The organism is Paenibacillus sp. FSL H7-0326 (assembly GCF_001955535.1).
Taxonomy (GTDB): domain Bacteria; phylum Bacillota; class Bacilli; order Paenibacillales; family Paenibacillaceae; genus Paenibacillus; species Paenibacillus shunpengii.
The window spans coordinates 2189586-2245609 of sequence record NZ_MPVN01000001.1; the positions used below are offsets into that span (position 1 = coordinate 2189586).

The window sequence follows — 56024 nt, forward strand, 5'->3', positions numbered from 1 at the left end:
ATGACGCACCCGGTCCAGCCAGGTAACCTCTGCCGCTTCAACCCCTGCTGGAACACCCAGACCCACCGGAAAGACAGGAATCCATACCGTAAACAGAATGAGCAGCAGCAGACCCGCCCAGAACGTCGGTGTGGATGACAGGCCATAGCAGTACCACTTGATGATGCGGTCAATCCAGGTTCCCTGCTTCATCGCTGCCAGTACTCCGGCGGCAAACCCGATCAATCCCGACAGCACCCAGGCTGCAAGCATAAGCACGAGAGAGCTCTTGAATCGATCTGCAATGACATCCAATACAGGTTCGCGGTGAATCATTGAAGTCCCGAAGTCGCCTTGTACCAGCGCATTGCCCCATGCTAGAAACCGCTCTACAGGCGGATCATTCAGCCCCCAGTATTCGGATATCGCTGCACGCTGCTCTGGGCTTACACGGAGCATATCTGCTCCGATATAAGCCTGCGTCGGATCAATCGGTGTATTGCTGATTAATATGAAGGTAATGACGCTTACGGCAGCAAGCAAGAGAATAAGCTTGAAGAACTGCCGTGCCACAAATTTAACGGTAACGGTCATCACGGCCATCAGCTATTCCTTCCATTCCCATTCTTCAATATTGGCCGTAATCGGCCAGCCGTGACCATGCGGGTGAATCTGCTGCTCCCCAATATCCAGCTTCTCGTTCACGAGATATAGATGGTTCAGGTTGACGAGCCAGGCCCATGGTGCGTCACCCGATGTGCTGAGGCCGGTCGTGCCGTCCCACTGTGCTTTTTTCCACAGCTCCATTGCTTCATCTTCGTCCGCAGCAGCAAGCGCGGCTTCCATATACTCATCAACCTGCGGGTTGTTGTAATAACCCGGGTTATAATATTCCATTCCAGCAAATTGGCTGCTGTACACATTGTACATTTCGAGCGGATCATTGCTTCCGAACCCTAACAATACAGCATTTGAGAACATCAGCTTATCAATCTCGTCCCAGCTCTTCCCTTCTACTGTAATGCGGATTCCCAATGGCTTGACCATGTCGGCGGCTGCGATGGCAAGGGACTGTCTGGTAGAATCACCAGAGGAGTAGATCAGCGTAAATTCCGCTTCAATACCATTCTTGTCCACGGTTCCATCTCCATTGGAATCCTCCCATCCACCTTCAGCCAATATGTCCTTCGCCTGCTCAATACTGCCATCCTCGAATACGGTATCCGAATTCCACCATGGCAGGTTGTCGCTGATGGAATAGGCTGGTGTTCCTTCTCCTTCCAAAATCCCTTCTACGAGCGCATCGCGGTCAATGCCGACATTTATCGCCTTTCGAATCGAAATATCCGCAGTAACATCATTGCCGATCGGGTAGCCCTCTTCTGTTGTACGGCCTTCCTCTGGCACATACGGGAACATAATGCCCCGGTTGTCAACGGACTGCAAGGATTCGAGCTTCATCCCTGGAATTTGCTGTGTGCTAAATGCCGGGGTCACAAATGCAGCGTCAACCGTACCTGCTTTTGCTGCCGCAAAGGCAGCATCCTCCTCCAGGAACAGGAAGGTCAGCTTGGAGAAGCTGGGCTTCTCACCATAATATAGTTCGTTTCGCTCGACGATCAGCTGCTGCCCTTTATCCCACTGGACAAACTTGAACGGACCCGAGCCAACGGGGTTCTGCGCGTAGTTATCCCCATAGGCATGTTCGGGCACGATGCCGAGTGTCGCCAGAACATAGACGAAGGTTGATTGCGGCTGCTTGAGCGTGAGCTCCACCGTATAGTCATCCATGGCCATTACAGAATCTAGATTGGTGAGATCAACTACGGAGCTGCTATCCTTCGCTGTTTCATATGTAAACACAACATCATCCGCCGTCAGCGCCTCTCCGTCGCTGAACCGGGCATCCTCTCTCAGCTTGACGGTCCAGATGAGCCCGTCCGTACTTGTCTCATAGCTTGCAGCCAGATCACTTACGATCTCCATCTCACTGTTACGTTTGAGCAGTGTGCTCTGGAACAAGGGCGAACCATACCGGCCCCAGCCTGTCGTTGGGTCAAATCCTGTATCCGGCTCACCTCCGACGGCAAGTATCAGTTCTTCCTTCCCTGCTGACTTGTCCGCTGTCGATGCAGAGGCTTGAAGCTCACTTCCTGTCTCCTTCTTGACCGGCTGTGCAGAACAGCCTGCTGCAGCAATTACCGCAAAAGCCAAAACCGCCAGTTGAATGGAACGGCCTCTTAACTTCATACTCCCCCGCTTCCTCTCTATGAACAACATAAAATGAACTTCGACAATTTTACCACTGCTATGCGATCTGTCTGTTACCTCACGGTAAAGGAAATGTAAAATTCTTTATTTTTCAATAAAATCATTCAAATTTCTTCTCTCTTTGACATTGTCATGATTAGCTTGGTGTACGTTTCTGGACCTGGTATTTATGTGGATACACAAAAAAATAGCCAGATCATCATGGCTTAGATAAGCCATGATGATCTGGCTATGTGGTTAATGTAACGTAATATGCTCTTCAAGTGCAGGAGAATCGGGCACAATGCTGAAGAAGCTTTTTCCCGGAACGAGCGGCAGCTCCTTCCCGTCTTTATAGAACCGAATGATGTCCCCTGAGGATTTTTTCCACTCTGCACGAATCAGCTGGCCCTGCTGGAACAGCATCGCCTCACCGCCGGATGACAGATCAAGGGCGAGTCTGCCTACATCATCCAGCACCCGATGTGAGGTCGACAGCACAACAATATTTGAAGCAGCTAAGCGTGTTCCATCATTTGCATCCAAATCCTCAGTACCATTCACGCTTCTTAAATATTGCTGCCTAGTTCTGTCGTATTCGTAGCTTACGGTATAGCTGTCGTTCAGATAATAAATATCAAATGAACGGACTGCTTCTCCGCTTACCTCCGCTCCTTGCTCCAAATACGAATATACGGGTGCGTTGTTCTCTAGTGAGTATCCTCGGTTCTCTGCGCCTTCTCGCAGCTGATCGACAGAAGAATACAGATTGTGCGGTGCTTTGCGGTCACTGCTGCGGAAATAATAAGGTCCGCCATTCGAGATTTCATCGAGATATGGCTTCCCCTCATTTTGCAGTATCGAGTAGGCAGCCGGGCTTCCTCCCGCATGTGCCAGTATACCTCCATAGCTCTCGCCAAGCTCGATGAGGTACGGGCGAATGCTGCGGATTGGACCTAACGTTTCGGCAGCTCCTCCGCTCTGGAAGATCGCAATCAGCCGGGTAATGCCCCCCTCAGCCAGCACTTCATATATATGATCGGCTTGACTAAGCCCGGATTGGGGTCTTGCTGCCGGGGCATTATTGATCATTACCGCAAGAGGTCTTTCATCGACAGGCTCTGCAGAGCGAATACCTGTTAACGGAGCAGCATAAGCCAGCTCAGGCTCGGGCTCCGCTTCGGGCTCTTCTGTCAACTCCTCAGCGGGCCCCGGCGTCTCCACTACCGGCTCTGACGGCTCAGCTTCCGGGGTGCTATTGGATGAGCAAGCGGTTGTAAGCAGGATGAGTAAGAATAAGATGTATAATGAGGGCTTCCATTTTTCTACGATCTGCACGTAAGTGTGTTCCTCCTTCATCATCAGGGAAAGTAGCAGCATGCTTTTCTACCATTTAATCACAAATTCGAGCGAAATGTCTTTGATTTCCTGCGAGAAATTGCACAGATCAGATGAGATTCATGGAAATAGGCGTTTTTTTTGATATATTGTGATTTTTATCACAAACATACGATGGGATATGTTTTAAGATAAAGACATCAAAAGAGTGATCACTTTTATAGATAGAACGAGCAAAAGAGTGTACAAAGATAAAGGCATTAACTTCTATCGCTCAATCTATCTTGATATTAACGAATGATCTTCAGACAAGGGGAATCCTACGATTCCTCACAAAAAAAGGATGGAGTGGTTTATATGTTTACAACATGGCTGAGAGAAAACAAGGTTGCAATGTGGCTGCTGACCGTACTTCGGGTATATCTCGGATATGACTGGATGACTCACGGCTGGCAGAAGCTGACGGGCGGAGGCTTTGATGCTACAGGATTCCTGACAGGAGCAATCGAGAAATCGACAGGTGAGGGTGCTACAGTTCAGGGCTGGTGGGGTGCATTTCTTGAAGGCTTTGCCCTTCCAAACGTAGAATTGTTTAACTTCCTCGTACCGCTCGGTGAATTCTTGGTCGGTGTAGGCCTCTTGCTTGGATGCTTCACTACCTTGGCTGCAGTGATGGCGATGGTCATGAACTTTGCGTTCCTCTTCTCGGGAACGGTGAGCACGAATGCACAGCTGGTACTTCTGCAGATCTTCATCGTTGTCGCTGGATACAATGCGGCTAAGATCGGTCTCGATCACTGGGTGATCCCTTATATCCGCGGAATGTACAACAAGTTTAGACATCGTAAGGACCCGGTGGCAAAAGTGAACACGAAGACGCAGCACACCTAAGCCTCGAAATAGATGATATAGAAACAGGGCAGGCCGCCCGACAAATCTTCCTCCATCGAAAAAACATGGGGAGCAGGTTTATCGGGGACCTGCTTTTTGCTATAACCGTTCATACCGGCACGCTTCCGTGGTATACTCTCTTCACGGCCCGCTTGTATGGGCATTTAATTTCACGATGGAGGTGTGACAACCCCTTGGCTACGAATCGCCGTTTAATTACCAACCTTGACTTTGAAGAAGCCATGACTCGCAAAAGACGCATTCGCGTTTTTAAAGATAACCAGCAGATCGACTCCGGCGGTGTTATTATCCGCTATGATGAGATGACCATTGTCATTCAATCCAGTGTCAGCGATATTGCCTATCATCAGCGGCAGGACTGTGAGTTCTTCGAGCTTAAATCTTAGGACCTGCCGGTTGCTCGTATATAAACAATAAAAGGCATCCCCTGGGGGAAGATCGTCTCTTCCATTAGGGAATGCCTTTAACTTCGTTATAAGTTAACCGAATTGCCAGCAATTCAGACTCAAACTGCCGTACTGATAGGCTTGAAACCGCTTCTGTGCTCTGCGTTCCTTGTCTGCTGCTCCCATCGCATAGAATAAGGGTGCAAAATGCTCGGAAGCATAAGAAGGGACCGCATCTTGGGCATTCGGGGCTTTTTTCTCGTAATCATACAGGTCTCGAAGATTCCACTCCTCCAGCTTCAATGTGAGCCATTCATCAAACTCGGCAGCCCACGCTGCGGGTTCTGAATCTGGACTAAGCTTCCTCAAATTATGTACCAGCCCACCGCTGCCAATCACTAATATATCCTCGTGTCTTAAAGGCTCCAGCATACAGCCGATACGGTATTGCTCCTGCTCTGACCGCATGGAATCGACAGACAAGCTGACGACCGGAATATTCGCTTCCGGATACATATGCCGAAGAATGACCCAGGCACCGTGATCAAGTCCTCTTCCTGTAACGAGCTTGTAGGGCAGATTCTGTGCCGCCATCAATTGGCCAATCCTCATCGACAGCTCCGGATCGCCCGGGGCAGGATATTCAATCTTGTACATTTCTTTAGGAAATCCGTAAAAATCATGCATCGTTGTATGAAACTCATCTACAGACAGTGACTGCACCGGCTCATCATAATGAGCGGAGAATAAGGCAATACCTTTCGGGACCGGTAAGCTGGCACCAAGCTCTCTCAAGAACGCTGTGTAGTTGTTGTCCTCTATGACGAGGGTGGGTGAACCGTGCGCAATAAACAATGCAGGTAACGTCATCGCTGCCAAGCCTCCAGACACAGGTAGAATGGGTGTATGTGTTTATTTTACATCTAGAGGTGGACGAAATAAAGTTGATTCATTCAGTACTGAAACATTTATTTCTTCCATTAGATCATCCAATGCTGCCAGTCTTGGCTCGCATTACGCTGCTCTGTTAACCACGCACGGGTACGCTTGATGAGCTGCTCACGTTCCGGTCCCGATGAAAAGGTATGGTCTCCTTGAAAAATAATATCCTTATCACAGCGACCCTCGCTGCGCATCCAGAATACCTTCTGATATAAAAAGGCGTAATCGACCGGGATCGTATCATCGCTCGTTCCGTGAATGACCAGCACATCACCTGAGAATTTGAGCGCCTCCTGAAACGGCTGGAAATCGGCGAGCGATTCAAAGTATGCCGGAGTAAAGCGATAGCCTAAATAATCTGCCGCCCCCTCTTTGACAGAGGTGTCGTATTTGTCACGGCCTGTTATTTTTATAATATCATTAAAAGGATACCCTACAGCAGACCACAGAATAAGCTTGGTTACTCGCTTGTCCCTTACTGCGGTATGAAGTGCTGTAGCTCCTCCGAGACTGTGACCTAGCAGCGTCACCTGCTGAGGATCGACATCACAGCAATCCAGGGCATAGTCAAGCACGCTCTTCGTCTGATTTATCATCGACTGCAGCCCTTCAGCGCCATATTCACCTGTACTCTCACCACAGCCGATATAATCAAACCGAAGCACCAGGTTCCCGTCCTCCGCCAGTTCTCTCGCCGTTTTGACAAATAAACGGTCAACACCAATACGATTACCAACAAACCCATGGCAAATAACGATCAGCGGTACTCGTGCCGGCTTCTTGCCTTCTGAGATTTCGGATACCACCGGATAATGGATCGTTGCTGCTATTTCCTCTTCCCCATGCTTAATGCCAATTTGTCGTTCCATATGACTTCCTCCCAGTAAAAAATAACACCCAAACGAAACCAAACTATATTTCAATTAATTCCGATAAGTTTAATATGAATTAGTTGAAGATAGTGTAGCACCATTCTTTACCGAAAGTCAATCCACTCCATGGAATTCTCTATGGCCTATTCATAGCTCCGGCGAAACATCGCATGGGTTTCTGATTTGCCCTTCCATTCCACAGGCTCCGCTTCAGTCTCCCCGCGCGGTATTACTCCCTCATCATCTGATCCAAACTCCGTATCCGCTATTGTCCGATAGACGGGTGCTACATTCGCAATCTCAGCACTGATCTGGGCTGTTCCCTTCACCCGCTGGGTCTCTGCAGAACGGCTCACTTGATGAGCCCATGCAAATTCCTCATTACGACTCGTTGTTTCTTCAATATGTTCTGCCTTCACAACCTCATCCTTGACTCCTCTCGACTGGCTGTTTAACAGATACTGTCTCGTTGCATCGTTCTGTGTCATGATCGAAACCCTCCTTATATATGCGTACTGCTCTTAGATAAGCACACGACATAGTGTGTGACAGGAGATAACTGGCTATACACTCCCGCTCTGACCCTGAATTGGCCTCATAAAACTTAATGAGACGGATTAATCCAAGCTCTGATTCGGAATAATAACAAGCAGCAATCGAAGATTACAGGAAAGGAAGATATCACATGAAGCTCATGTTCCACTGGATTGAACATCACCTGGGAAGTGTATTTCTCTGTCTTGCCGTCATCGCTGCCATAATATATGTAGCTGTTCATCATACTCAGCTGTTCTATAAAGAATAAGCCTACACCTAACTTTGCTAATTCCACCTTACTCCCGTATACTTTATTCATATGATGTACGGATATAGGACAGAGGAGTGGACAATAAAGTAATGAATCGCAGCAAACAAATCATGCTGATCAGGAATCGGCAAACTACGGTCATTGGTCAGATGACATCTCCTTCCAGGGAGTTCTATGCCCTGATCGAGGAACAGGTCAGGAACTCGCGCATTCCTGAGCTCGAGCTCGAGGAGCTGCTGCTCCGCATGGGACAGGAAATCTTAGAAGCACAACGTAAGGGCACTAATCTGAAGCAATTATTCGGCGGTAAACCGGACAAGTATATTAAAGAAGAAGAGAATAAATATGCGCTGGGAGCAGCACCCGCTGCAAATTCGAAAGCCTCCTCCACCGTCTCAGCTAAAGATGCGGATAAGATTAATAATGAAAATACAGATAATACCAAAGGAATTAAATTCAATCTCATGATTGCCTGGGCTGCGGTATCGATGGTATTTCTGCTAATGGGACTCATCGGGCAGGTGACTTCGTTAGCGGGCCAAGATCCATCACCCTATACGAGTATCAGCCTGTTTACATTAGCCCTCATCGCCGGTGGCGCGATTGTATTAATTCAGATTCTCCTCTCTTTTAATCATGCACCGGAGGATGAAGAGACCCATCGGTCACCGAGACGCGCTGGATTTAATCTGAAATCCATCATCAATTATCTCATCGTCGTGGTCATCATTTTGCTTCTGGGCTACATATTCGGCAATATGCTTCCCGCTATTCAGCTGTCTGCCATTGCCCTCATCGCTATTGGAGCCATCGGACTTGTGCTCGTTAAACCGATCTTCGGAAGGAAAAGAAGGGCTGAATAATTCATACACAAACCCTAGAGAATCCTCAGCCATTGCGGGATGCTCTAGGGTTTATTAACATGTGGATAACATACCAAAGAAGCTCGAATTGCCGCTAATCGCAATTCGAGCTTCTTCCTACTTCCGTCATGCTCCTAAACTGCAGCCATTATATATCCTTAGCAGCCGAGTCTTCTCCGTGTTCACCTGATGTGCGCTGTGATTGAGGTGCAGCTGCAGCAGGCAATTCCTCCATTACAATCGTGTCACTTGCTCTCGACAGGCTGTTCACAGTTGCCTTGTCTCCATCAGCTACGGATAATACAAAGATACGATAGGTAACGCCCGCCTTCAATGTGCTGCCATCTGCATCCAGCGCGTACGTATCAAGCACCGCGCTCAGGTTGTCTCCCGTTCTGGAAACCGCGGTATACTGGCTTCTTGGCAATGCATTCGCTTGCTCCAGCGTAAATTGATCTGCATTCGCCGCCTTCACCGCAATGACTGCGTAGAAGGACAATCCGGCTTCATTGCCTGCCTTATTGAAATCCACCTTTATAGCCGGATTCTCAGCAGGCTTATTCTCCACCTTCGTTATGACGGCAGTGTCCACTGCGACAGGTGCTTTATTGATTACGAAGGTGTTAGATGGCTGTGACAAAGCATTTTCCGAGCGTACTTTGCCATCTGCTAGCGACAACACGAACACCTTATAATTTGTTCCCGGAGTGAGACGATCACCCCTGACGTCCTTGGTATTCTCGTTCAGCACTTGTGACAGATCCGATCCTTTCTTCGCCACTGCTGTATAATTCCCCGAGTCCACCCGATTTGCCCATGCCAGATCAAACCTGCTCGCTTCATCCGCCCGCACTACCATAACAAGATAACGGGACAGCCCTGTCTCATCCGAAGCCTTCTTGAACTTCACGGTGACATCACGTCCATCCCCATTGGTTCCGTTCACTACCGCCTCTACCGAGGAAGCTGGCTGGGCACTACTCGCCGATAGCTGGATCACAGATGAAGCACCGGACAGAGAGTTCAGCTTGCTGTCACCTCTGTTACTGACCGCAAGAACGAATACGCGGTAGCTTACTCCGCTGCGAATAATGGAACCGTCTGTATCTCTCGCATCAGCTGACAAGGCTACAGATAGATTGCCGCCTGTTTTGTTTACACGCGTGTATCTTGAGCTGTTCATGCTGCTTGCAATAGATACATTAAAAGCCCCTGCATTCCCCGATTTCACGACGAATACGCGATAATGATCCACACTTGCTTCATTCGATGATTTGTTAAACGTCACTCTGAGGTCACGGCCATCCCCATAATCCTGAATATCACTTGCCGCAAGTCCACTGATCGGCTTCGTTACCGAGTTGTTCACAAGGGTAATCTGGGCTGAGGCACCAGAGAGCAGATTGGAGTATCCCCCCTGCTGATTGCCCATGGATGCAACAAAGACTCGGTACGTCTCTCCTTCCCGGATTGTATTACCGCTGGTATCCTTCAGTTTTTCAGGCAAGGTGGTGGTGATATTGTTACCTGTCTTGGAGATATCGTAGTATCGGTCCGAGCCCAGCTTATTCGCTTCAGTCATATTAAAAGACGATGCTTGATTATTCCTAACCACATATATTCTATAAAAACCGACCTTGGCCTCATTGCCTGCTCTATTGAAGGACAATTGTATATCCCGGCCATTGCCATAATCATTTACATCATTGACTGCCGTGATGGATGGAGCCGTCAATGTCGCACTGTCGAGTGTAATCGCAGAGGAAGCACCAGACAGCTTATGCTGCTTATTATTCGTGTTCGAGCTGGCCGAATAGATGTAGACGACATACGGGATGCCGTTCTTGATCATCTCTCCCGATGAATCACGTGTGCCTGAAGACAACGTCGTCGTAATCGTTGATGAGCTCGACTTATTCACGGGTGTAGAATAGCTGTTCGCTGCTCTGCTGGCTGCGTTCACATCAAAGGATGAAGCATCCTTTTGCTTAACGACAAAGATGCGGTAATTGGTAATATCCGATGTCGTACCCGGCTGCTTGAAGCTGACTTCCATATCTCTTCCGTCCCCATGATTCGCGATATCTCGTATCTTAACCTCTGAGGCTGCAGCCACTGCCGGCTTGGCATTCATCGTAATCGGATCTTTAGCCGAGGACAGCACATAGGAGAAATCAGAAGCATCATTTCCCACGGTCAGCACATAGACCTTGTAAGCCGTGCCAGACTGTATCTTTTGACCCGCTGCATCCAGTGTGTTCTCTTTCAACGTCACACTAAGCTTGCCATTCGTTCTCGATACGGGGGTGTAGCTCGTATAAGATACATTTCTGGCTTCATTCAGATTAAAGCTTCCACTGTTTGAGGCTTTGACCAGTATGACCCGGTATTCATGCACCCCGCCTTCGTTCTGCGAAGGGGTAAACTCCACGCTGATATCTCTTGCATCCCCGTACTGTGTACCGACCCTGGTCGTTACAGTGGAAGAAGACAGATCATTGCTGCTCGTAATAATATCTACACGTTTGGCACTGGAGTTCCACAGAACTTCCTCACCAAGTGCCTCCGTCACGAAGCGGATGGGCACCATAGTGCTGCCTTTGATGATCGACGCCGGAACATCGAGTGTGACTCTGCTTCCACTGATCGTGGCATAGCTCGATCCGATCGTCATGGAGACCGTCTGGTCTCCTTTTGTCGCTGTAACTGTCTTCGTCTTATTGTTCCATATTACATTCGCATCCAGCCCTTCAAAGATCGAGCGCAGTGGAACGAGAACCCGATTGCCCTTCATTACAGGCGCTTGGGGAGACGGAAGTCTTTCATTATCGATATAAATTTGGATGGCAGTCGCCGCGTTTAACATACCTGGCGTATGACCAACGCCCGCGGATACCAGTGCAGCAATCACAACCGAGGATACCCATTTCTTCATCATCATTTCCTCCAGCTTCCCATTAAATTAAAAAACATCAGCTCCATTTGCAACTTATGCGGCTCATTTCACGTCAGCAATCTTATAACGCAGAATAGTGGGATAATGTTCCATATTTACAAGTCGGAAGAAAATTATTTTTTTTGCCTGACCAAATGTTGACTCGCTCGCTAATCAGTAAATCGAACCAGCAGAGATCATTGTGTATATTTTTGCGTTATGGGTGATGGGTGAATACCAATTCGATCATTATTGTGCCACATCATTTCAACTAGAGCAGGTGGGCCTCGGGTAATTAGGGTAAATACTTTAGGTAACCCATGTATGTAAATCTATCCATCATTTTTAGGAGGGTATAATTATGAAGAACACGATACTTCGGCATAAGAACAACCGGAAATCCACCGTAAAATGGATGGCTGTGTTAAGCAGTGCAGCATTGCTGCTGCCTGCCGGATGGAGCCCCGCCTTCGCCCAAAATACCGCGCAAGCAAATACATCAGCACCTGCAGCTGCTGAGGCAGTTTCATCGGAGTCGTCCGTTATCCTGAACAAGTTTCGAGCTTTGCTTAAACAACCGAACGGTCTGCCGGAAGCTGCAACTTATCTGAATAAAAATATATCAAAAGCATCTCCCCATCATGCGACGCTTATGGTGCTCTATTTAGAAAATGCACGGATCAAAGCCATGCCGTCCATTGATAAGAAGTTGTACCCGCAGGACGTTCAAGAGGAGCTGCAGACCTTTTTCAAAGAAAACGACACCATGAACCAGCTGATCCAAAAGGCAAAAACTCAAAAAGTGAAAAACCTGCTGACACAGGCTAAAAATTACGGATACAAGGTCATTACCGCTGAAGGCATGTATTTCCTGACGATGGATTATTCTGCTTTTGAACGTTACGAGGAGGATGTCAAAGAGGATATTTCTGCCTACATCAGCATCCAGTCAGAGCTCTCTCGCAAACAGCTGGGTAAGGATGCCGCTCTTGCGATCGGGTATCAGGAGCTTGTCAATCGTGCGTTACTGCTCGAAGGATTTGTTAATAACTATCCGAACTCTAATCGCACACGGCAAATGGAAGATCAATATGACTTGTACAGACACGTTATTTTTTACGGGATGAATAATACCCCTCTCTTCCAAGACAATGGAGCGATCAGACCCCATGCCAAAACAGCCTACACGTTCATTGCCGGTCGCCCGAATGATAACAACAGTCAGCTGCACGAGCTGCTGAAGCAGTTCGTTAACGTACTGAAGGATCATCAGTTCAAGCAAACCTCTGAGGTAAAAGATTGGCTCGAGGAGCATGTCGGAACGAACGGATAGAATGCTAATGTGCAGCACAAGAAGCCCCGCTTACGATTGTAAGCGGGGCTCTATTTTTATCACCTAAAATATATCAGATCAAGAGATTAAAGAGATTAAGATCCTTGTTCAGCTCGGTATATTGAATATTTTTTCGATTCATACGCTCGATGAGCGGCTCGTAATCCTCGGTGTACATCAGCTCAATGCCGACCAGGGCCGGACCGTTCTCTTTGTCATTCTTCTTCGTATATTCAAACCGGGCGATATCATCATTTGGACCGAGCACATCCTCCAAAAATTCACGGAGTGCCCCCGCACGCTGCGGGAAGTTAATCATGAAATAATGCTTGAGCCCTTCATACATGAGCGAACGTTCCTTAATCTCTTGCATCCGGTCAATGTCATTATTGCCCCCACTGATGATGCAGACGACTTTTTTTCCTTGAATCTGATCCTTATACTGCGCTAGTGCAGCAACAGACAAGGAACCCGCCGGTTCAACCACAATGGCATTTTCGTTATACAATTCAAGAATGGTTGTACACGCCTTGCCCTCCGGCACCTTTAAGATATCATCCAGTGCGTTCTTGCAGATATCATAGGTGAGATCACCCACACGTTTAACCGCTGCACCATCCACAAATTTATCAATCTGCTGCAGGGTAACGACCTGCTTCTGATCAATGGCCTCCGTCATGGAAGCTGCGCCTAACGGCTCTACGCCAATGACCTTCGTTTCCGGATGAACGGTTTTGATATACGCACCTACACCTGCCGCGAGTCCACCACCGCCAATAGTCACAAACACATAATCCGCGGGGGTGTCCAGATCCTCCATGATCTCCATCCCAATCGTTCCATTGCCTGCAATGATCTTCGGCTGATCAAAAGGATGAATAAACGTAAGCTCCTGCTCCTTGCATACACGCATGGCCGCTTCATAGGAATCGTCATAAGTGTCGCCTGTAAGCACGACCTCCACATTGCTTCCTCCAAAACGTCTTACCTGCTTAACCTTCTGACTCGGTGTTGTGCTTGGCATGAAGATCTTGCCCTGAATTCCCAAGGCATTACATGAAAAAGCAACCCCTTGCGCATGGTTCCCAGCACTCGCGCATACAATCCCCCGTTCTCTCTCCTCCTGGGACAGACTCCGGATCATGTTGTAAGCACCACGGATTTTAAATGAACGAACGACTTGCAAATCTTCTCTCTTTAGATAAACTTCGCAATTGTATTTCGCAGATAACACAGCATCACGCTGGAGTGGTGTACGTACGATAACCTCTCTCAGCACATGGTGTGCTCTGACGATATCTTCCATTCCCACAACAGGGACATTTCCACTTTTTGATGTCTCTACTGGTTCCATTCTCTCCACACTCCGCTTGAATTTGGTACGCGCAAGGCATGTACTCGAATCCATTCCACAACTCATCAAACGATGGGTGATATGAAAAGAATTCTCTTACGCAGCATTTCTCTGTCTATGACTTAGCTATCAGCTATCATTTCTATGTATTGTACCACTTTCCTGCGCGGCATGCCCTCCTCATCTGTACTTATTTTTACCAGCGAATCGAACTCCAATCAGACCATATTTTTGGGGATCTTATTTTCAAGATACCGATAATCATGATAGCCTGACAGTATAGCAATAGAGAACAGGAGATGAACAGCCATGGTCAATGATACAGATCTTGCACATTTGAAACGCTGCATAGAGCTAGCAGGAACCGCTCTTGAAGCAGGTGACGAGCCCTTCGGTTCCGTCCTTGTATCCGCTGATGGCACCGTACTTGCCGAGGAACGTAACCATGTGGGAGGCGGTGACCCTACCCAGCATCCCGAATTTGCATTAGCACGCTGGGCTGCAGAGCACATGGACCCACTAGAACGAAGCCAAGCAACCGTATATACATCTGGCGAGCATTGTCCAATGTGTGCTGCTGCCCATGGATGGGTTGGCTTGGGACGGATCGTTTATGCAAGTTCCTCAGCTCAGCTGTCCATGTGGCTGAATGATATGGGCGCCCGCTCATCTCGGGTGCTGAGCCTCCCTATTCACGAAGTTATTCGTGATACCGTAGTAGATGGCCCTGTGCCGGAGCTAGCCGAGCAGGTCCGGAAGCTGCATCAGCAGTTACATGACCGCTAAAAAAAAGAAAAAAGCCCGTATGCCCGGGACTGTACCCTGTCTCATAAACAAGGTATAGGTCCCGCCCCATTCGTATGGAGCATACTGGCTTTTTTTATTGTGAGTTATCGCGTGAATTTCATTTACCCCATGCTTACCGTTACATTGACATTTCCTTTAATGGCTTTGGAGTACGGGCAATAATCATGAGCAAGCTCCACATACTTGCGAGCTGTCTCCTCATCCAAACCGTCGATTCGTACATCCAGCTCCACCTCAAGCTTAACACCGTTATCTGCCGGATCTGTTTTTAAATATACCGTTGCGGACACGGTGCTCTTCTCGATTTGTACATTGTTCTTCTTCAATTGAAACTCAAGTGCTGAATTAAAGCAGGCACTGTATCCAGCCGCGAACAGCTGCTCAGGATTGGTAGCCGTTGTATCCTTGCCGCCTAGCTCCGGAGGTGCAGCAACCTCCAGCAAAAATACGTTATCCGGAGATTGCACAATGCCTTGACGCCCTCCTGTATTGATTACCGTTGTTTCATACAATGTTTTCATTTTCATGTTCTCCTTTTAATTTTAATTTTAGAATATAGCTGTTGTTATATTGTTATAAATTATATTGTTTGCAATTTAATTTTACTAAATTTTATTTTAGGTGTAAAGCATAAAAAAATTCATTTAGTAAATCCATCCCGTGCTTGAATGAAAAAGAAATAAAAATGACTGCCGAGAATTTCTCGACAGCCTAAAGATCTTTAAGGGATTAACTGGTCTTGCTTAATTGGTGATGAGAGTACGATCATGGTCGTTGAGTCACCATATTTTCCAAGCTCATTAATTGCACTCTCCAAGGTTAGTAAAGATTCGGTAACCAGTTTGACAAGAAAATTGTACTGATGTCCGCTGATTCGATGCAACTCAACGACATCGCGTGCTTCTTTACAGTAACTGACGAAGTTATCACATCCTTTAGTATAGAACAGAATGAATGCGGATATTTGCTTGTTGATCTTCTCTGGGGTAATGACTGCACGATAGTGATCAATAATTCCGTTCTCTTCCATGCGGCGTACTCGCTCCGTAACGGCAGGCTGTGATAAGGAGACGGCCTTTCCTAGATCCGTCATAGAGATGCGCCCTTCCTCCTGCAACCGCAGCAAGATTTGCTTGTCCAGATCGTCCATCAATCATACTCCTTTATATTCAAGGTATAATTCATCAAATGAAATGAATTTAAAGATTCGAACTCCATATTAACTTTAAAACTCTATAGTACCTAACATCGATATTATATAAAATTATTTATTATATCAATTGAAAGAAGAGGCGTGGATATGATAAATAACGAATTGTTACAGCCCGTTCGAATCGGGCCCTGGCAACTACAAACACGGATTGTAATGGCTCCAATGACGCGCTCATTTGCCAATGATGTTACGGGTACGGTTGGTGAGGATGTCATTGCTTACTATCAACGCCGAGCGGAAGATGGAATAGGACTTATCATCACAGAAGGCATTATACCGACAATCCAAGGAAAAGGGACCTTTGGAGTACCTGGATTATATACAAGCGAGCAAGTGAGTGCTTGGCGCAAAGTCACGGAGGCAGTACATGAAAAAGGCGGCACCATTATAGCACAGCTATGGCATGTCGGCAGGCTGACCCATCCTGATTTAACAGGGGGCCGTCCAGCCCTTGCCCCCTCTGCTCTGCGTGCTGAGGGGCTTGTACATCGGTTGCGTAAACCTTACGCTATGCCTAAGGAAATGACGAATGAAGATATTCGTATGACCGTACATCACTTTAAACAGGCAGCTAATAATGCTATACAAGCCGGTTTTGACGGGGTCGAAATTCACGGAGCCCATGGCTATCTAATTGATCAATTTGCATCGGAATCCACAAATCGACGTACGGATGGTTATGGTGGTCACAGGACTCAGCGTCTGAGACTAATGAGAGAAATACTCTCTGCCATTGGTGAGGATATCGGTATGGAGCGTGTCGTTCTACGCTTCTCTGAATTGAAAGACGATGAGCCCAGTTTCCGATGGTTAGACCCTATCGCTGAGATCGAGTCATACATCGAGATGTTTCACGAGGTTGGTCTGCAAGTCATCCATCCATCTACAAACCATTTCTCCCAGCCGATATGGGAAGGTCTGACATTTCACGAGCTCGTGCGGAGTCGATGGGAAGGTTATATCATCGGAGTTGGCAATCTGACTCCCGATTCTGCTGTGACAGCCATCCGTTCAGGTGTCATCGATTTGGCTGCATTTGGCCGTCCCTTGCTGGCGAATAACGATTTTGTTAACCGCCTTAAGAACGGATTGCCGCTCAATCCATATAATTCAGCAATCCATTTAGCACAATTGATCTAAAAGGAGAGCATTTAGCACTTTTAATTCACTTTTAATGCACTTTTTTAAGCGACCCAGGTTAAACGATACACCACAGGTGTGTACTTTTCCGGTTACTTGAATAAGTGCTTTTTTGTGTTTATTTGCTTTTTCAAATGCTGGTGAACATCAGGTTATCTGCAAATAATCAGGATATTCAATCCATTTTTTAAAATTATTTACAATCATGTGGTCGTCCGATATAATAAGCAACAAGACTGTAAACGTTTACATTAAGTAATTAATAAGGAGATGACTGTTATGTTGGCAAAATTCAAGAAGATTCCAGCTCTCTTGGCATTATCCCTGATATTCTCCGTTATCACTCTCCTGATTCCGCCTTCCTCTACTGTCCTAGCGAGTTCAGGAGAAACGGCAAGTATTTCCGACATACTCAAATATCAGCAAGCCGATGGCGGATGGAAAAAGGATTACAGCACGACGAGCGGAGAATGGTCCAAATCTACGATTGATAATAAGGCGACTTATACCGAGATTAGAAGATTGGCCGCGGAATACCAGAAAACCAACAATGCTCAATATTCTGCTGCTGCGATCCGTGGAATCAACTTCTTGCTAAACATGCAATATGCGAATGGAGGCTGGCCGCAAATATACAACAGCTCCGGTTATCACAAGCACATTACATTTAATGACAACGCCATGATTAACGTTATGATTCTACTCGATGACGTCGCTAACAAAAAAGGCGATTTTTCCTTTGTGGACAGCACGTTAGCCAGCAGAGCCAGTAGTGCTGTATCCAAGGGAATCAACTTAATTTTGCAAATTCAGGTGTCTGTGAACGGTAAACTGACCGTTTGGGGACAACAGCATGATTCCTCAACACTAAAGCCGGCTGGAGCAAGATCCTATGAGGTTCCTTCTCTTAGCGCACAGGAAAGTGTGAACATCGTTAAATTCCTCAAGACTAGAGCCTCTACTACGGCAATTGCAAATAGTATCAAGGCAGCGGAAGATTGGCTCAAAGCTGTAAAAATCACCGGTATCAAAGTAGTAAAGACTACGGATGATGTTGTGGTGGTTAGTGATCCGAGTGCGCCGGCCATTTGGGCTCGTTTCTATGAGATCAATACCAATAAACCGATCTTTGTCGGTCGAGACGGTATAGTGAAGTACAAGCTAAGTGATATTGAACAAGAACGAAGAGTTAATTATTCCTGGTATGGGAACTGGGCCAATAGCTTGGGCATCTATTAAGATGAAGCGGCTAATCCTTCAATGGCTGATGTGATAGGAATGAAATAACAAGCAGCTTCTTTTGCATGTCTATGGGTCATTATGGTTAAATAAGAGCATTGACCTGCAAAGGAGGAACGATCATGACTGTTAACTATGAACAAGACCTGCTGCCGATCGGTTCTGTAGTACGCATTAAGGAATGGAAGCAGAAGCTGATGATCTATGGCCGGCTGCAAAATGATACTGAGTCTCAGAGTACATGGGACTATGTGGCATGTTATTATCCACACGGCAATTTAACAGAAGACTCTAATGTCTTCTTTAACCACGAGGATATCAAGGATGTTATATTTAAAGGATTTGAGGATCATGAGGAAGTTGCTTTCCGTAAAATCCTTGCTGAAGCGATCAAGGAAGCCGAGTAAATACATTCGGTTTTTGGCTGAATCGAGCGTTCGGTTTTTGGCTGAATCGAGCATTCGGTTTTTGGCTGAATCACTCCGGTTGACTTCGTCAAAAGTCGTTCTTCATCCAAAAATCTCACTAAGTGGGTGTAAAGAAGTAGCCCAGCTGTAATTTAGCTGGGCTTTCTTCAAAAATCCTTTTCAAATCTCTCTTCGAGTAACGAAATCACTTTTTCCATTATTTCAGCGCCTTAGCTGTGTAGATCAACTCTGTTTCACGGACGTTTGTTTTTCCTGCGGATTGGATCGCTCCGTATTGGTGCATGTTGGTTACAATGACAGGTGTAATTGTTTCGTAGCCTGCTTTTTCGATCTCTTCCCTGTCGAACTCCATCAGAAGATCACCCACGGATACCCTCGCTCCAGCTTGAACCTTCGGACTAAAGAATTGCCCTTTCAGCTTCACTGTATCAATACCGATATGAATCAGCATTTCCGCTCCGCTGTCACTCACAAGGCCAATCGCATGACCGCTCTTGGACAGTGAGAAGACCGTTCCGTTAATCGGAGAGACAACCCGGCCTTCGGATGGCTGAATGGCAAATCCTTGACCCATAATCTCTTCAGAGAACGCAGGGTCATTCACCGCACTCAGCGGTTTGACCTCACCTGTAATCGGGCTGTATACTTCCTGATCTTCTGTTTTTACTTCCTCCTCATTCACGGACACGGAAGCTGCAGCTCCTGCATCAGCTGTCACAGAAGTTTGTGAAGCATTGGCGCCCTGTGTATTCACTTCTTTAGCTTCCTGAGTCTCCACCGCGATCTCTTCATCAAATCCAAGAATATAAGTGAGGACTGCAGCTGCAGCCGAACCAATTAGAAGACCGATAACAGCATATACGAAAGTTTCACCCAGAATCATGGGAATACCGGACAAACCGGCAAGGCCGCCGACAACATAAGCTTTCGTATGGAACAAGCTCATGAAGGCACCGCCGATACCCGCCCCGATCAGGGCCGCGATAAACGGTTTCTTATACTTCATGTTGACCCCGTACATCGCGGGTTCCGTAATTCCCATGAAGGCCGTAACACTCGTCGACATTGCGAGTGATTTCGTTTGTTTGTTCTTGGACTTGAGCGATACGCCGAGCGCACTGCCAGCTTGGGCAAAGTTCGCTACCATCATCATCGGAATCAGGTAATCATAGCCCAATGTTGCGATCGAACCGATCATGATTGGTACAAGGGCATAGTGCATGCCTGTAATAATCAGCAGCGAGAAAGCTCCGCCAATAATAAGTCCTGCAAACAGTCCTGTGTTATCAAACAGCCAGGAGAAACCATCCGTCAAGCCATTACCGATAATAACACCCAGTGGACCAACGGCAATAAGCGTCACAGGTACAATGACGAGCAGCGTAACTGTAGGAACAACAATTAGCTTAAGTGATGCATGGGTAACCTTGTCTACGGCTTTCTCAACATAGGAGGCGAGCCACACCGCAATTAGGATCGGGATCACCGATGAAGAATAGGTGGCTGCCACAACAGGAAGTCCGGCAAAGGTTATACTTTCACCTGTTCCTAGCAAGGTGGTTATCGTCGGATGGAGTACAGAAGCCCCGATCGCTGCACCAATGTACATGTTGCTTCCCAGCTTGCGGGCAGTACTAATCCCCAAGATAATCGGCAGGAAGTAGAACGCTCCGTCCCCAATTGCCGACAAGATTTGATACGTCGAACTTGTCTCGGACATCCAGCCCAGTGTGACCAGCAGTGCGACAATCCCTTTGATCATCCCCGCTCCGGTAATCGCCGGAAGAATCGGGGTAAATACGCCGGAAATAAAATCAAACAAAGCACTCAGCGGATTTTTCTTCGTCTTTGTTTCGCTGGATGCATTCGTACCCGCATCGGGTGATTTGCTCATATTGCCGACTAGTGCGTTGTACACTTTAGGTACCTCGTTACCAATGATAACCTGGAACTGACCCCCGTTGATCATAACACCCATGACACCCGGGGTATTTTGGAGTGTCTTCTTATCTGCCTTACTATTGTCATTCAGGTTAAAGCGAAGACGGGTCATACAATGCGTTACTTGATCGATATTTTCTTCACCGCCGACCAGCTTCAATATATCTTTGGACAATTGTTGTTTATCCATGATGAATTGCTCCTTTTAGGAAATGTAATAAGTGAAAAGCTCGTATTGCACTTAGAATAGGAAAGAAAAAAACCTAAACACTGAAACCAAGACAAGATCAACTTATCTGTGATTCAACGTTTAGGTTTTGCCTGTACGACAGTAACAATCCCGTATTATTCGGTTGGCTGTTCGTTTCTGACGATCCGCTCAATATGAATGGTCAGATATAATATTTCTTCCTTTGATAATACCCGTCCATAAATTTTTCGGGTGTAATCGTTAATCTTCATGGCACAAGCGTAAGCATCAGGATATTGCTTGCTGACCAGGTCGTGAAGCGGGTTATCCTCTTCCTTCCCTTCAATCGCGGTCCCTGCTATGACCCGCTGTGCAAAGTATTTCAGATGCGTTAAGAACCGATAGTAACTGAGTGAATCTTCATCCAGCTCAATCACAAAGCTTCGTCTTACAATGTTTAGAATATCCTTGACGATATTCGTAATGCTGATCGTTTCCCTCATCTCGCCGTTCATCTGGGCATTTACAAGATGCATTGCGATGAATGCGCATTCGTCTTCCGGCAGGAGAACGCCGAGCGTTTCTTCAATAATATTCAGCGCCTTCAGACCAATGGCAAACTCCTTGCGGTACATCCGTTTGATCTCCCACAGCAGTGCGTTCCGCAGCTGCATGCCCTGCCGATGACGGTCTATGGCAAAATGAATATGATCCGTCAGCGAGATGTAGATGCTCTCATGAAGCTTCTCGCCAAGTACTGTTTCCGCATAACGGATAATCTCATCCGAGCATTCCACATATTCCGCAGGAATATCGGACAGAAGCGTTTTCAGTTTCTGTGATACTTCCTTGCTTTCAAGTGAGAATACCTTTTCAATAAGAGATTCATCAATCGAGTCTCCTGTGTGTTTCTTAAAGGCGATCCCCCGCCCCATAACAACCTGCTCATTACCACTTGAATCGATGACCGTCACAACATTGTTGTTCAGCACCTTCGCTATTTTCATCTGTTCACATCACCTTGTACTGGCAAAAAATTAAAGGCAAAACCAAAGCCGAGCATTGTTGCAGCCCCGCCTCTGGTTTTGCCTGATTTAACAGTAACAATCCAGTAATATATTAGCTATAGGCCTATCTTACCATATCAGCAGCCAAATGACAACGGTTTTATGAAAGCGTTTAACATTCCCGAAGGTGCCACTATTCGGTAATTACTTTTCGGCAGCCGGATCTGTAAGACTCGCTCCATTTGTACCAATAACTTCTTTATACCAATCAAATGATTTCTTCTTATACCGTTCGAGACTGCCTGTACCGTCATTGTTGCGGTCTACATAGATGAAGCCATAACGTTTCTTCATCTCGGCAGTAGATGCGCTCACCAGATCAATACATCCCCAGGAGGTGAAGCCCATGACCTCGACCCCATCCTCAATCGCTTTACCGACTTCAACAAGATGATCGTTCAAATACTGGATTCGATAATCGTCAATCACGGTCTTATTCCCCTGCTCGTCCGTAACAAGCTCATCAATAGCCCCAAGTCCATTCTCAACAATGAACAATGGCTTCTGATAACGGTCATAATATTTATTGAGTGTAACACGAAGACCTTGAGGATCAATCTGCCATCCCCATTCGCTTGCTTTCAGATAAGGGTTTTGCACACCTGCGAACAAATTGCCTTTACCTTCATTCCGCTTGTCCGGATCGGCTGTTTCGCAAATGCTCACATAATAACTGAAGGATATGAAATCCACCGTGTGCTTCAAAATTTCAGCATCGCCATCTTCAAACTGAATGCTGATATTGTTCTCCTTGAAATAACGATTGATATATTTAGGATAATAGCCACGGGCATGCACATCGGCGAACAGATCATTTCTTTGCTCTGCATGCATCGCTTTAACCACATCATCCGGGTTCGGCGTGAGCGGATAAGTCGGCATACTGAGCACCATGCAGCCGATTTTGGCCTCTGGCATCATCTCATGTCCGATCTTCACGGCTAAGGCACTGGCTACCAGCTCATGATGGATCGCCTGATACAAATCCTGCTTGGAGAGCTGCTCCTTCGGAGTAAAGATGCCTCCGCTCATAAATGGCTCCTCCAGAATAGAGTTGATCTCGTTAAAGGTCAGCCAGTATTTCACTTTTCCTTTGTAGCGGGCAAACAGTGTTCTAACATAGCGTTCATAGAATCCAATCATTTGGCGGTTAACCCAGCCGTTATATGTCTTGGACAGGTGCAGCGGCGTCTCATAATGAGAGATGGTGACCAGCGGCTCAATACCATACTTCAAGCACTCGTCAAACAAATCATCGTAGAACTGCAGCCCTTTTTCATTCGGCTCAAGCTCATCTCCTTGCGGGAAAATACGCGACCAGGCGATCGACGTACGGAATACCTTGAAGCCCATTTCAGCAAACAGCTTGATGTCCTCTTTGTATCGGTTATAAAAATCAATCCCTACGAGCTTCAAGTTATCTGAAGTCGGTTCTTCCGTTCTCGGCGCTGATATACCCTTTGGCAGCACATCTTGTACAGATAGTCCTTTACCATCTTGATTATAGGCCCCTTCGAGCTGATTGGCCGCTACAGCACCGCCCCATAGAAAGTCTTTCGGAAATGGAGTTGTCATATTAATTCAATCCTCTCTCGATTGTTATATCCTGCACAGAAGCCGGGCTGTTCATTCTATCACCCGAAATCTTCTTTAGAGCACTTCGCCGTTAGTAGCGATAACGTTCTTGAACCATTCAAAGGAATCCTTTTTCGAGCGTTCGAGTGTACCGTTGCCTGCATCATCCAGATCGACATAAATAAAGCCATAGCGCTTGGACATTTCAGATGTAGACATGCTGACCAGATCAATCGGCCCCCAGCTTGTGAAGCCCATCAGATCTACTCCATCCTTAATTGCTTCATTCATCTGCTCGATATGCTTTCTGAGGTAATCTATCCGGTACGTATCATGAATGGAGCCGTCCTCTTCGACCTTGTCATATGCGCCAAGTCCATTTTCCACGATAAAGAGCGGTTTATTGTAACGATCCCATAGATTGTTGAGTGTAACTCGAAGCCCAATTGGATCGATCTCCCAGCCCCAGTCGGAAGCCTCAAGATAAGGATTCTTCACGCCGCCAGCCAGATTGCCAGCTACCTCTTCCTCATCCGCAGATGCTGATTTCGTTACACTCATGTAATAGCTGAACGAAATAAAATCCACTGTATTGTTGATCAGAATTTCATCATCGCCCGGCTGGCGCTCGATAACCACGTTATTCTCTTCAAAGTATCGTGCCATGTAATTTGGATACTTACCACGAGCATGGACATCAGTAAAGAACAGGTTGATTTGATTTTCCTGCTGAGCCAGTCTTACATCCTCTGGATTGCAGGTCTTCGGATAGGTCTCCATACGAGCCAGCATGCAGCCTACTTGGGAGCCTGGAATAATCTCATGGGCCAGCTTCGTCACCAAGGCACTCGCCACAAACTGATGATGCAGCGCTTGGAAGGCCGTTTGGAGCTTGTTATCCACCTTGTCCACCAGAATACCGCCGCCCGTATATGGGCTGATCAGCATGACATTAATCTCGTTAAACGTCAGCCAGTATTTCACCTTATCTTTATAGCGCTTGAATACCGTTTCCGCATATCTCACATAATGGTCGATGACTTCACGTCCGGCCCATCCATTATATTTTTGCGTCAGACCCAGCGGTGTTTCATAATGGGACAGCGTTACGAGCGGCTCAATGCCGTATTTATGCAGCTCATCAAACACCTCATCATAAAATTTCAGCCCTTCCTCGTTCGGTACTTCATCATAGCCGTTCGGGAAAATACGAGCCCAATGAATGGACATCCGGAATACCTTAAAGCCCATTTCAGCAAACAGAGCGATATCTTCTTTGAAACGGTGGTAGAAGTCGATGCCATGACGCTTTGGAAAACGCTCTTCAACCTCTCCAGCGAGGATCTGTTCGATACGGTCCGAAGTAATGTCCATGGCATGACCGCCTTTACGAAGCTCCTTAGGAACATGGGCAATCATGTCTGCGGTGGAGAGACCTTTGCCACCTAGGTTATAACCTCCTTCAAGCTGGTTCGCTGCGGTTGCTCCGCCCCATAAGAAATTTTCCGGAAATCCTTTTTTGGCTAATGTCATCATTAACAACCTCTCTTCTATGTGATATAAATATAGAAATTTCGAAATATAGATAAAAAATTCAATTTAGGACATGAATAGTACACAGGCTTGATTGTTTTCGTAGGCAGACTCCCGAATACGCCGGCTGTCATCCGAGGTCAGAAAACAAAAAAAACCTAAACTCAAGGTAAAAGCACACTCCGCCAAGGAGCCTGTCATTTCACCATCAGTTTAGGTTTTGCCTGTCTTAAGCAGTAACAATCCATTAAACGATGCATCTAAAATATGTGGTTGTCATGTAATGTAAGCGTAACACAGTGCAAATATAAAATCAACTTGGTCACTGAGATGCCATCAATTGTTGCTGTGCCTATAGCTGTCATTATCTACTTTACTCCGAATGTATACTGTCCAAGCTATCATTTAGATCATTATAAGAGCAGACAATCGTTTGTTTCAAGCCATAGGCACAGCTTAGGCATCAGACTATTAACAGCCCCTCCCTCAGGAGAGATTCCATAAGAATGAATCCGTCATTTCTCCTCAGGATCCTATTTGCTTCTCTTTCAGAGTTCTTGACATGACTCGGCTGACTGGGCTGGATCACAGCTCAAGTCCTCTTTGAGCACAAGGTAATAATGCCAAACATTGTCCTCCGGACCGTTTATTATTCTGCGGTATACCTTAGATGGAGGATAGATCTCATGAGGATAGTCTTCTCCGTTAATCACCTTGCTCACGACAAGAGCAATCGTATCCTCCGATACACTGCTTCGCTGCCATTCTCCCCCCAAGTGTTTGATGATCGTTTCTCCCAAATAACCGCCCCAAGCCTTGGACATCTGAATCTTCTCGTGTTCTGAAGGGCCCCTTCTAAATATCTTTCTCACACCTCGGGGCAATTCTTCATGATAGCGTTGTAATATCCCTTCCAGGCTCTTGATGCTATCTTCACTGTAATCAAGCTTCTGACCCAGCTTCTCAGCTAACTCAACAGCGTCTTCAGCATAAGCCTTCATCATGTCTGCTACGGTCGGCTTCATTTCGTCTCTTCATCCTCTGCCTTAATAGTATGTTTCAGCCTATTCAATACCTGACCACAGCTTGAACATGGGCTATATCATTAGACGTAAGAGTGAATTAGAAGTTTTGTTATAATCTATAGTTTCTAATTACGGGGTTTCCAGAAGGTAAGCCCCTCCTGAACATGCTGCCCATACCAAGCCTTGAGCTCTGGCAGCGTCCGGACCCCATAATCCACGACGGCTTCATAGATTCGGACCGACCTAGTATCTGATTTGCTGCTCTTAAATTGTCCTGTGCTTGTGCAAAGACACTCATTGTAATCCCGTCTCCTCCAAAGAATCTAATCTATTCTAGATTTAAATCATCTGTTCCTCAAGCCGCCTAAGCCGTTCCTTCGTCTATGTATGTTATTCCTCGATCCGCTCTAGCTGCCGCCTTAAGTCCGCCTTGATAAGAAGGCACTGGCATCAGTTGATTAGCGTGATCCATATTAATCCAGGCGATTTCCCCTATCTCCTCGGGTGATGTGATTTGCAGTTCTCCTCCGATCACTTCACTTAGAAAAGTAAAGAACAGCACTTGCTCTCCGCGCTTTTCAATAATGCACTCACTTACCCCGACAAGCTCTCCTACTTGTATGAAAAGGCCTGTTTCTTCTCTTGCCTCTCTAACTGCAGCTTGCTCCAATGTTTCATTCGCTTCTACCGCCCCGCCGGGCAGTGACCAGCGTCCGTTATCCATGTTTTGAACCATGAGCACCTTAGAGCAGGTATCATCCATAATTAAGGAGTAGACTACATTCCTTCTTTGCATTTCTAATTCCTCTTCCTACAATTAAGATTGGAAATATAAACCTATTGTAGATCTAAACCATATCAGGAACAAGTGTTCTTTCCCAAAAGAATAAGACACCCTTCTCAATATTGAAGAAGAGTGCCGCTTAATATAAAAATGATAAATATGCAAACATACGATGATGATAGCTTTGTATTCGAGTTACGCAATTACAGCGTACCGAGCTCAGACCAAGGCATGCTAAACGATTGATTAGCCTGACCTTTGAAGATCATTGAATTGCTGTTTGGATCTGCCGTAATGTCCACGATGTATCTAGCCCCGATCTTATCCCAGCGCTTCACCAGATGTCCGCTTGGATCGAACGCCACGACTGCCATTCCTACCCGATTATCTATATAGCTCAGCGGCCAGTAGGTATAACCGTCCGATTTAATGATCGGATATATCGCATTCGGCTGAAGCGTATCTGGAGAAGCCAAGCATGTCGGCTTCAAATCCGATGGAATAGCAGGCAGTGTACTTTCAGGGGCTTTGGCTATCAAGAAGACCTTATGAGGCCCAGGAGATTCCGAAGGTACTTCGTCTTCTGCTGTCCATGATCCACGCTGGTGATCGAGCTGACTCAGCTCGGCAATGACGTTCTGCAGTGTCACAGCATCGGCCTGGGCCAGAGCCGGCTCTACCGTTTTTTGCACAATATTGCGCACAACTGCATCACTGATCTCAATATTGCTCTGCTGAAGAGAATCCAGAGCCCGCTGAATGCTCTTCATGGACTCCACCATGATACTGGCTTTATCGAGAGAGAGCTTCAATGAACCGCGCACTTGATCCATCTGATGTATACCATGCCGCAGCTTGCTTCTTAGGATGGCCCCTTCGATCGCATCAATGGCTAGCCCGATACCTACAACGACAACCGCCGCAATGACTCCAGCAATGAGTCCGCCTGCAAGTGTTCCGACAGCTATCTCGACGCCGAGGACAAAGCCAAGCACCGTTGCAGCCGTCTCCGCTGCCATGATGCCTGAATCGACCAACATGGCGGTTACTCCTGGAGCAAGATATTGCACGGTGATAAGAAAGCTCGCTACATCGACTAAAATATTGGTGACCCCTACAGCTGTATCGCCTGTCGAGACATCATGTGCCGCTCCGCTTGCCTGCAGGATATCAAAGCTCGTAACATCGGGAACAGTCAGACCATGCTGCGTATACAAATCTGCAATCTTGGCGTTAATCTCCTGGCTCAGTATCGTAAATTCTGCATAGTTATTTTTCAATTGATTCAAGAAATTTTGTGTATCCGAAGATAGCTCAATGAGTCTCGCCTGCCGCTTATCATTGTCCGGAAAAAAGATCGACATTAATTCGTATCCTCATTTGTCCAGGATTTGCGGTCAGTGTCCAGTCCGCTCAGTTCAACGTTGACTACATCAAGCGTAATAGCCTGTGCTTTTTGCACACTTGGCAGCACGTCTTTCGTAATCAGATTGGTGATGATCTGCTCATTCAGCTCGATGCCTGCACCCGTAATTGCATCCAGCGTCGTCTTCACGGATTGAATGGAGTTTTTCAGCTCTTTGGTCTGATCAAGTGACATTTTTGCCGTTTGTCTCATCGGGTAAATCTGATGCAGCCCTGTTCTTAATTTGTTTTTGGCAATGGAGCCTTCGATCGCATCGATACCCAGATCAATTCCAGCAACGGCAACGCCTCCGGCGATCCCCCCGAGGATGCTCCCTGCCAGGTCTCCCGCTGTAATCTCTACTTCTCTGTCGATGAGTGGTACCGTAAATTTGGTCAAGACCTTAGCGGCCGTTTCCTCTGTCATAAGCCCTGCTCTGACCAGCATCTTGGTAGCCGCTGGAGCTAGATATTTAACCGAACCGATAAACCCGGCTACATCGACAATGACCTCTGCAATCGCAACAACCGTCTCCTCCGTGTTAATATCCGTAGAAGGATCTGCCTGCTTGATGACATTAATCTGGCTGATATCCGGCTGCTTCAATCCGGCTTCCTGATACACACTTACGATTTGAGCATTGACTTGAGTACACAGAGCTTTAAAATCGTTATAATTCGCTGTTGCATCATATAAGAAATTTTCAGTGTCCGTAGCGAGTTCAATCAATCTTCTCTTTCTATTGTCGTTGTCTGGATAAAAAATTGGCATAACCTATCCCACCTTCTCATTATTTGAGTTTGAATCATTAGTCTGTTGCTGAGAAATACACATTAAGTACGTATCCATCTTGTGGTACTCGGCCAGTCCTCGCCCGCTCCCAGGAATATCTAAGGAGTTTACCTGGATGCCGACTTCCGGCTGAGCGAATCCAAGCTCACTAGCAGGAAGCTTTGGCACAATATCCGGCGCATTATAGATACGCCATGTACTGGGGACCAACTTCTCATAGGCGGACGTAAAAGTCCGATCTCCGACCATGGGAGAACCAAAGGTGTATACCTCTGTCTCCATCCCGCAAAAGGCGGCCGCATACGCCGTCAGTACAGTCAATGCTCCACCGAGGCTATGCCCCGCAACAGTCAGGCTGCTTGCTTGGAGATTCTGGGTATACTCTGTCATGAGCAGGGATTTGTCTCCTTCAAGCAGGTGAACCTTAAGGGAGCGGTACATTCTGGCGAATCCCTCTTCCACCTTGCCAACGCCTCCAGGTTCCGTGTAGGACAGCAGGAAGAATTCAAAATCATCAATCCACTCCAGCTCTGTCTCCGTTCCCCGATACACAATTCCCTTGCGGGAAGGGTCGGTCAAGGATTCCATAACGCAGCCAATCCATTCTTCGGAATGCGATTTGAACAGAGAAGGCTCAATTGAAATCCCGGCGATGATCTTCCAGTTCGGCAGTTCAATCTCGAGGAGTGCGTTCGCATCACTGACTGTTCGATCTGCACTGTAGACGGACTTGATGAAGCCTCCCCATCGCATTGCCTCGTCGTGGTTAAACACCGAGCTACACATATCCGGGATCTCCAAAATGAACCTCAATGCTCTGAATTACAATGGCAGGATTGGACTGAATGAACATCCGTATAATCTCCATCCTTTCTAATTTAGGATAACTTCTTGACATTTCTTATCTTACAGACCCGCGTTAAATTTACGTTCAAGCCAATCTAAAGAATCGTTAAAGAAACGCTAAAGATACATAAAAAAACACCGTCTATACATAGACGATGTTCTATAACTAATATGAAGTTGATCATCTTCACATCATTGGTGCTTGTTATTGATCCAGTGCATTCAGTTTGCAAATGAGATCTTCGAGCTGTTCCTCGGAAGAGTGATTTTACGAGAATCTTCAATAAGTGGACAGGAATAACCCCGCTTCTATACCGCAAAAAAACGGGGATACGCGAGTAGTCACAATGATCGTGACTGACTCCGTATTCCCCGCATTGCCAGGTTTAACATCATCATTTATGTGATTAATATTTTAAGCTTTGAATTGAACCTTGAACCAGGCAGCTGCGGCAATGACTTCATTACGGCTCAGCTGGTGACCGTTATTCTCCCAATGCATCTTCACGTTGGCACCGGCGCCGGTAAGGAGTTCTTCAAGCTCTTCCGATTCCTGCGGAGCGCACATCGGGTCGTTTTTTCCTGCGGCAATAAATACCGGAGCACCTGCCAAATCCGGAAGCACAACGTCCCGAAGAGGTACCATGGGATGGTGAAGTATCGCCCCACGCAGCGAATCCGCGTAATGGAACAACAGGCTGCCTGCAATATTGGCACCGTTAGAGTAGCCGATGGCCACGATATTGCGGCGGTCAAAGCCGTACTGCTCTGCCGCTTCATCCAGGAATTCATGCAGCTCTCGTGTACGAAAGATCAGATCCTCTATATCAAATACCCCTTCAGCCAGACGGCGGAAAAATCGGGGCATTCCGTGTTCGCTTACGTTTCCTCTCACCCCAAGTACACTTGACTCTGGAGATACCAGCTCTGCAAGCGGAAGAAGATCGGTTTCTGTTCCTCCTGTGCCGTGGAGCAATAGGATCGTTGGTGCTGAGGGGTTGCTGCCTTCACGATAGATATGCTTCATATTCATACTTTAGTTCCTCCTTCAATATTACGGACAATGACGTCCGGCAAATTTGCTTCGATTGCTTCACGGTGAGGCTCATACCAGGATGGAAGCATGATCTTCTCACCCAGTTTATCAGGTGTTTCATCATTTGCGAACCCAGGAGGGTCTGTGGCGATCTCAAACAGGATGCCGCCCGGTTCTCTGAGATATACAGCGTTAAAATATTGACGGTCAATGATGCCTGTTGGATGAAGTCCAGCCTCTACGGCCATGTTCCGCCAAGCTTCATGTTCTTCGAAATCTTTGGCGCGCCATGCAATATGATGGACTGTTCCGGAGCCGCCGCGTCCAGGAGCCATTTTTACTTTGTTGATATCAATAATATTACCCAAATTTCCTGTTCCTTCGAAACGAACCCATCCTTCCTCTTCAGCTACTTTCGTCAGCCCAAGGAAATTTTCGAGCACCCGGATCGTTTGCTCCGGAGCCAGACTGTACAATACAGAACCGCCAAAGCCTTTGATCGCTTTATCTGACGGAACTCCATTGAAGGACCAGGTATTCAAATCCCCCGCCTCACGTTCAACGAGCTCAAGGACAAGTCCTGCGTTATCCAAAAACCGAATATAGCTCTCGCCAAAACGATGTTTCTCTTCAAAACGGATATCAAATGAGGTCAGTCTTTCCTTCCAGAAATCCATGCTGCCCGGTGGAATTGCATATACGGTTACTCCTGTTTGCCCGCCTCCGACAGCACCTTTACGTGCACCAGCCTGCGGGAAGAAGGTGATGATTGTACCCGGACTTCCTTTCTCATCTCCGAAGTAGAAGTGATATACTTCCGGTGCATCGAAGTTAATGGTCTTCTTCACCAGGCGAAGTCCGAGTATGCCGGCATAAAAATCGACATTGCGCTGAGCATCGCTCACAAAAGCGGTAATATGGTGAATTCCTGCGGTTTGTAACATGTTAATTTCCTCCACTCCATTATTGAATTTTGGTTTATACATTTCCAATCTATATCTGAGCTGCTAAGCTTTGTAAAACATTTCAAATTATAATATCTTAAATTTAAGATAATTTCTATGTCCTTATCATAAACCCTCCACAACGAATTTGCAAGAGGAGATTTTCTATTGTTTTCCAACACAAAAAAACGGCCTCTTTGTATGATGAACCATAATGAAGTTCTGCATACAAAAAAGCCGTTATGGTTTAGTTATTCCTGTGTTGAAACTTATACCAGTGCTTTGGCCGCAATATCGGTCCGCTGATGCTTTCCTTCGAAATCAATGCGTTTCGCTGCTGCATAGGCTTCCGCTCTGGCTTCTTCAATGGTGGCACCACGTCCGACGATACCCAGTACACGTCCGCCGTTTGTCACCCATTCTCCTGCCTCGTTCTTCGCCGTTCCCGCATGGAATACAAGCGCAGACTCCCCGCTTGATACCTCATCCAGTCCTGAAATAACAATTCCTTTAGGGTATGAAGCCGGGTAGCCGCCCGATGCCTGGACGACACACACGGCAGCTTCTTCACTCCACTCGATGTCGATATCTGCCAGCGTTCCGTTGACGGCGGCCAGGAAGATCTCGAGCAGATCGGTCTTCAGCCTAGGGAGCACGACTTGCGTTTCCGGATCTCCAAAACGTGCATTGAACTCTATTGTCTTTGGTGTTCCATCGGGAGATATCATCAGCCCGGCAAACAGCACTCCACGGAATGGACGTCCTTCTTCTACCATTGCCTTTGCGGTAGGAATGACTATGGATTCTATGGCCTTGTCAATAATGGCTTGATCAATATGAGGAAGCGGAGAATAGGTTCCCATTCCGCCTGTATTCGGCCCTTTATCTCCATCATACACCGGCTTGTGATCCTGTGCTGCCGGCATGCAGCGAACCGTTTCTCCATCCACAAATGCAAGAATGGACATTTCCTGCCCTTCCAGAAACTCTTCAATAACGACTTGAGTACCGGCATCGCCAAATACCTTGTCCAGCATCATACTGCGCAGCGCCTCTTCGGCTTCTTCCATCGTATAAGCTACGGTTACCCCTTTGCCCGCAGCAAGTCCATCGGCCTTGATGACGATTGGAGCCGTGCGTGAGCGCAAATAAGCGAGCGCCTGTTCATAGTCACCAAACTTCTCGTAGGCTGCCGTAGGAATGCTGTATTTCCGGAGCAGATCCTTCATGAATGTTTTGCTGCCTTCGATTTCTGCCGCATTTTTGCGTGGGCCAAACACAGGAATGTCCTTCGCTTCGAATGCATCCACAATTCCGTCGGCCAACGGATCATCCGGTCCAACGACCACCAATCCGATTTCTTTTTCCAACGCAAAAGCGGTCAACTGCTCGAACTCGCTGACTGCAATCGGCACACACTCCGCAATCTGGCCGATTCCTGCATTTCCCGGTGCACAGTAGATCTTGCCAGCCTTTTCCGATTTCGACAAAGCCCATACGATCGCATGCTCGCGGCCGCCGCCGCCAATGACGAGAATATCCATAGGTTAGGTTCCTCCTTAATATCATCCTATAAAAAAGCTTCTATCTAGTGTAAAGCTGAGGACCGGCGACAAGTTATCGCTAAGCCCTCAGCTTCTTTTTCTGGGTAAAGATAAGGATCTGATCACGCTCCGCTTGTCCGTTCAAATCCCCTTTTTGATCTTTTGTGCGGATAACGCTCGAATCCTCTATTCAATTGTTTATCTATTTATTAGTGTTTGAAATGACGTACGCCCGTGAAGACCATGGCAATGCCATGCTCATTCGCAGCCTTGATGGATTCATCGTCTTTGATCGATCCGCCCGGCTGGATGATGGCTGTAATGCCGTGTTTTGCAGCAAGTTCAACCGTATCGCCCATCGGGAAGAATGCATCAGATGCAAGCGCCGCCCCTTTGGCTTTGTCTCCAGCTTGCTCAAGCGCAATCTTGGCTGCACCGACGCGGTTCATCTGACCAGCGCCTACACCCACCGTCATATCATCCGCTGCAAGCACGATCGCATTGGATTTCACATGCTTAACAACTTTCCAGCCAAAGAGCAGCTGCTTCATTTCTTCGGCAGAAGGTGCACGATCCGTTACAACTTGAAGATCACCTTCATCAATGGAATGAATATCACTTTGCTGCACGACCATACCCCCGTCGATGGAAGTGACAACAAACTGGCTTGTACGCTCCTTCGCAGAGCCGAGCTCGCCCATTTTCAGCAAGCGGATATTTTTCTTTTTCGTCAAGATTTCCAGTGCTTCTGGTGTAAAGTCCGGAGCAAGGACGATCTCAAGGAAAATTTCACTGAGCTTTACAGCTGTATCACTGTCAATCGTCCGGTTAGCTGCAACAATGCCGCCAAAGATCGAAGTTGGATCTGCATTGTAGGCTTTCATGTAGGCTTCATAGATATTCTCACCTGTACCTACGCCGCAAGGATTCATGTGCTTAACTGCGACTACAGCCGGAGCATCAAATTCCTTCACGATCTGCAGAGCTGCGTTCGCATCGTTGATATTGTTGTAGGACAGCTCTTTACCATGCAATTGCTCCGCAGTAGTGAGTGTTCCATTCGGTGCAAGCGGTTTGCGGTAGAAGGCAGCCTGCTGATGCGGGTTCTCCCCATAGCGCAGATCCTGGATTTTTTCATAAGTCACGGTGTAGCGCTCTGGTAGTGGATCTCCGTTGACATTAGACAGATAATCAGAAATAAGGGCATCATAAGCCGCCGTGTGACGGAAAACTTTTGCCGCAAGCTGTTTACGAGTTTCAAGAGTCGTATCACCGCTCTCACGAACTTCAGCAAGCACCTGCTCATAGTCGGCTGCATCGACAACCACACTGACAAAAGCATGGTTCTTGGCTGCAGAACGAAGCATAGTCGGACCGCCGATGTCGATATTTTCGATCGCGTCCTCGTAAGAAACGCCCGGCTTCGCAATGGTCTCTTGGAATGGATACAAATTAACGACAACGAGGTCAATGTAATCCAGACCCAGATCTTTCATTTGCTGCTGATGCTCAGCATTGTCTCTAACTGCCAGCAGTCCGCTGTGCACAGCAGGATGCAGTGTCTTGACGCGTCCATCCATAATTTCAGGAAAACCGGTTACGTCCGATATCCCGATCACAGGAACGCCTTCGTTCGACAGCAGGCTGCTTGTTCCTCCTGTCGAGATAATTTCCACACCCAAATTAGACAGCTCACGGCAAAAATCCACGATACCCGTTTTATCCGAAACGCTAACCAGCGCTCTTTTAATACCCACGATTAAGATCCTCCTCTTGTTCATCCCATTTTGGTGCTAAAAATTGTTGTTTTATTTCCCGAGAAATATCATATCTTGCAGCGAACAAATGAGTAATATCGCAAAATGTTACTTTTCCGAGTCCAGCCTCTTACTTTCTGACATCATTCTCCGCAATCGTAACTTTGCGTCCATCCAGCGTGACAAGCCCTTTGGTGAACCAAGATACGACCTCTGGATACAGCTCACGTTCCAATTCATGAATCGAAGCAGCAAGTGTCTCTGTTGTATCCTCCGGTGAAACCGTAATGGCTCTCTGGGCTATAATCGCTCCCGTGTCCATTCCTCCGTCCACAAAGTGCACCGTGATCCCCGTCATCTTTACTCCGTAATCCAGAGCTTGTCCAATGGCATCCTTACCCGGAAACGCGGGCAGCAAGGAAGGATGAATGTTAATCAGCCTGCCTGCATAACGGTCAACGACAACAGAGGTTAAGAGCCGCATATAACCGGCAAGGACTACAAGATCAATCTCGCGCTCCTCCAGCTTGGCGACAATCTCCTGCTCGTAGGCTTCTCTTGAAGCATACTCTTTAGGCTTAAACACATGGCATTCAATTCCAGCGGCTTCCGCCTTCTCCACTACTGGAGCCTGTGGTCGATCACTGACTAACAGCTCAATCGTTGCATCCAGCTTACCGCTCGCTGCAGCATCCACCAATGCCTGAAAATTGCTGCCCTGTCCCGAAGCAAACACGGCAATGCGATAGCCAGGCATTAGACTTCCACTCCTGTAAAGGTCACGATTCCGCTGCCTTCGGTCACACGGCCGATGGTGTAAGCTTCCTCACCATTCGCACGAAGGACTGCGAGTGTGTTCTCCGCATCCGCTTCACTGACAACAAGGACAAGACCAATTCCCATATTGAAGGTCGTGAACATATCGCGATTAGAGATGCTGCCTTTGTCCTGCATCAGCTTGAAGATTGGCAGAACCGGCCAAGAGCCATGATCGATGTCTACGTTCACGCCTTCAGGAAGCATCCGCGGAATGTTCTCGATGAATCCACCGCCTGTAATATGCGCCATGCCTTTTACTTTCACTTCATCCAGAAGTGCGAGGACTGGCTTCACATATATCTTGGTCGGCGTAAGCAGCGTACCGCCCAGTGTCCCGCCAAGCTCTGCAATCTCATCCTGCAAGCTGTATCCCGACTGCTCCAGCAGCAATTTGCGAACCAAAGAGAAGCCGTTGCTGTGCACGCCGCTGGAAGCAAGACCGATCACCGTGTCTCCAGGTGCAATCGTGCTGCCGTTAATGATCTTCGCTTTGTCCACGACACCTACCGTAAAGCCGGCAATATCGTATTCCCCTTCACTGTACATGCCCGGCATTTCGGCTGTTTCTCCGCCGATCAGCGCAGCTCCAGCCTGATGACATCCCTCAGCAATACCGGCTACAATCGCTTCGATCTTGTCAGGCACGACCTTGTCACATGCCAGATAGTCGAGGAAGAACAATGGTTCTGCACCTTGTACGACAATGTCGTTCACACACATGGCCACTGCATCAATGCCAATCGTATCATGCTGATCCATCGCAAATGCAATCTTCAGCTTCGTTCCGACACCATCTGTGCCAGACACGAGTACGGGCTCATCGTATTTATCCTTGTTCAATCCGAACAAGGCACCGAATCCGCCAAGATCGGTCATAACTTCAGGGCGAAATGTACGTTTTACGTGTTTCTTCATTTTCTCAACCGCTTCGTTGCCTGCCGCGATATCGACGCCTGCATTTTTGTATGCTTCTGACAACTTGGTCACCGTCCCTCAAATATAAATTCACCCTCCTAAATCCTCCCTGACAGGGAGGACCCCAAAGAGGCCGCGGCCCCTCTGGACACCCGCAAAATGTTATCGCGGACCGGAGTTTGGTTGGATCCTGCTATGGTTACTGTAGTGCTGGGATTCGCTTTCGTCTTGCAGACACGCTCTACTGCTGATTGCGCTATGCGCGCGGGGGCTTCACCCGAGCTTACCCACTGTTTGCCTTCGGCAAATGCGTGGGGCTCATGGTGAAGCTCTCGGGCACGCTGCGCGTGGTGGCTCCGCCGGGACCTCTTGCTGTTTGCCTTCGGCAAATGTGCTGGGTCCATCGCGGTGCCCTTGGCGCTGCGCGCCTTGCTTCCCTTGAGCCTTCCCGCTGTCTGCCTTCGGCAGATGCGCTGGGGCTCGCGGGGAAGCTCTCTGGCACGCTGCGCGTGCAGCTCCGCTGGGACCTCCTGCTGTTTGCCTTCGGCAAATGTGCCGGGTCCTTGGCGGTGCCTTCTGCGCTGCGCGCCTTGCTTCCCTTGAGCCTTCCCGCTGTTCTGCCTTCGGCAGATGCGCTGGGGCTCACGGGGAAGCTCTCTGGCACGCTGCGCGTGGTGGCTCCGCCGGGACCTCTTGCTGTTTGCCTTCGGCAAATGTGCCGGGTCCACTGCGGTGCCCTTGGCGCTGCGCGCCTTGCTTCATCAGAGCCATCCCCTGTTTGCTTCGCAAATGTAGGGCGGCTCTTCATGGAGCAATTGATTACTGCGGCGTATTAACAGCCGCAGCCCGCCTTCGCATCCTTGAAGTCCAGCGTCGTTGGGTAGTCATTATCGAAACAGGCAAGGCATAGGCCGCCTTTATATTCATCCTGGTGGTTTCCTTCTATAGAAGAGATCAAACCTTCGGGACTGAGGAATGACAGAGAGTCAGCATTAATCTCGCGGCAGATCTCCTCAATCGATTTGGAAGAAGCAATCAGCTCATCCCGGTTCGGGGTATCAATCCCGTAGAAGCATGGATTCTTGAACGGTGGTGAAGTTATGCGTACATGCACCTCAGTCGCTCCTGCATCCCGGAGCATGTTCACGATCCGGCGTGATGTCGTACCGCGCACGATAGAATCATCGATCATGACAACCCGCTTGCCTTCGACTACCCGGCGCACCGCACTCAGCTTCATCTTCACTCCCTGCTCACGCAGCTCCTGACTTGGCTGAATAAAGGTACGTCCAGTGTATTTGTTCTTGATCATCCCCAGCTCATAAGGAATACCCGTCTGCTCAGCATAGCCTATTGCCGCGGAAATACTGGAATCGGGAACACCTGTTACGACATCAGCATCCACAAACGATTCAATAGCTAGCCGGCTGCCCATCCGCTTCCGTGCACCATGCTGATTTGCTCCATTCATATCACTGTCCGGACGCGCAAAGTAGATATACTCCATCGCACACAGCGCTTTCCGGTGCTTTTTCTCCTCGAAGCGGTCTTCATGCAGCCCATCGCTGTCGAGAACCAGCATTTCTCCTGGCTCAATATCTCGGATCAGCTCCGCACCGATCGTTTCCAGTGCACATGTTTCGGAAGCAAAAATATAAGCATCGCCCAGTTTGCCCATCGTCAGTGGACGTAGTCCATGAGCATCCGATGCAACGATCAGACGATCGTTGGTCATGATCAGGAAGGCATAGCCTCCGACAATCCGGCGGAATGCATCTTTTGCCGCCTCAACCAAATCCTTAGGTGAACGAGCGATCAAGTGTGCAATAACCTCGGTATCACTCGTCGTTTGAAAAATCGAACCGCCTTGCTCCAGCTCCTTGCGAATCTCTGGCGCGTTCACGATATTTCCGTTCGTCGCAACCGCCAGATCGCCGTCACGATATTTAAATACGAGCGGCTGCGCATTCGTCAGCTTGCTGTCGCCGCTGGTTGAATAACGCACATGACCGATAGAGATATCACCAGAGAGGGAAGCCATGAGATCCTTGGTAAACACCTCTTTGACAAGTCCCATTCCGCGGTGATAGTGAAACTCACTGCCGTCACTGACACACATTCCGGCACTTTCCTCGCCGCGATGCTGCAATGCATGCAGTCCGTAATAGGACAAGGAGGCCGCGTCGGGGTGTCTATACACCCCGAACACCCCGCACTCCTCTTTCAATTTATCAAACAGTCCCTCTTTGCCCGAACCCTCGTTGTAATAATCGCCGGTCCAAAACTGCGGGGTCTTTACTTCATCAGACATGGAATAACATCCTCCCAGACCTGTTTCAGAACCGCTACCGGTTCGTCCACAGCTGATGTGCCGTTCAACTCCAATTTAAGATTGCTTCCTGTTACTTGTCCGATCACTTGAACCGGAACACCGCTGTTTCTCACGAACGCTTCCAGTTCCTCTGCCTGTGCTTGGTCTGCTGTCAGCAGAATACGGGATTGGCTCTCACTAAATAGAGCAATATCACCGCGAAGCTCCGTAGTAAAGTTCACGCTCGCGCCAATACCGCCGCTGATGCAGCTCTCGGCCAGTGCCACGCCAAGTCCGCCTTCAGACAAGTCATGTGCAGATTGTACGAGACCTTTTTGAATAGCACCCAGTACCGCTTCCTGAAGCTTCTTCTCTACTTCAAGATCAAGCTGTGGAGGGCGTCCCTCCGTCAAGCCATGAACCGCATATTGGAACTCGCTGCCGCCAAGCTCAGCATGTGTATCCCCAAGCAGCAGGATAACATCTCCTTCTTTCTTGAAGCCTTGTGTCGTAATGTGGTCTGTATCATGCACAAGTCCAACCATACCAACGACAGGCGTTGGGTAAATTGCACCTTTGGCATTCTCGTTGTACAAGCTCACGTTACCGCCGATAACCGGCGTACCCAGTACTGTACATGCCTCAGCCATTCCATCTACCGCTTTTTCCATCTGCCAGAAAATATCCGGCTTCTCCGGCGAACCGAAGTTCAGATTGTCTGTAATTGCCAGCGGCTCTGCCCCGGAGCAAACGATGTTACGGGCAGCTTCGCTGACTGCAATTTTGCCGCCCACTTCAGGATCAAGATACACATAACGGCCATTGCAGTCTGTTGTCATCGCAAGACCTTTACGTGTGCCATGAACCGTCACAACAGCCGCATCCGATCCCGGACGAACGGCAGTGCTGGTCCGCACCATATAGTCATATTGGTCATACACCCAAGCTTTGCTGGATACGGTCGGGGAGGACAGCACCTTTTTCAAGGCTCCTGTCAGGTCCGACACTTCTTCATAACGCAGGGTGTCGATTTTTTCATTTTCAATATAATAAGCAGGAACTGAGGATGGTTTGTTATACACCGGACATTCGTCAACCAATGCCGTTACCGGCATGTCGCCAACAACTTCACCGTGATGGTACAGCTTCAGTCGTCCGTCATCTGTAACTTTGCCGACCTTTGCACAGATAACGCCCCAACGCTCGAAAATTTCACGCGCTTGTGCTTCATCTTTAGGCTCAACGACGAACAGCATGCGTTCTTGAGATTCGGACAACATCATCTCGTATGGTGTCATGCCTTCTTCACGCTGAGGCACTTGGTCCAGATACAGCTCCAGTCCGTTTCCTGCCTTACTTGCCATTTCCGCACTGGAGCACGTAAGACCCGCAGCACCCATATCTTGAATACCGAGCACGATGCCAGTATCAATCAGTTCAAGACAAGCCTCCATAACCAGCTTCTCCATGAACGGGTCGCCGACCTGTACTGCCGTACGCTTGGATTCAGATTCCTCCGTTAGCTCCACAGAAGCAAAGGTTGCTCCGTGAATACCATCACGTCCTGTTGGAGGTCCCACGTAAAACACCGGGTTACCTACACCTTTGGCGACACCGCGCTGAATTTTGTCGTGATCGATAAGACCTACACACATGGCATTTACGAGCGGGTTGCCATCATAGCTCTCATCGAACATCACTTCTCCGCCTACCGTTGGAATGCCGATACAGTTACCATAGCCTGCAATACCGGATACGACGTGTTCAAACAAATATTTCACACGATCGCTTTCCAGCTTGCCGAAGCGCAAGGAGTTAAGGGATGCGATCGGTCTTGCACCCATGGAGAAAATGTCGCGGATAATTCCGCCAACCCCTGTAGCTGCACCTTGGAAAGGCTCAACCGCAGAAGGATGGTTATGACTCTCGATCTTAAATACGACCGCCTGGTTATCTCCGATGTCGACAATCCCTGCACCCTCACCCGGTCCCATCAGGACACGTTCGCCTGTTGTCGGGAAACGACGCAGCAGCGGCTTGGAGTTCTTGTAAGCACAGTGCTCTGACCACATAACACTGAATACACCGATCTCCGTGTAGTTTGGCTGACGTCCCATGAAGGACACGATCAGGTCATATTCACTGTCAGATACGCCCATTTGCTGATAAAGTTTATGCTCGGCAATCTGTGCTGCGGTTGGTTCTTTAGCGGATACTTGCTGTGTCATGCTGATCCCTCCAGGAGTTCAAAATCGATGTAAACATGCGTTTGCCGTCCGTCGTTCCAAGCACTTCGTTCACCGCACGTTCCGGGTGAGGCATCATGCCTACCACGTTACCGCGCTCATTACTTACGCCGGCGATGTTATTCAAGGAGCCGTTCGGATTGTTTTTATAAGTAAAGACGATTTGATTATTTGCTTTAAGCTTCTCAAGCGTCTCTTCATCACAATAATAGTTGCCTTCCCCATGCGCGATCGGGATAATAATCTCTTCCCCAAGTGCATACTCGCTTGTAAAAGGGGTGTTGTTGTTCTCCACTTGGAGTACGGAGTCATGGCACACAAACTTCATACCTGTATTGCGCAGCAATGCGCCAGGGAGAAGCCCTGCTTCCGTCAGGATTTGGAATCCGTTGCAGATCCCGATAATGTATTTACCTTGCTCTGCAGCCTTGGCTACTTCGTTCATCACAGGAGCAAATCTGGAGATTGCCCCGCATCTTAAATAGTCACCGTAAGAGAAGCCGCCGGGAACGATGATGCAGTCATAGGCAGACAGGTCTGTTGCCGTATGCCATACATAGTCCACGGGCTGTCCAATCGTTTCTTCTACTGCCTTATAGCAGTCAATATCACAGTTGGATCCAGGAAACACGAGAACTGCAAATTTCATGAATTAAACCTCCAATTCAAAGCGGTAGTCTTCGACAACCGTATTTGCGAGCAGCTTTTCACACATGACCTTAACGCGTTCTTCTGCTTCATTACGATCACTTGTATCCAGTGTCAGCTCCAGATATTTGCCGATGCGTACCCCTTCTACTTCACTGAAGCCCATGGAATGGAGCGCGCCTTGTACGGCAACGCCTTGAGGGTCAAGTACGCTTTGTTTAATCGTAACGTATACAGTAGCTTTTATCATGATCGGAAGTTCCTCCTAAGGAATGTTTTTAAGGTTTGGACTATTAATGATGATAATGATTGCTAATATGAAGCTTTTATCTGCTAAGTTTCCATAATGGGGTTATGAATACTTCCCATGTACCACATCTTAAATTAACGGGTCAGCCTGTCCTTAATCTCTTTATAGCGTCTGCTCGTTTCCTCTACTACATGCTCAGGAAGCGGCTCCGGCTGGCTGTTCTTATCCCAATCCGTGGATGCCAGATAGGCTCTTACCGGCTCTTTATCCATACTGTCGATCTCGATGTCCAGCGCGTATTTCTCCTTGGCCCAGAACCGGGAGGCATCCGGTGTAAAGATCTCGTCGATCAAAATGACCTCGCCATCCACGATCCCGAACTCAAACTTGCAATCTGCCAAAATAATTCCTCTTTGCTCGCAATAGTCTCTTGCGAACTCATACAGCTGAAGACTCTTCGCTTCAAGCTCAAGTGCAAGCTCCTCGCCAACCGCCGATTTCATCTGCTCCATGGAGATATCCTCATCATGGCCTACATCGTTCTTGGCCGCCGGCGTGAAGATCGGCTTATCCAGCTTCGCATTTTTACGAAGTCCTTCCGGAAGCTTAATCCCGTTAACTGTTCCAGAGGATTGATACTGTCTCCAGCCATTGCCGGTAATGTATCCGCGAACCACGCACTCGATATCAATACGCTCGGCTTTTTTCGTGACCATAATCCGATCCCTCAGCGCTTCTTTATCCAGCACGATATCGCCCAGTTCTTCTACATTGGTATGGACAACGTGGTTTGGCATCCATTCCTTGGTTTGGTCAAACCAGAAAGCACTAACTGTATTGAGTACATTGCCTTTCTCTGGAACAGCCGGCTCCAGCACATAATCAAATGCTGAAATCCGGTCTGTTACGACGATCAGGAAATGCTCACCCAAATCGTACAACTCTCTAACCTTGCCTTTGTATAACAGTGGTGCGTTAATGAGCTCTGCTGCGGTGGATAAAGCCATAACGTTAATCACTCCACGTTTTATTATTTTTTAAGCCGTATCAGCCCTTTAGATATCTTGCTGGACTAGTTCAATCCCAATTTGTCAAAAATCGTATCCACATGCTTCAGATGCCATGCCGGATTAAAGGCGTCCTCGATCTCCTCTGTGCTGAGCACTTCCGTAATCGCCGGCGTTGCTTCCACGATGTCGCGGAATTGGCGCTGTGTCTCCCATGCTTCCATCGCACGAGGCTGAACTGTATCATACGCTTCTTCACGGCTGAAGCCTTTATCAATCAGCTTCGTCATAATGCGTCCGGAGAACGGAACACCGAAGGTACGGGCCATGTTGCGCTTCATGTTCTCAGGGAACACCGTCAAATTCTTGATGATGTTGCCAAAACGGTTCAGCATGTAGTTCAGCAGCATCGTTGCATCTGGCAGGATGACGCGTTCTGCTGAGGAATGCGAGATATCACGCTCATGCCACAGCGTTACGTTCTCATAGGCTGTCAGCATATGTCCGCGAATGACACGGGACAAGCCGGAAATGTTCTCACTGCCGATCGGATTGCGCTTGTGCGGCATAGCAGATGAGCCTTTTTGACCTTTAGCAAAAGCCTCTTCCACCTCACGGAATTCACTCTTCTGGAGTGCACGTACTTCGGTCGCGAATTTGTCCAGGGAAGTCGCGATCAGTGCGAGGGTTGCCATATATTCAGCATGGCGGTCACGCTGCAATGTTTGCGTTGAGATCGGAGCCGGCTTCGTGCCCAGCTTCTTACATACGAATTCCTCAACGAAAGGATCAATGTTGGCATACGTTCCTACCGCACCTGAGATTTTGCCATACTGGACATTGTCGGCAGCATGACGGAAGCGTTCGAGGTTGCGCTTCATCTCTTCATGCCACAGTGCCATTTTCAGACCAAAGGTTGTTGGCTCCGCATGTACACCATGTGTACGTCCCATCATTGGAGTGTGCTTGTATTCAATCGCTTTGTCTCTCAGGATCTGAATGAAGTTCAGAATGTCCTTCTCAAGAATTTCGTTCGCCTGACGAAGCAGGTAACCGTTCGCTGTATCAACCACATCTGTAGAAGTCAGACCGTAATGCACCCATTTACGTTCCTCTCCAAGACTTTCGGATACGGTACGTGTGAAGGCAATGACATCATGACGTGTCTCCTGCTCAATCTCGTAGATCCGGTCAATATCAAAGCTTGCTTTCTCACGTAGGACAGCTGCGTCCTCTTTGGGAATAACGCCGAGTTCTGCCCATGCCTCACAGGCACAAATTTCAACTTCCAGCCAAGCCTTAAATTTATTCTCTTCCGTCCATATCGCCCGCATTTCGGGTCTGCTATAACGTTCAATCATTTCTATTCGTTCCTCCATATATTGGTTTTGTCTATCCAATCCAGTGCATGCTGCACATCATGGCATAACAGGTTGATATGTCCCATTTTACGTCCGGTCTTGGCTTCGGCTTTGCCGTACAGGTGAAGCTTAGGCACGACGCCCAGTTCATCTGCGTCTGCATCCTTTTTGGCAAATCGATCAATAACGGCTTCGATATGTTCTCCCAGGACATTGACCATCACAACAGGGCTCAGCAGGCATGTATCTGCAAGCGGCAGACCGCATATTGCTCTTACATGCTGCTCAAACTGCGATGTACTGCACGCCTCCATCGTATAATGACCTGAGTTGTGAGGCCGAGGGGCCAATTCATTAACATACAGCTGTCCATCTCTTGTCACGAACATCTCGACAGCCAGCAGCCCAACGGCTCCCATCGATTCGGCGATCTTAGCTGCGAGCTGCTGTGCTTCGAGCTGGAGCTCTGATGACACTCTTGCCGGTACAACGGAAGTGTGCAATATGTTATTAACATGCACATTCTCAGCTGGAGGAAATGTCCGAATCTCTCCTTGGGGATTACGTGCAGCAATAACAGATATTTCGCAGTCAAAGGAGACAAACTGCTCTAATACGAGCTCTGTGCCAAGGCCCGCCAGCTCTTCGTAAGCCGCAAGGGCTGCCTCTCTGTCACGAATCACGCGCTGGCCTTTGCCATCGTAGCCTCCAGTTACGATCTTAAGCACACAAGGAACGCCTAGCGCCTCAACCGCTGCGCTCATGTCCTCCGCACTCTTAATTTCCCGATAAGGAGCAACCGGCACACCCGCCGCTTCAATGGCACGCTTCTCCCGAAGACGATGCTGAGTCGTATACAGCAGTCTGCTTCCTTGAGGGACATACGCTTCGTTCTCCAGCAAGGCTGCCACATCGGCATCCACATTTTCAAACTCATAAGTGATTACATCGCACTCTTCTGCAAGCTGGCGTGCTGCATTCTGATCATCGTAACCTGCCACAATCTGCCGCGCGACTTGCCCGCAAGGTGAATTCTCGGTCGGCTCCAGTGTAATAAACCGGTATCCCATGGCTGTACCTGATAATGTCATCATCCGCCCAAGCTGTCCGCCTCCAAGTATTCCGATCGTAGCTCCAGAAGGGAAGACCTTTATGCTCTCGCTGATTAGCTTATTTATCATAACGTATCACTGCTTTCTAGCACTTCTTTGCGGATTCGATCTCTGCGTTCCTGTGCTCTGCCCGCAACCTCAGGATCAAATGCACCGATGATCTGTGCAGCGAGCAGTCCTGCATTCGTTGCTCCCGCTTTGCCGATTGCGACCGTAGCTACCGGAATACCGCCAGGCATTTGCACGATAGAGAGCAGCGAGTCAAGGCCATTCAGTGCCTTCGACTGAACAGGGACACCGATCACAGGAACCAACGTTTTGGATGCGACCATTCCAGGCAAATGAGCGGCTCCTCCTGCCCCAGCAATGATCACTTTAATTCCGCGGTCATACGCGCCCTCTGCGAATTCAAACATAAGATCCGGCGTACGGTGAGCAGAGACGACCTTTTTCTCATAAGCAATGTCCAGCTCGTCCAGCACTTCACAGGCATGTCTCATCGTTTCCCAATCTGATGTACTCCCCATAATTACGGCAACTTGCACTGACATGATATCCACTCCCTTGAATTTGATCAACAAGCACCTTCAATTGACGAAAAAAAACCGAAATCCTCGAGTTATGATGACACTATACGGATTCCGGACGATATGAAGATATCAGAGCTGCAGCCTTACGGGAGAAACAATAAACCACCATGGATGTGCTTCCACACAAGCCAGACCCTGTCTTTAGCGGCGGCTCAAGCTCACCTATAAACAAGATACCCCATGCTTAAAGATTTTGATGTTGGCTTTGAATAAGCATGGACATGAATCCCGGCATCAACCCGCTGCTCTTAACATTGATATCCTCGTAGTCCGAAAATTAACGGTTTTCGGGTAGAAACTTCCGGGCCGTATTCCCGGTACTATACGAGATCATTCTATATTTTGGACGAATCGATTTCATTAATACGACAAACATCGGTATTTTGAAATGGATTCTTTGCTCTACAGTTTACTTATTTTCTTTGATTTTCGAGTTTATTCTTTTTACCTTTAACAGTTTAACAATCCCCTACACCCGATGTCAACTTAAAGACGAACATTTTAATCTTTACCATATTTAATGTTCGGATATTAATAAACTAAAAACATAAATAAAACCAGCAGCTTCCATGAAGTACAGGAAAGATACTGGTTTTTCTCGAACAAATTGATCTGTTTCATATTGTTTATTTCACAACGAGTACAGGCACGTCTGCTTCCTGAACTACACGATGGCTTACACTGCCCAGCACAAATTCGCGTATTCCGCTCAGTCCTCTGCTGCCGATTACAATGAGATCCATATCGTTCTGTTTCACATACTCCAATATGACATCCACTGGAGACCCTTGAATGAGTTCAACCTTGGCTCCAATTTGCTCATTGACTAGACGTCTCTTAAGCTCGTCTACAGTCTCTTCAGCAAGCTCATATACATCACTATTTACCGATGGCGGGATTGGGGCCAGACCTTCGCCGATAAATACCCGCGGGAAATCGTATACGTGAACAATATGCAGCTGTGTATTTTCAGATAATTTGGCTAACTCCACTGCGCGCTCAAACGCTTTGTTCGCTAACTCTGATCCGTCGTATGCAAGTAGAATATTGGAAAAAGTCATGAGGAACGCCACCTTTCTGTATGTACTTATATTTAACCGATTACGGATTTGTTTGAATCAACAAGCTGTCTGTAAGCTACACTGCGTCTTAAGCGAACCTCAGCTCAAAAAATAGCCATATAGTATCGCATTAACGAAGAGAAGAACAGGTACGCCAATGGTAAAGCTGGCATGCCTTGTTTTGTGCCGCTTCCGGTACATTGCAATCAGTATGCCGAGTGAACCTCCGATCGCAGCAAGTAAAAACAGCGTTCTTTCCGGAACCCGGTCTCGTCTTTTCTGTGCTCTTCTCTTATCCTCTGACATCACAAGATAGGCTACCACATTTATAAAAACAAACCATAGAATGATGCCTGTCCGCATTGGCAATTCCCCTTTCTTTAGGGATCACATTCCCCACTCCATTATAGCTTCTGAAGAAACAGAGTGACAATGAGTGCGGGCAGGCTCAGGTGTAGTCGGCTGAATTTAGTGTATCTATATGGGCATTATTCTATGCGTTACATAACTTCATGCTGGGCTTGAAACATACAGAAGAACCAGATTCGATATTGAATCTGGTTCTCATGCTGTCAGCTTATCACTGCAAAGAGCAAGTTTCCGCTTAGGATTCCTGCTTAGGAATGCCGTTTAAGCTTGGCGGAGTGTGGGCGGCCTTGGCTGGACGAATGGTTCTGCTTTCCTCTAGCACACTAGACTTATTTTGCTGGTTTTTAATTTTCAGCGGTTTATGATAAGGCATGTGTCGCTCACCCCCTAAGACATAGATTGTCATCTTCGGAGGCGCATTATACGAACACTTCATATTCCGCCTCACACTGCTTATTTGCCTTCTTTCTTTTCCAGTGCTGCTTTCAGCAGATCACCGAGGTTAGAGCCAATCGGCTCCTTTTTCTCAAACTGCTTAACGAGCTTCTGCTGCTCACGTTTATTAACCCGCTGCTTGTCCTTGTCCACGGTCTCCGTGATGCCGCATGGCAGACACTGCACATACATTCCTGCCTTGCCTTCTTTAAGCTCCATCTTCTTATGGCATTGCGGGCAACGCCGGTTGGACAAACGCTTCTCTGCCGATCGCTTGTAGCTACAATCCTCCGCAGGACACACCAGGACCTTGCCTCGCTTGGATTTCTTCTCTAGCAGTCTTGTACCACAATCTGGACAATGGCTGTTAGATACATTATGCGGCTTGTATTCCGTGGTACTATTCTTGACACTGCGTACAAGTTCATCAGCCATTTTCCGAATTCCGTTTAAGAACGGTTCAGGAGAGCCCTGTCCTTTGGCGATGCGCTCCAGCTCAGACTCCCATTTGGCAGTAAGCTCAGGTGTACGAAGCTGTGGTGCTGCCAATTCAATCAGCTGTTTTCCTTTGCCGGTTGGGTGTATCACATTGCCCTGACGCTCAATGGTGTCACTGCTGACAAGCTTCTCGATAATATCAGCTCTGGTCGCAGGTGTACCCAGACCATGCTTCTCCATTTGAGCCAGCAATGCTGCTTCGTTATAGCGTTTCGGGGGCATTGTACGGGCAGATTTAATGATACATCGCTGTATCTTGATGATCTCCCCTTCGCGAAGCTCAGGGAGATCCTGCCCCGTTCCTCTTGAATCGGAGGCATCCTCTGAAGTCTCCTCATCCTCATCGCTGTAACCTTCTGCGCCATATACTTCACGCCAGCCGTGATTTTTGACTGTTGTTCCTTTCACAATAAAAGCTTCATTCTCTGCTTCAATCTTAACCTGCACCGCATCATATCTTGCTGCCGGATAGAACAGACTTATAAATCGCCTTACAATCAGATCGTAGAGCTTGCGCTCCTCCGTAGACAATTGATTGAGCAGAACCGTTTGCTCTGTAGGGATAATGGCATGATGGTCACTCACTTTACTGTCATCCACCACACGCTTCGTGATATGAAGCTTGGTACGAAGCAGCGGTCTTGCTAATCCACTGTAAGGGCCTACCGCTACACTCTCCAGGCGCTCCTTGAACGTCTCTGTCATATCCGAGGGCAAGTATCTGCTGTCTGTCCGTGGATAAGTGACAAGCTTATGCTGCTCATACAATTTCTGCAGAAGATTAGAGGTTTGTTTCGCTGAGAAACCATATCGCTTATTGGCGTCTCTCTGCAGCTCGGTCAAGTCATATGCCAGCGGATGGGCTTCAACCTTCTCGCTTTTTTTCACTTGAACAACTTTGCCAGAGCGTCCTTCAAGCTTGCGCTTAAGCTCTTCTGTCCGGGCTTTATCAAAAATACGAGAGTCTCCCTGAGGCGCTCGCCACATCGCTTGGAAGCTGCCAAAATCAGCAGACAACGTTTCGTATTCCTCTGAGCGGAAGTTCATGATTTCTTTTTCCCGATTCATGATCATGCCGAGAGTCGGGGTTTGGACACGTCCTGCAGACAGCTGGGCATTATATTTGACCGTAAGGGCACGGGTGACATTCAGACCGATCATCCAGTCCGCCTCAGCACGGCAGCGTGCGGATTCATACAACCGATCAAACTGCTGACCCGGCTTCAAATTCGCAAACCCTTCTTTGATGGCTTTGTCCGTCTGAGACGAGATCCATAAGCGTTTAAAAGGCTTCTTGAAATGCGCCATCTGCATAATCCAGCGGGCCAATAGCTCACCTTCACGGGCAGCATCTGTTGCAATGACGAGCTCCTTGATATCTTGTCTCTTCATTAGCTGCTGTACAGCTTTATATTGATGCTGGGTTTCACGCAGTACCTTCAGCTTCGTCTGCTTCGGTAGAATCGGCAGATCAGCCAGATTCCAAGTTGCATATTTATGATCATAATCCTCAGGCTCAGCCAGTCCGACCAGATGGCCCAAAGCCCAAGTTACTACATATTTAGGTCCTTCAAAATAACTCTTATGCTTCTCTCTGCTTCCCATTACACGGGCAATCTCACGTGCCACGGAAGGCTTTTCGGCTAGAACAAGTACTTTCATGGAACTCTCCTTTCTATAACATCCTTCATTATATCATTCCTTTAAAGTACCTGCGAAAGAACAAGCCCTTACATACCAAGAACATTCATTATGAACGATGACACGAAGAGAATTCAAAATACGGAGTGGAGTAAGAAATAGAAAACCAAAAAAAGTGAGAGGACCCAGCTCTCTTAACATATTAGATAGATGTAGATGTATACGAGAGAGACCAACGAGGAGCGTTAGCACTACGCATTATGTCATGTAACATAACATTCCTTCTATGATAATAGTCTTATGACTCCTTACTCAATTTATTTTCATGGATATATTCAATCAAAATAATGAGCATTATCCAGTAAACAAGTGATGTAATCGCTTTATTCGATGTCCACTGTACTTGTAAGAATTTATGACATTAAATATGATCTAACTTACACGAGTTAGGATATGCTATCGACTCTGAGCTCAAGATTAACTTACAAGGAGAGTGTTTATATGAAAGTGGACAAGCCGTTACATCGGTGGAGAAAAAGTGGACAAGCCTTGCTTGCAGCTGCACTCCTCACCAGCTCCTTCCTCCTTCCAGCCTATACAGTGTCAGCAGCAGATGGAACGAATTCAATTGGTACTTCCTCTGCTGAGATCAGCCCTAACAAGCCGGCTGGCACCACCTATTTTTACGATCAAATGAAACGGGCTGCAGAGACGGCGGGCGTTCCTTTTACCTTGGAGAAAGCTACCGGCACCGTGATATCAAGACAAGCGGCAGCCCAAGCGATTCAGGATTGGCTCTCTTTGCCTGCAGCGGATCATACATTTAAAGATATCCCTCAGAACAGCTCCTATGCTGATGCGATTAGTGCTGTAGCTCAAGCTGGAATTATGACAGGCTACAGCAAAGAATCCTTCTTTCCCAGAACCCCACTCACCGTTTCAGATGTCCAGCTTATCTATGATCGTGTATTAGAATACATACAGCCTTTTGAAGTAGAGGAAGCTACCATTTCAGATATGCAAAAAGCGATGGAACAAGGCAAGCTGACCTCCGTCCAGCTTGTGCAAATGTATCTGGATCGGATTGAACAGTATGACGATCAAGGTCCTTCTCTAAATGCAGTGCTCACGATTAACGAGGATGCTCTTGATATCGCAGCTGAACTCGATAAGGAACGTACAAGTACAGGACCTCGCAGTGATCTTCATGGAATCCCGATTCTGGTCAAAGATAATTATGATACGAGTGATATGCCAACCTCAGCAGGCTGCCTATGCCTCAAAGATTCTGTTCCCGATGAAGATGCAGAGCAAATCGCCAGATTGAAAGAAGCCGGTGCAATCATCTTGGGCAAAACAAATCTGCATGAATTTGCCTTCGGCATCACAACATCCAGCTCTCTCGGTGGACAAACCTTAAACCCTTATGCACTTGATCACTATCCCGGCGGTTCAAGCGGGGGAACGGGTGCTGCGATTGCCGCCAACTTTGCAGCTGCAGGCTTAGGCACAGATACCGGAGGCTCGATCCGTATCCCTTCCAGTTTTAATAGTCTTGTAGGGATTCGTCCAACGATTGGACTGGCAAGCCGTGACGGCATTATTCCGCTTGCACTCACACAGGATGTAGGCGGACCTATGGCACGCACCGTTGAAGACGCTGCGATCATGCTGGATGCTATTGCAGGATATGACCCTGAGGATGTAAGCACCGCAGCAAGCGTCGGACGAATACCAGAGAGCTATCTCGATGAATTGGACCCACAAGGCCTGCAAGGCGCTCGCATCGGCGTAGCTTCTGAGCTCTTCTCCACCAGCAGTGATGCGGAACAAGAAACTTCCTCCATTATTTATAATGCAATTAATGAAATTGAAGGGCTTGGCGCTACTGCTGTAGAGATCCGGATCCCTAATTTGGCCGAGCTCTCTAAGTATCCAAGTCTCAGCAGCTATGAGTTCAAATTCCAGCTTAATGATTACCTTGAAGGACTTGGTGAAGATGCTCCATACACCACCTTGTCTGAGATCATTGCATCCGGCAATTATGATTTAGACCAAGAGCAATCAATGAAGTCCCGCGATGCCCGTGAAACATTGGAAACCGAGGAGTATAAAGATATCGTGCTGAAGCGAACGAAGCTGGCCAAGGACTCTCTTCTAAAAGTGATGGCAGACCATGACCTGGATGCCATTGTGTATCCTAGTACAGCTGCGGCTGCTGCGGTAATAGGTGAGCCTCAAAATGCCGGCGGTAATAACCGGCTTAGCGCATTCTCTGGATTCCCCGCCATCACGGTTCCAGCAGGTTTCACCAAGGACGGACTTCCTGTCGGGATTGAATTCCTTGGCAGAGCCTATGATGAAGGTAAGCTCATCAAGCTCGCTTACAGCTACGAGCAGGGAACACAGCACCGTAAAGCCCCCATGTTATCCGAGTAGTTATACGTGTTGCTTAACAGACACATAACGATTTCATATGATGAGCACATGCCGACCTGCCGGTATGTGCTCTTTTTTCAGGGAAATGATTTAGATAGCCGAGCGGCAAGAAGTTTTATATAATAGAACTCACTGTAAATATTTTGAATGTAGTGGAACTCAGTTTTGTTTAACTCGTAAATAAATGCCATAATCCAGCTGCGTTACATAAATTAAAAATGAGGTGGGCTATGCTTTTTTGGCGCAAGGCTTTCGAGAAAATGTTTAAAATGAGCAATATAACGCTCCTCTATTTTACACTCTCCTTTTTCTTCATTAGCCCGATTATCATTCATATTCTAGAGCCTGAGAAGTTCTCTACGTATATCAAAGGACTCTGGTGGGTTATTGTTACGACCACAACGGTCGGTTATGGGGACTACTTTCCTGAAACCACACCTGGGATGATTTTCGGTACGATTGTTATTTTTACAGGGCTTTTTCTCATCGGGACACTTATCGCTAAAATTTCGGAACGATTTATTAAATGGATCAAGATGAAGGAGGAAGGAAAAATGGATTACAGAGGTGAGGATCATTATGTCATTATTGGCTGGTCTGACGATAAGATCAAGGATACCATTAAGGAAATGCTGAACAGCGACAGTGTTCATAACATCGTTCTTATCGCTGATCTTCCTTCGAGTCCCATAGACCATAGTCAAATCCATTACATACAAGGCGAGCCGACAGAATACGAGACACTTGATCGTGCAAACGTGGCCAAATCAAAAGCGGTTATTATCTTTTCTCCTCAAGGAGTGCCGGCCAAATATGCAGATGGACAGACACTGCTGATTGCCACAACAATCGAAAGCTACGGTGAGAAAGTGAACCGCCATATATACACCATAGCAGAGATTCTTAAGGAGAATCACCTTATGAACTTTAGGCATGCGAAGGTAGATGAGCTCATCCTTTCACAGCAGTCTATCTCCTATCTGATCGCCCATGCAAGTGTACATAAAGGTTCTTCCAAGCTTTTTATGAATCTGCTCAGCACAGAGAGTGGCGAGAAAATATATGTTATTAACAAAAAGAAAGAATGGATAACATACAATGACGCCTTCGAGGATATAAAAGCAATGGGGGCCTTGTTGATTGCTGATCATGATGATACTAGTATTATAAGAAGACCTAACGCCATCATTCCAGAACAAGCTAAGTTATTTATTATCGCGGACGAAGATACATTCCAAAAGATAAGTGAGGGATATGTCATTATTTCATAATAGATTTTATTTACTCATGCTGCAAATTCATTGCAGGTCTCTGGATACTCAAATTAATTATGTAAGACTAAGATAGGAATGAGGACAATCTCCCCATTCCTATCTCTTAATTGCTATCCGGTACGGTCCAGCGCATAATGACTCCTGCATACGTTAGGCCTCCACCAAATCCAAACAATAACATCTTATCATTATATTTAAGACGCCCATCATCAAGTCCGAGCTGAATTGCCAAGGGGATCGAGGCAGCCGAGGTATTTCCTCTAAACTCCACACTAGTCAACGTACGCTCAATAGGAATCGGACCTTTCATACAAATGGATTCAATCATTCTTAAATTCGCGCTGTGCGGTACAAACCAATGAATATCCTCCGGCTGCAGCCCTGATTGCTCAATAAGCTGTTTAGAGGCCTCAGGTACATGACGTACTGCCCATTTGTAGACCTCCCGTCCGTTCTGAACAAGAAATGCATCCTTCTCAATATTCATCCCATCAATTTCGGTAGCAAATGTTCTTCTATATAAATGACCTCCACCACTGCCATGGGTGCCGGACATCGACGCTATAAAGCCAGGATGCTCATCATCTCTTTCGATCAACACAACTCCAGCCCCATCCCCAAAGAGGATACAGGTAGATCGGTCTGTATAGTCTGTGATTTTGGAAAGAGTCTCAGCACCAACAACAAGCACTTTCTTGTGAATACCACTGGATACCATTCCATCAGCTAGCTGCAATCCGTAAACAAATCCAGCACAAGCTGAGCCTAGATCAATAGCACCTGCTTGTTTAATATTAAAATGCTGTTGAATTCGGGAAGCGACGTTCGGAAAAGTATACTCAGCTGTACTAGTGGCAACCAGAATCATATCTACATCCGTTACATCAACAGCGTAGCGTTTAATCATGTCTGAAACTGCGTTATAGCTCAGATCAGACGTATACTCGTTCTCTGCAGCTATTCTTCGTTCTCGCATGCCTGTACGCTGTACAATCCACTCATCATTAGTATCTACCATTTTTTCGAGATCTTCGTTAGATAATATTTTCTCCGGTACATAAGTGCCTATTGCCGTGATTTTCGCCTTTGATTGATACATCCTGTTCACCTTCCTTACAGTTAGTATCCTTATTATATCATCTGGTACTAGTACTTGGTACTAAATTTAAGAAAATATTTTATGTTTAAGCTCTCGAGCAAAAAAAAGACACTATCGAATTTCATCGATAGTGTCTTATGTGTGCTTGGCGGCGTCCTACTCTCCCAGGACCCTGCGGTCCAAGTACCATCGGCGCTGGAGGGCTTAACGGTCGTGTTCGGGATGGGTACGTGTGGAACCCCTCCGCTATCGCCACCAAACATGATTTTTGCGCTGTGATATCTTCGGCGAATCATCACCAGCAAAATATCAATCCTTAAAAAGGACATACAGCTTCAAATCTTCACAAGGAATTTACTCCCTGAAAACTAGATACGAAACAATGTGCGATGTTAGAATCTTTGTTTACCCGGTTTTGTTCCGGGCCCCGAGAAAGTATTCGGATTCATCTTCGAAGCATTCGCTTCACTTTCTTGGGTATCTTTTGGATAAGCCCTCGACCGATTAGTACTGGTCAGCTCCATGCATTGCTGCACTTCCACCCCCAGCCTATCTACCTCGTCGTCTTCAAGGGGTCTTACTAGTTGGGAAATCTCATCTTGAGGGGGGCTTCACGCTTAGATGCTTTCAGCGCTTATCCCGTCCGTACATAGCTACCCAGCGGTGCTCCTGGCGGAACAACTGGTACACCAGCGGTACGTCCATCCCGGT

At 47.4% G+C, this 56024-nt stretch carries 48 protein-coding genes, 2 rRNA genes and 1 riboswitch (1 of these 51 only partly in view); of the genes, 10 read left to right on the top strand and 40 right to left on the bottom strand.

Annotation, left to right across the window (positions count from 1 at the left end; genetic code table 11):
• The 3 genes from BK126_RS10400 to BK126_RS10410 all read right to left on the bottom strand — a co-directional run.
• Positions 1-573 carry the 5' portion of an ABC transporter permease gene (locus BK126_RS10400; RefSeq protein WP_076312659.1) on the bottom strand. The gene continues 414 nt to the left of window position 1, outside the view, so the window shows 573 of its 987 coding nt (coding positions 1-573); its start codon is at positions 571-573; its stop codon lies off the left edge, out of view.
• A gap of 12 nt (positions 574-585) precedes the next feature.
• The gene (locus tag BK126_RS10405; RefSeq protein ID WP_076312439.1) at positions 586-2229 is read right to left on the bottom strand and encodes an ABC transporter substrate-binding protein; all 1644 of its coding nucleotides are present in this window, start codon (positions 2227-2229) and stop codon (positions 586-588) included.
• 258 nt (positions 2230-2487) lie between these two features.
• On the bottom strand, positions 2488-3567 hold the full coding sequence (locus tag BK126_RS10410; protein ID WP_076312440.1) for a DUF3048 domain-containing protein: 1080 nt from the start codon (positions 3565-3567) through the stop codon (positions 2488-2490).
• A gap of 357 nt (positions 3568-3924) precedes the next feature.
• Here BK126_RS10410 and BK126_RS10415 point away from each other — a divergent pair, with 357 nt between their 5' ends.
• Both BK126_RS10415 and BK126_RS10420 read left to right on the top strand, forming a co-directional pair.
• Positions 3925-4458 carry a DoxX family protein gene (locus BK126_RS10415; protein WP_047912813.1) on the top strand — a complete coding sequence of 178 codons (534 nt, stop codon included), beginning with the start codon at positions 3925-3927 and terminating at the stop codon, positions 4456-4458.
• Positions 4459-4652: 194 nt separating this feature from the next.
• Positions 4653-4865 (top strand): hypothetical protein, encoded by a 213-nt coding sequence (locus BK126_RS10420; protein ID WP_047912812.1) that lies wholly within the window; start codon positions 4653-4655, stop codon positions 4863-4865.
• Positions 4866-4958: 93 nt separating this feature from the next.
• On the opposite strand, the gene BK126_RS10425 is transcribed toward BK126_RS10420, so the two are convergent.
• The 3 genes from BK126_RS10425 to BK126_RS10435 form a co-directional block, all read right to left on the bottom strand.
• On the bottom strand, positions 4959-5735 hold the full coding sequence (locus BK126_RS10425; RefSeq protein ID WP_047912811.1) for a DODA-type extradiol aromatic ring-opening family dioxygenase: 777 nt from the start codon (positions 5733-5735) through the stop codon (positions 4959-4961).
• 110 nt (positions 5736-5845) lie between these two features.
• On the bottom strand, positions 5846-6676 hold the full coding sequence (locus tag BK126_RS10430) for an alpha/beta hydrolase (protein ID WP_047912810.1): 831 nt from the start codon (positions 6674-6676) through the stop codon (positions 5846-5848).
• A 146-nt stretch (positions 6677-6822) separates the two neighbouring features.
• Entirely contained in the window at positions 6823-7167 is a 345-nt protein-coding gene (locus BK126_RS10435; protein ID WP_047912809.1) for a hypothetical protein, read from the bottom strand.
• A 409-nt stretch (positions 7168-7576) separates the two neighbouring features.
• On the opposite strand from BK126_RS10435, the gene BK126_RS10445 reads away from it, so the two are divergent.
• Positions 7577-8350 (top strand): DUF1129 family protein, encoded by a 774-nt coding sequence (locus BK126_RS10445; protein WP_076312441.1) that lies wholly within the window; start codon positions 7577-7579, stop codon positions 8348-8350.
• A gap of 148 nt (positions 8351-8498) precedes the next feature.
• Here BK126_RS10445 and BK126_RS10450 read toward each other — a convergent pair whose 3' ends face one another.
• A complete protein-coding gene (locus tag BK126_RS10450; protein ID WP_083655799.1) occupies positions 8499-11291 on the bottom strand; it encodes a copper amine oxidase N-terminal domain-containing protein in 2793 nt (930 codons plus the stop codon).
• Positions 11292-11646: 355 nt separating this feature from the next.
• Between BK126_RS10450 and BK126_RS10455 the strand changes: the two genes are divergently transcribed.
• Complete coding sequence (locus BK126_RS10455) at positions 11647-12618, top strand: hypothetical protein (protein ID WP_076312443.1); 972 nt, start codon at positions 11647-11649, stop codon at positions 12616-12618.
• Positions 12619-12691: 73 nt separating this feature from the next.
• Here BK126_RS10455 and ilvA read toward each other — a convergent pair whose 3' ends face one another.
• Positions 12692-13972 carry a threonine ammonia-lyase IlvA gene (ilvA, locus tag BK126_RS10460; protein ID WP_047912806.1) on the bottom strand — a complete coding sequence of 427 codons (1281 nt, stop codon included), beginning with the start codon at positions 13970-13972 and terminating at the stop codon, positions 12692-12694.
• Between the two features lie 309 nt (positions 13973-14281).
• Between ilvA and BK126_RS10465 the strand changes: the two genes are divergently transcribed.
• Positions 14282-14758: a nucleoside deaminase gene (locus BK126_RS10465; protein ID WP_047912805.1), complete on the top strand. Its 477-nt coding sequence runs from the start codon at positions 14282-14284 to the stop codon at positions 14756-14758.
• A gap of 122 nt (positions 14759-14880) precedes the next feature.
• On the opposite strand, the gene BK126_RS10470 is transcribed toward BK126_RS10465, so the two are convergent.
• Together BK126_RS10470 and BK126_RS10475 are read right to left on the bottom strand one after the other, a co-directional pair.
• Positions 14881-15300: an organic hydroperoxide resistance protein gene (locus tag BK126_RS10470; protein ID WP_047912804.1), complete on the bottom strand. Its 420-nt coding sequence runs from the start codon at positions 15298-15300 to the stop codon at positions 14881-14883.
• 200 nt (positions 15301-15500) lie between these two features.
• The gene (locus BK126_RS10475; RefSeq protein ID WP_047912803.1) at positions 15501-15929 is read right to left on the bottom strand and encodes an Lrp/AsnC family transcriptional regulator; all 429 of its coding nucleotides are present in this window, start codon (positions 15927-15929) and stop codon (positions 15501-15503) included.
• Positions 15930-16079: 150 nt separating this feature from the next.
• On the opposite strand from BK126_RS10475, the gene BK126_RS10480 reads away from it, so the two are divergent.
• The 3 genes from BK126_RS10480 (at position 16080) to BK126_RS10490 (ending at position 18778) form a co-directional block, all read left to right on the top strand.
• The gene (locus tag BK126_RS10480) at positions 16080-17132 is read left to right on the top strand and encodes an oxidoreductase (RefSeq protein WP_076312444.1); all 1053 of its coding nucleotides are present in this window, start codon (positions 16080-16082) and stop codon (positions 17130-17132) included.
• A 279-nt stretch (positions 17133-17411) separates the two neighbouring features.
• Complete coding sequence (gene pelA / locus BK126_RS10485; RefSeq protein WP_081872609.1) at positions 17412-18371, top strand: pectate lyase; 960 nt, start codon at positions 17412-17414, stop codon at positions 18369-18371.
• Between the two features lie 122 nt (positions 18372-18493).
• Positions 18494-18778 carry a DUF4176 domain-containing protein gene (locus BK126_RS10490; RefSeq protein ID WP_076312445.1) on the top strand — a complete coding sequence of 95 codons (285 nt, stop codon included), beginning with the start codon at positions 18494-18496 and terminating at the stop codon, positions 18776-18778.
• A 217-nt stretch (positions 18779-18995) separates the two neighbouring features.
• Here the strand turns inward: BK126_RS10490 and BK126_RS10495 are convergent, their stop codons facing one another.
• The 27 genes from BK126_RS10495 to BK126_RS10625 form a co-directional block, all read right to left on the bottom strand.
• Positions 18996-20930, bottom strand: coding sequence for a beta-glucoside-specific PTS transporter subunit IIABC (locus BK126_RS10495; RefSeq protein ID WP_047912799.1), 1935 nt, complete (start codon positions 20928-20930; stop codon positions 18996-18998).
• Between the two features lie 155 nt (positions 20931-21085).
• Positions 21086-21937: a BglG family transcription antiterminator LicT gene (gene licT / locus BK126_RS10500; protein ID WP_047912798.1), complete on the bottom strand. Its 852-nt coding sequence runs from the start codon at positions 21935-21937 to the stop codon at positions 21086-21088.
• A gap of 204 nt (positions 21938-22141) precedes the next feature.
• Entirely contained in the window at positions 22142-23572 is a 1431-nt protein-coding gene (locus tag BK126_RS10505; protein ID WP_076312446.1) for a glycoside hydrolase family 1 protein, read from the bottom strand.
• A gap of 75 nt (positions 23573-23647) precedes the next feature.
• Positions 23648-25105: a glycoside hydrolase family 1 protein gene (locus BK126_RS10510; protein WP_047912941.1), complete on the bottom strand. Its 1458-nt coding sequence runs from the start codon at positions 25103-25105 to the stop codon at positions 23648-23650.
• Between the two features lie 548 nt (positions 25106-25653).
• Entirely contained in the window at positions 25654-26130 is a 477-nt protein-coding gene (locus BK126_RS10515; RefSeq protein ID WP_076312447.1) for a hypothetical protein, read from the bottom strand.
• 364 nt (positions 26131-26494) lie between these two features.
• Positions 26495-26926 (bottom strand): NUDIX hydrolase, encoded by a 432-nt coding sequence (locus tag BK126_RS10520; protein WP_047912795.1) that lies wholly within the window; start codon positions 26924-26926, stop codon positions 26495-26497.
• A 191-nt stretch (positions 26927-27117) separates the two neighbouring features.
• A complete protein-coding gene (locus tag BK126_RS10525; protein WP_076312448.1) occupies positions 27118-28278 on the bottom strand; it encodes a hypothetical protein in 1161 nt (386 codons plus the stop codon).
• Positions 28278-29090, bottom strand: a complete 813-nt coding sequence (locus BK126_RS10530) for a hypothetical protein (protein WP_076312449.1) — start codon at positions 29088-29090, stop codon at positions 28278-28280. Before BK126_RS10530 ends, BK126_RS10525 begins: the two co-directional genes overlap by 1 nt.
• Before the next feature lie 3 nt (positions 29091-29093).
• The gene (locus BK126_RS10535; RefSeq protein WP_052512105.1) at positions 29094-29897 is read right to left on the bottom strand and encodes a lipase family protein; all 804 of its coding nucleotides are present in this window, start codon (positions 29895-29897) and stop codon (positions 29094-29096) included.
• Positions 29898-30372: 475 nt separating this feature from the next.
• Positions 30373-30990, bottom strand: coding sequence for an alpha/beta hydrolase (locus BK126_RS10540; protein ID WP_076312450.1), 618 nt, complete (start codon positions 30988-30990; stop codon positions 30373-30375).
• Positions 30987-31937, bottom strand: coding sequence for a ring-cleaving dioxygenase (locus tag BK126_RS10545; RefSeq protein ID WP_076312451.1), 951 nt, complete (start codon positions 31935-31937; stop codon positions 30987-30989). The genes BK126_RS10540 and BK126_RS10545 overlap by 4 nt, the downstream gene beginning before the upstream one ends.
• Positions 31938-32206: 269 nt before the next feature.
• Positions 32207-33481 (bottom strand): phosphoribosylamine--glycine ligase, encoded by a 1275-nt coding sequence (gene purD, locus BK126_RS10550; protein WP_076312452.1) that lies wholly within the window; start codon positions 33479-33481, stop codon positions 32207-32209.
• Positions 33482-33690: 209 nt separating this feature from the next.
• Positions 33691-35238: a bifunctional phosphoribosylaminoimidazolecarboxamide formyltransferase/IMP cyclohydrolase gene (purH, locus tag BK126_RS10555; protein ID WP_076312453.1), complete on the bottom strand. Its 1548-nt coding sequence runs from the start codon at positions 35236-35238 to the stop codon at positions 33691-33693.
• 130 nt (positions 35239-35368) lie between these two features.
• The gene (gene purN, locus BK126_RS10560) at positions 35369-35995 is read right to left on the bottom strand and encodes a phosphoribosylglycinamide formyltransferase (protein ID WP_047912788.1); all 627 of its coding nucleotides are present in this window, start codon (positions 35993-35995) and stop codon (positions 35369-35371) included.
• Complete coding sequence (gene purM, locus BK126_RS10565; protein WP_076312454.1) at positions 35995-37035, bottom strand: phosphoribosylformylglycinamidine cyclo-ligase; 1041 nt, start codon at positions 37033-37035, stop codon at positions 35995-35997. Before purM ends, purN begins: the two co-directional genes overlap by 1 nt.
• A 769-nt stretch (positions 37036-37804) precedes the next feature.
• Positions 37805-39283 (bottom strand): amidophosphoribosyltransferase, encoded by a 1479-nt coding sequence (purF, locus tag BK126_RS10575; RefSeq protein ID WP_047912785.1) that lies wholly within the window; start codon positions 39281-39283, stop codon positions 37805-37807.
• Positions 39268-41511 carry a phosphoribosylformylglycinamidine synthase subunit PurL gene (gene purL, locus BK126_RS10580; protein ID WP_076312456.1) on the bottom strand — a complete coding sequence of 748 codons (2244 nt, stop codon included), beginning with the start codon at positions 41509-41511 and terminating at the stop codon, positions 39268-39270. Before purL ends, purF begins: the two co-directional genes overlap by 16 nt.
• On the bottom strand, positions 41489-42178 hold the full coding sequence (gene purQ / locus BK126_RS10585; RefSeq protein WP_076312457.1) for a phosphoribosylformylglycinamidine synthase subunit PurQ: 690 nt from the start codon (positions 42176-42178) through the stop codon (positions 41489-41491). The genes purL and purQ overlap by 23 nt, the downstream gene beginning before the upstream one ends.
• A 3-nt stretch (positions 42179-42181) precedes the next feature.
• Positions 42182-42427: a phosphoribosylformylglycinamidine synthase subunit PurS gene (gene purS / locus BK126_RS10590; RefSeq protein ID WP_047912782.1), complete on the bottom strand. Its 246-nt coding sequence runs from the start codon at positions 42425-42427 to the stop codon at positions 42182-42184.
• Positions 42428-42561: 134 nt separating this feature from the next.
• Positions 42562-43443 carry a phosphoribosylaminoimidazolesuccinocarboxamide synthase gene (locus BK126_RS10595; protein ID WP_076312660.1) on the bottom strand — a complete coding sequence of 294 codons (882 nt, stop codon included), beginning with the start codon at positions 43441-43443 and terminating at the stop codon, positions 42562-42564.
• Positions 43444-43499: 56 nt separating this feature from the next.
• On the bottom strand, positions 43500-44795 hold the full coding sequence (purB, locus tag BK126_RS10600) for an adenylosuccinate lyase (protein WP_076312458.1): 1296 nt from the start codon (positions 44793-44795) through the stop codon (positions 43500-43502).
• 2 nt (positions 44796-44797) lie between these two features.
• On the bottom strand, positions 44798-45976 hold the full coding sequence (gene purK / locus BK126_RS10605; protein WP_076312459.1) for a 5-(carboxyamino)imidazole ribonucleotide synthase: 1179 nt from the start codon (positions 45974-45976) through the stop codon (positions 44798-44800).
• Positions 45973-46458, bottom strand: a complete 486-nt coding sequence (gene purE, locus BK126_RS10610) for a 5-(carboxyamino)imidazole ribonucleotide mutase (protein WP_076312460.1) — start codon at positions 46456-46458, stop codon at positions 45973-45975. Before purE ends, purK begins: the two co-directional genes overlap by 4 nt.
• A 285-nt stretch (positions 46459-46743) precedes the next feature.
• Positions 46744-46845: riboswitch (purine riboswitch) on the bottom strand.
• Between the two features lie 278 nt (positions 46846-47123).
• A complete protein-coding gene (locus BK126_RS10615) occupies positions 47124-47558 on the bottom strand; it encodes a universal stress protein (RefSeq protein ID WP_076312461.1) in 435 nt (144 codons plus the stop codon).
• 99 nt (positions 47559-47657) lie between these two features.
• On the bottom strand, positions 47658-47921 hold the full coding sequence (locus BK126_RS10620; RefSeq protein ID WP_076312462.1) for a DUF1294 domain-containing protein: 264 nt from the start codon (positions 47919-47921) through the stop codon (positions 47658-47660).
• A gap of 241 nt (positions 47922-48162) precedes the next feature.
• Positions 48163-48300: a hypothetical protein gene (locus BK126_RS29385; RefSeq protein ID WP_177178806.1), complete on the bottom strand. Its 138-nt coding sequence runs from the start codon at positions 48298-48300 to the stop codon at positions 48163-48165.
• Positions 48301-48380: 80 nt separating this feature from the next.
• Positions 48381-50522, bottom strand: a complete 2142-nt coding sequence (locus tag BK126_RS10625; protein WP_076312463.1) for a DNA topoisomerase III — start codon at positions 50520-50522, stop codon at positions 48381-48383.
• A gap of 480 nt (positions 50523-51002) precedes the next feature.
• On the opposite strand from BK126_RS10625, the gene BK126_RS10630 reads away from it, so the two are divergent.
• Both BK126_RS10630 and BK126_RS10635 read left to right on the top strand, forming a co-directional pair.
• On the top strand, positions 51003-52940 hold the full coding sequence (locus BK126_RS10630; protein WP_076312464.1) for an amidase family protein: 1938 nt from the start codon (positions 51003-51005) through the stop codon (positions 52938-52940).
• 269 nt (positions 52941-53209) lie between these two features.
• Positions 53210-54211 carry an ion channel gene (locus tag BK126_RS10635; protein WP_177178805.1) on the top strand — a complete coding sequence of 334 codons (1002 nt, stop codon included), beginning with the start codon at positions 53210-53212 and terminating at the stop codon, positions 54209-54211.
• A gap of 106 nt (positions 54212-54317) precedes the next feature.
• Here the strand turns inward: BK126_RS10635 and BK126_RS10640 are convergent, their stop codons facing one another.
• The 3 genes from BK126_RS10640 to BK126_RS10650 all read right to left on the bottom strand — a co-directional run.
• Positions 54318-55313: a ketoacyl-ACP synthase III gene (locus BK126_RS10640; protein ID WP_076312466.1), complete on the bottom strand. Its 996-nt coding sequence runs from the start codon at positions 55311-55313 to the stop codon at positions 54318-54320.
• A 143-nt stretch (positions 55314-55456) separates the two neighbouring features.
• Positions 55457-55573: ribosomal RNA gene (rrf, locus tag BK126_RS10645) — 5S ribosomal RNA — on the bottom strand.
• 224 nt (positions 55574-55797) lie between these two features.
• Positions 55798-56024, bottom strand: a 23S ribosomal RNA gene (locus BK126_RS10650); the annotation flags it as partial.

What these genes read in the sequence shown, in the direction of transcription:
- BK126_RS10405 (WP_076312439.1), bottom strand. Translation starts at nt 2,229, where the DNA reads ATGAAGTTAAGAGGCCGTTCCATTCAACTGGCGGTTTTGGCTTTTGCG.
- BK126_RS10415 (WP_047912813.1), top strand. Translation starts at nt 3,925, where the DNA reads ATGTTTACAACATGGCTGAGAGAAAACAAGGTTGCAATGTGGCTGCTG.
- BK126_RS10425 (WP_047912811.1), bottom strand. Translation starts at nt 5,735, where the DNA reads ATGACGTTACCTGCATTGTTTATTGCGCACGGTTCACCCACCCTCGTC.
- BK126_RS10430 (WP_047912810.1), bottom strand. Translation starts at nt 6,676, where the DNA reads ATGGAACGACAAATTGGCATTAAGCATGGGGAAGAGGAAATAGCAGCA.
- BK126_RS10435 (WP_047912809.1), bottom strand. Translation starts at nt 7,167, where the DNA reads ATGACACAGAACGATGCAACGAGACAGTATCTGTTAAACAGCCAGTCG.
- BK126_RS10445 (WP_076312441.1), top strand. Translation starts at nt 7,577, where the DNA reads ATGAATCGCAGCAAACAAATCATGCTGATCAGGAATCGGCAAACTACG.
- BK126_RS10450 (WP_083655799.1), bottom strand. Translation starts at nt 11,291, where the DNA reads ATGATGATGAAGAAATGGGTATCCTCGGTTGTGATTGCTGCACTGGTA.
- BK126_RS10455 (WP_076312443.1), top strand. Translation starts at nt 11,647, where the DNA reads ATGAAGAACACGATACTTCGGCATAAGAACAACCGGAAATCCACCGTA.
- ilvA (WP_047912806.1), bottom strand. Translation starts at nt 13,972, where the DNA reads ATGGAACCAGTAGAGACATCAAAAAGTGGAAATGTCCCTGTTGTGGGA.
- BK126_RS10465 (WP_047912805.1), top strand. Translation starts at nt 14,282, where the DNA reads ATGGTCAATGATACAGATCTTGCACATTTGAAACGCTGCATAGAGCTA.
- BK126_RS10470 (WP_047912804.1), bottom strand. Translation starts at nt 15,300, where the DNA reads ATGAAAACATTGTATGAAACAACGGTAATCAATACAGGAGGGCGTCAA.
- BK126_RS10475 (WP_047912803.1), bottom strand. Translation starts at nt 15,929, where the DNA reads ATGGACGATCTGGACAAGCAAATCTTGCTGCGGTTGCAGGAGGAAGGG.
- BK126_RS10480 (WP_076312444.1), top strand. Translation starts at nt 16,080, where the DNA reads ATGATAAATAACGAATTGTTACAGCCCGTTCGAATCGGGCCCTGGCAA.
- pelA (WP_081872609.1), top strand. Translation starts at nt 17,412, where the DNA reads ATGTTGGCAAAATTCAAGAAGATTCCAGCTCTCTTGGCATTATCCCTG.
- BK126_RS10490 (WP_076312445.1), top strand. Translation starts at nt 18,494, where the DNA reads ATGACTGTTAACTATGAACAAGACCTGCTGCCGATCGGTTCTGTAGTA.
- BK126_RS10495 (WP_047912799.1), bottom strand. Translation starts at nt 20,930, where the DNA reads ATGGATAAACAACAATTGTCCAAAGATATATTGAAGCTGGTCGGCGGT.
- licT (WP_047912798.1), bottom strand. Translation starts at nt 21,937, where the DNA reads ATGAAAATAGCGAAGGTGCTGAACAACAATGTTGTGACGGTCATCGAT.
- BK126_RS10505 (WP_076312446.1), bottom strand. Translation starts at nt 23,572, where the DNA reads ATGACAACTCCATTTCCGAAAGACTTTCTATGGGGCGGTGCTGTAGCG.
- BK126_RS10510 (WP_047912941.1), bottom strand. Translation starts at nt 25,105, where the DNA reads ATGACATTAGCCAAAAAAGGATTTCCGGAAAATTTCTTATGGGGCGGA.
- BK126_RS10515 (WP_076312447.1), bottom strand. Translation starts at nt 26,130, where the DNA reads ATGAAGCCGACCGTAGCAGACATGATGAAGGCTTATGCTGAAGACGCT.
- BK126_RS10520 (WP_047912795.1), bottom strand. Translation starts at nt 26,926, where the DNA reads ATGCAAAGAAGGAATGTAGTCTACTCCTTAATTATGGATGATACCTGC.
- BK126_RS10525 (WP_076312448.1), bottom strand. Translation starts at nt 28,278, where the DNA reads ATGTCGATCTTTTTTCCGGACAATGATAAGCGGCAGGCGAGACTCATT.
- BK126_RS10530 (WP_076312449.1), bottom strand. Translation starts at nt 29,090, where the DNA reads ATGCCAATTTTTTATCCAGACAACGACAATAGAAAGAGAAGATTGATT.
- BK126_RS10535 (WP_052512105.1), bottom strand. Translation starts at nt 29,897, where the DNA reads ATGTGTAGCTCGGTGTTTAACCACGACGAGGCAATGCGATGGGGAGGC.
- BK126_RS10540 (WP_076312450.1), bottom strand. Translation starts at nt 30,990, where the DNA reads ATGAATATGAAGCATATCTATCGTGAAGGCAGCAACCCCTCAGCACCA.
- BK126_RS10545 (WP_076312451.1), bottom strand. Translation starts at nt 31,937, where the DNA reads ATGTTACAAACCGCAGGAATTCACCATATTACCGCTTTTGTGAGCGAT.
- purD (WP_076312452.1), bottom strand. Translation starts at nt 33,481, where the DNA reads ATGGATATTCTCGTCATTGGCGGCGGCGGCCGCGAGCATGCGATCGTA.
- purN (WP_047912788.1), bottom strand. Translation starts at nt 35,995, where the DNA reads ATGCCTGGCTATCGCATTGCCGTGTTTGCTTCGGGACAGGGCAGCAAT.
- purF (WP_047912785.1), bottom strand. Translation starts at nt 39,283, where the DNA reads ATGTCTGATGAAGTAAAGACCCCGCAGTTTTGGACCGGCGATTATTAC.
- purL (WP_076312456.1), bottom strand. Translation starts at nt 41,511, where the DNA reads ATGACACAGCAAGTATCCGCTAAAGAACCAACCGCAGCACAGATTGCC.
- purQ (WP_076312457.1), bottom strand. Translation starts at nt 42,178, where the DNA reads ATGAAATTTGCAGTTCTCGTGTTTCCTGGATCCAACTGTGATATTGAC.
- purS (WP_047912782.1), bottom strand. Translation starts at nt 42,427, where the DNA reads ATGATAAAAGCTACTGTATACGTTACGATTAAACAAAGCGTACTTGAC.
- purB (WP_076312458.1), bottom strand. Translation starts at nt 44,795, where the DNA reads ATGATTGAACGTTATAGCAGACCCGAAATGCGGGCGATATGGACGGAA.
- purK (WP_076312459.1), bottom strand. Translation starts at nt 45,976, where the DNA reads ATGATAAATAAGCTAATCAGCGAGAGCATAAAGGTCTTCCCTTCTGGA.
- purE (WP_076312460.1), bottom strand. Translation starts at nt 46,458, where the DNA reads ATGTCAGTGCAAGTTGCCGTAATTATGGGGAGTACATCAGATTGGGAA.
- BK126_RS10615 (WP_076312461.1), bottom strand. Translation starts at nt 47,558, where the DNA reads ATGACTTTTTCCAATATTCTACTTGCATACGACGGATCAGAGTTAGCG.
- BK126_RS10620 (WP_076312462.1), bottom strand. Translation starts at nt 47,921, where the DNA reads ATGCGGACAGGCATCATTCTATGGTTTGTTTTTATAAATGTGGTAGCC.
- BK126_RS29385 (WP_177178806.1), bottom strand. Translation starts at nt 48,300, where the DNA reads ATGCCTTATCATAAACCGCTGAAAATTAAAAACCAGCAAAATAAGTCT.
- BK126_RS10625 (WP_076312463.1), bottom strand. Translation starts at nt 50,522, where the DNA reads ATGAAAGTACTTGTTCTAGCCGAAAAGCCTTCCGTGGCACGTGAGATT.
- BK126_RS10630 (WP_076312464.1), top strand. Translation starts at nt 51,003, where the DNA reads ATGAAAGTGGACAAGCCGTTACATCGGTGGAGAAAAAGTGGACAAGCC.
- BK126_RS10635 (WP_177178805.1), top strand. Translation starts at nt 53,210, where the DNA reads ATGAGCAATATAACGCTCCTCTATTTTACACTCTCCTTTTTCTTCATT.
- BK126_RS10640 (WP_076312466.1), bottom strand. Translation starts at nt 55,313, where the DNA reads ATGTATCAATCAAAGGCGAAAATCACGGCAATAGGCACTTATGTACCG.